The organism is Mycobacterium sp. Aquia_216 (assembly GCF_026723865.1).
Classification (GTDB): Bacteria; Actinomycetota; Actinomycetes; order Mycobacteriales; family Mycobacteriaceae; genus Mycobacterium.
The window spans coordinates 3,502,468-3,560,138 of record NZ_CP113529.1 but is presented as its reverse complement, the minus strand read 5'-3'; the positions used below and the strand labels follow the sequence as shown (position 1 = coordinate 3,560,138).

Below are 57,671 nucleotides of genomic sequence, written 5' to 3'. Positions count from 1 at the left end.
AGACTCAGGTGCTCTTGATGCGGGGCTGTATAGCGCCAATAACGTCAGAACGGTCTACGACGTAGCCCTGGACCGGGCTCGGGAGTTGTTAGGCAACGGGCATTCAGTCATTCTCGACGCCACCTGGTTGGATCCGCATATTCGTGCTCACGCCCATCAGCTCGCTACCGAAACACTCTCGTCGATGGTGGAACTCATGTGTGTGACAACGGCGGACATGGCAGCCGAGAGAATAACGACTCGGCGGCCGGGAAACTCCGACGCGACTCCGGAGATTGCAACAGCGTTAGCGTCTCGTAACAACGGCTGGGACACCGCGTACCAAGTGGACACCTCCGGACCGCTTGAGGATTCTGTCGAGGCAGCGCGAGACATCTGGTGTCAAGCGATCTATGGGCCGGGTCTGCGGATGATCACCGCCCGATCGAGTAATGAGAAGGAGTAGACATGTCAACGAAAGCCGTCGTCAGCGAGTATGTCGTGAACGGAATCACCTCGTCGTTGTGCGGTCAGGCGCCGTCGACCGATCCCGCGTTCGCCGAGCATCTGGTCCGCATGGGAATCACCTCGGTCTCGGTCAACCCCGACGCCGTCGCAGCTACCCGCCGTACGGTCGCCGCCGCCGAGTGCCGGCTGCTACTGGAAATCTGCGCGTGGTCGCGAATGACTGAGGGCATGCGACTAGCCGCAGGGTAGATGGCAGATGGCGTCTTCACCCTTCGGGGCTGGCGCATACTCGACTACTGGTACTGAACCGGCTGTCCGATCCCGAGACGCACCGATACGACAGGAGAATATGCAGTGGCAGAGCGATTGGCGGGCAAGGTTGCGCTGATTAGTGGGGGTGCGCGGGGGATGGGTGCCTCGCACGTGCGGATGCTCGTGGCCGAAGGGGCCAAGGTCGTGTTCGGCGACATCCTCGACGAGGAAGGCAAGGCAGTAGCGGCCGAAGTCGGCGATGCCGCTCGCTATCTGCACCTGGATGTGACCAAGCCCGAGGATTGGGACGCGGCGGTGGCCACCGCGCTAAGCGAGTTCGGCCGCATCGACGTGCTGGTGAACAACGCGGGCATCATCAACATCGGCACATTGGAGGACTATGAGCTCTCGGAGTGGCATCGGATCCTCGACATCAATCTGACGGGCGTGTTCCTCGGTATCCGTGCCGTGGTGAAACCGATGAAGGAAGCCGGACGCGGCTCGATCATCAACATCTCGTCGATCGAAGGCATGGCCGGCACCATCGCCTGCCACGGTTACACCGCAACCAAATTCGCTGTCCGCGGGCTGACCAAGTCGGCCGCACTGGAACTGGGTCCCTGCGGAATCCGGGTGAACTCAATCCATCCCGGTCTGATCAAGACCCCGATGACCGATTGGGTTCCCGACGACATCTTCCAGACGGCACTGGGCCGGGCGGCCGAACCCAAGGAAGTCTCCAGCCTCGTGATCTATCTGGCCAGCGACGAGTCCAGCTACTCCACCGGTTCGGAGTTCGTGGTCGACGGCGGCACCACCGCGGGTCTCGGGCACAAGGACTTCTCCGCGGTCGAAACCGATGAGCAGCCGGACTGGGTTACGTAGCGGCAGCTACGGATTCGTGCTCCTTGTCGACCTTCTCATTCGGGTTGGGCCAGGGTGAGGGGACTGGGCGTTGGCGGACTCGTTGCGGCCACCAGAACCACTTGCCCAACAGCGCGGCAATGGATGGCGTCATCAGTGACCGGACGATGAGCGTATCGAAGAGCAGGCCCAGCCCGATCGTGGTCCCGACCTGGCCGATGACGGTCAGCTCACTGACCGCCATGGTCATCATCGTGAAGGCGAAGACCAACCCCGCCGAGGTGACCACCGAGCCGGTGCCGCCCATCGACCGGATGATGCCGGTGTTGAGGCCGGCATGGATCTCTTCCTTGAACCGCGCGACCAGCAGCAAGTTGTAGTCGGCACCGACGGCCAGCAGGATGATGACCGACATCGCGAGCACCATCCAATGCAACTCAATGCCGATGATGTGCTGCCAGATCAGCACCGACAGCCCGAACGACGCGCCCAATGAGAGCAAGACGGTTCCCACGATGACCGCCGACGCCACCACACCTCGGGTGATGATCAACATGATGATGAAAATCAGGCATAGCGAAGCGATTCCGGCGATCAACAGGTCGTAGGTGTTGCCGTCACTGAGGTCCTTGTAGATCGCTGCGGTGCCGCCGAGGTAAATCCTCGAGCCCTCCAGCGGAGTGCCCTTGATCGATTCGTACGCGGCCTTTTTGATGGCCGCGATGTGCGAAATGCCTTCTTGAGACATCGGATCGCCGTCGTGGCTGATAATGAAGCGTACGGCATGACCGTCGGGGGAGATGAAGTTCTTCATTCCCTTCTTGAATTCGGCATTGTTGAAGGTCTCCGGCGGCAGATAGAAAGAGTCGTCGTTCTTGGATGCGTCGAACGCCTTACCCATGGCATTCGAGTTCTTCTGTGCCTCGCTCTGCTGATCCTGCAGACCCTTTTGAGTTGAATACATGGTCAGCATCGTCGTTTTCATGGCCTTCATGTTTTCGATCATGCTGGGCATCAGCGCCACCATCTGAGGCATCAGGGTGTCGAGATGATCCATGATCGGAAGGAGGCTCTCGATGTCATCGGTCATCGTGTCGATGCCGTCCAGGCCGTCGAAGACCGAGCGTAGCGACCAGCACACCGGGATGTCGAAGCAGTGCTTCTCCCAGTAGAGGTAGCTGCGAATTGGCCGGAAGAAGTCTTCGAAATCGGCCATGTGGTCGCGTAATTCGTTGATGTCGATAGTCATGTCGTGCATCTTTTTGACCATCTGATGCATGTCGTTCGACATCTGCGCGGTGATGCTCGACATCTTTTCCATGCTGTCGATAGTCGTCTGCATCATGTCGGCCTGTTTGAGCATGTCGGCCATCTGGTCTTCTTGGTACTTCTGGTTCATCTGCTGGGTGACGCCCTGCATGCTGATCTGGAACGGGATGGAGGTGTGCTCGATCGGCGTGCCCTCCGGCCGGGTGATGGCTTGCACGCGGCCGATCCCCGGCACGCGGAAGATCGTCTTGGCGATCTTGTCGATGACCAGGAAGTCCGCGGAGTTGCGCAGATCGTGGTCGCTTTCGATCATCAGCACTTCGGGGTTCATCCGCGCATGCGAAAAGTGCCGGTCGGCGGCTTCGTATCCCTCGTTGGCGGGTAGGTCGGCGGGCAGATAGTTACGGTCGTTGTAGTTGGTGCGGTAACCCGGCAACGTCAGCAAGCCGACCAGCGCCACACCGATCGTCATGACCAGGATCGGACCGGGCCAGCGCACCACGACTGCCCCCACCTTGCGCCAGAAGCGAATGCGTTGTGTCCGCTTGGGTTCCAGCGTCTTGCCGAAACGCGTTGCCACCGAGATCACGGCGGCCCCCAGCGTCAGCGCCGCCAGCACCACGACCACCATGCCGATGGCCAACGGGATACCGAGGGTCTGGAAATAGGGCAGGTTGGTGAAGTGCAGGCAGAACGTCGCGCCGGCAATGGTCATCCCAGACCCGAGCACCACGTGCGCGGTGCCCTGGTACATCGTGTAGTAGGCGTCTTCGCGGGACTCGCCGATGGCCCGAGCTTCCTGATATCGGCCGATCAAGAAGATCGCGTAGTCGGTGGCGGCCGCGATCGCCAACGTCACCAACAGGTTAGTCGCGAACGTCGAGAGCCCAATGATGTTGTAGTAGCCCAGAAACGCGACCGTTCCGCGCGCAGCCGACAGCTCGAACACCACCATCGCCAGCGTCAGCAGCAGCGTGACGATCGAGCGGTAAACCAACAACAGCATCGCGATGATCACGGTGAAGGTGCACATCGTGATGACCTGCACGCTGCGGTCACCGGCCATGTGCTGATCTGCCGACAGCGCCGCGGGCCCGGTGACGTAGGTCTTCACCCCCTTGGGCGGGGGCACACTCTTGACGATGCTTTGGACGGACTCGACGGATTCGTTGGCTAAGGCTTCGCCCTGGTTACCAGCAAGATAGACCTGCACATAGGCGGCCTTGCCGTCGTTGCTCTGTGCGCCGGCACCGGTCAGTGGGTCGCTCCACATATCCTGAACGTGCTCAACATGTTTGGTGTCGGCGTCGAGCTTCTTGACGAGCTCGTCGTAGTAGGCGTGGGCATCGGCGCCCAGCGGCTGTTGGCCCTCCAGAACGATCATCGCCGAGCTGTTGGACTTGTACTCGTTGAACACCGCACCCATACGCTTCGTCGCGATCACCGATTGCGCGTCGTCGGGAGCCATCGACACCGAACGCATCTTCCCGACCTCGTCTAAGTCGGGGACGCTTACGCTGAGCACCGCGATGAGCGCGATCCAGCCAAGGATGATCGGTATGGCGAACTTGCGGACGAAGCGCGGGATCGATTGCCGCTCTTTTGATTTAGCGACAGGGCTGGCGTCGGTCTTGGTGTCGTTGAACGTTGTACTCATGCGGATTTCACCAAGCAGAATGTCAGGGCATGCACGCCGTTGGTAATTTTCTCATCCTTGACTTCGTCATCGATGGTGATGCGGCAACCGAGGTAGTCGCCGTCGCTTTGCGCCGAGAGGTTGGGGAAGACCGACGGGGCGGTCGTACTGAGGACCAACGTCCACGGCAACGACGCACCATCGATCCGCTTCGGGTCGGCGGACAGATCCAAGTAGTTCACGTTGGCGTGGCTTGCCGAGCCGAAGACCTCGTATTTGACGACCTTGGGCTTGAACGGCTTGGAGTCTTCCAGTCGCGGGGTCGTCAGGACGCCGGTGTCGTTGGCGCCGAAGAAGGACTTGACCCGGACCACGGCAAAGCCGCCGACCACCACAACCGCCACGATCAACAGCGGCAACCATGCGTTCCGCACAATTCTCGTTAGCAGCAACTACGTGAGTCCTTTTCTCATCGCCGTGGTGTGGCCAACGCCCGCGTGACCCGCAGGCTTTCGGGCGCACGAGGCAGCAGCGAATTTCGCTCGTTGCTGCGAGTTGCGCGCCCGATCGTTCCTTGTGCAGATACCTGACGGCGCGCGCCGGCGGGTGCTCCCGTTGCGACACGTGCCTCGCATCGCGGAAACTCCCCCGACCACCGCCACCAGCGCATACTACATAATGTGCATATCTTGCACACCATGCAACATTTGCTAGCGGTGTTTCAGATCACTTTGTAAAGATGCTGTTGACCAGCGCGGCGGCCCGCTCGACATACGGCATCGGCGTGTCGTCACCGTCGTCCGGCTCGCCACCTGCCCACCTTTCGAGGCCCGAGCGCACCGCGGTCAACGCGAGCGCGGAGATCAACGCGGCCATCTCGTCGTCCGGTTTCATATCCTGGCGCCGGAGGATGATGTCGGTCAGCTGAAGTTGAAAGCGCTCCAGGTCGGCGAGAAATGCGGCCAGCACCGCGGGGGAGGTCTTCGCGAGTTCCAACATGTGGGCTGCGTGTTCGCGCTTCGGGGGCACGTCGCGCAGGTGGTGTGCGGCGAGAGTGATCAGCTCCGCCAGCACTTCGGAGTACGGGGCGGGCCCGGCCGCGACAAAATCCGCTACCAGCTCCGGAGGGATGTCTGAGGGGCCGTAAGCGATGGCGGACTCTTTGTTCGGGAAGTAGTTGAAGAAAGTGCGTGTCGAGATTCCGGCTTCGGCACAGATTTCATCGATGGTCACCTTGTCGAATCCGCGTTCCAGTGTCAGGCGCACGGCGGCGTCGCGGATGTCTGCGCTCGTCTCGCGGCGGCGACGCTCGCGCAGTCCCAGCGGGTTGCCCATACCCCCCATAGTTGCACGAAGTGCAAACTTTGCGGTACAAATCGGAACCCTGATGGTCGAATCCGCTGCTGAGCGGTATGCCGGCGAGGCCTTTCCCGCGGTCAGTGCTGGGTGAAAACTGTTCGTGTCGAACGTGATTCGACCATCACGCAGAGCGAATCCCGGCGTCCGACGGCGGTGGTGAGCTGAGCGCGGCCCACAAGTGATCGCGCTGGCTGGCGAAGAAACGCCGGGATACCGGTGCGTTCTCCACCACGCGGTCGAACGCGTGAAACGCCCCAGGAACGATCTCCTCGTGCACCGGGACACCCGCCCCCCGCAGACGCCGTCCGTAGTCCAAGCACTCCTGGAGATACAAGTCCAACGTCCCGACGCCGATCCACGCAGGCGGTAGGCCGGACAGATCCGGTCGGCGCGCCGGCGCGGCCTCTACGGGGTCCGCGCCGTTCAGGTACCACTGCCAGGCGAGTTGGTTATCGCTCTCGGTCCACATCAGGCGTTTGGCGCCAGACGCATCGGCGCCCGTGCGGTCGTCGAGCATCGGGTACGCCAACATCTGAAAGGCGAGGCGGACGTCTTTGCGATCGCGTGCGCGCTGCGCCACGGCTGCCGCGAAATGTCCACCGGCACTTGCACCGCCGATGGCGACCCGATCCGGGTCCACCCACGGCTGCCGCGCGAGCCACCGCAACGCCGCATAGCAATCTTCGAGCGGTGCTGGGTAGGGGTGTTCGGGCGCCAGTCGATGTTCGACCGCTGCCACCGCGACGCCGGTGAGATGGGAGAGCTTCCGGCAGAACTTGTCGTCCTGCACGGCGGTGCCCATCAGGGTGCCCCCGCCATGAATCCACAGCATCGCGGGCGCACGGTCGGAGATGCCGGCCGGGCGATGCAGGCGGACCGTGACGTGCTCGTTGACCGCGACGGTCGGGATGTGGCGGAGCCGGCCCGCACTGCCCATCAGCTGCATCAGGGCACGCGGGACCTTGTACCCGCGGTGCAACGCGTATCCGCGGGGCAGGAAGCGGGCCACGTTGCGCAGCCCCGGATCCACTGCGTTCCGCGAAACGAATGCGTTCCTGCGCGAGGTGTCTGCCATTGCTGCTCTATCGTGCCAAATCGTCTATCTGAACGGGGTACCCGGCGCGCAAAATCCGCACGGTGGTCGGCGGGGTGAGTACGGTCGCCGCGCCGGTCCGTAGACGGGGCAGCTTGCGTCCGTAGGAGTTGTCGCGGTCCCAGACCGCGAGATGGTCACCGACGATGACGGCCGGACCAAGGGAGGTCGCCACAAATACTCCGTCGGGAAGACCCCCCCAGGGCGCGCGATGGCCGGTTCTGCCGATTCGCTCGCGGTGTAGCTGAGCATCCAACTCTTTCGCACAAACCGGTGTCCCACAACATTTTTCGGTCCACAGCATTTTGTAGGCCTGGTAGGCGCGATGTCGGCATTCAGCGCAGGGGCGATGCCCGGCGGCCAGGGCTACTGCCTCGTCGAGGAAGAACAGCGGCGTGTATCGCCTGGGTTCCCACTGCGCCACCCGTCGGCCCCGGAATGACAGCACACACGTGATCCAGGTCTTGTGCTGATGGTTGCGAACGATGTCGCGTGCGCCGCAGCCTTCGTGCAGACGGCCGCGGTTGCCCATCCAGGCGCCCCGGCCCGAAACGGAGATGATCTCGCCGAGCGGCGAGACGCGGTTGCGCGCCGGGCCTTCCGCAGTCATCTCTTGCGCTCTAGGTCGAGCAACACGCGCTTGGCGCCGGGTCCGCCGCGATAGGCGCCGACGGCTCCATCGGATCGGATCACCCGATGGCAGGGCACGACGATCGGGATCGGGTTGGTCGCACACGCGGTGCCGACGGCGCGGACCGCCTTGGGGGAGCCGGACAGTCGCGCCAGCGCCGCATAGCTCGCCGTGGCGCCGTAGCTGATGTCGGTATTGAGGTGTTCCAGCACCGTGCGCCGAAACCCCCGCGACAGCGACCAGTCCAGCGCAACATCGAAGCTGTGCCGCCGGCCGGCAAAGTATTCGTCGAGCTGTCGCGCGATCGGATCCAGCCGCACGGGCGCCTCGAGCATCCGGGGGCTGATCTGCGTGGAGAGAGCAAGCAGTACGCCGTCCCGGTCCTCGTTGGCGAAAGCCACCCGAACCAGCCCGCGCGGGGTCGCGGCCAGCAGCAGCGGTCCAACCGCGGAATCCACAGTGCGATAAGCGATGTCGAGCAGATTGTCGGCCTGTGCGTCGCTTTCCAGGCGGGCGTGCAGGCGTCGCAGATGTTCCGGGTCGACGGGGTAGTGGTGGGCGAGGTCAGGCGAGGTCATGGTCATTCCTTGCTGTGTTGATTCGGGGATATGTGCGCCGCAGGTTGGCGATGCCGTCAGCCGCGGCACGGCGGGCAGCGGCGACGCTGCTGTCGAGGATCGTCGCGATGTCGGCATAGGGCAGGCCGGCCAGGTAGTGGTAGGCCACGGCCTGACGTTGCTTGGGGGGCAGCGCACCCACGGCCGCATCCAGGTCGAGATCGTGGTCATCGGCTCGTTCCCCGGCGGGGGAGTCGGGGGTATCGGCGACCGGGACGGCCCGCCGTGACGCCGCGCGGGTGATGTCGATGGCCTTGCGGTGAGCGATCGTGACCAGCCACGCCTCGACGTTGGCGTTGGCCGGCAATTGTGGATACGCCTTCAATGCCGCCAGAAACGTGTCCGACCAGGCGTCATCGGCGTCGCTGTGGCCGACCACGGCGCGCACAACCCGGAACACCGTCGCACCGTGCTGTGCCACCACAGCCTCGAATGGCACCTTCACGTCCTGGTCGGCCCGCACCGTTCTCCTCCTGCTCCTGATGTGAAGACGTCGGCGCACTGTGGAATGTGAGAAAACAAATCGAATCCCATCTCACGCTTCCCGACCGGTCGTCGTCTACCGATAAAGGAGGTTGAACGATGACAGCACGACACACGGTGATCAATAGCCCACTGGGCGAGCTGACCCTGGTTGCCGATGGCGATGCTCTTAGGGGTGTGTACTTCCGGCATCATTGGTACCCGCCCACAGCAGACGCTCTCGGTGAATATGTCGAACCGGCTGGCGATGAACTGTTTCGTCGCACCGGCGAGCAGCTGGACGAGTACCTCGCCGGCGAGCGCACACAATTCGATCTTCCGATCGCATTGGTGGGCGACCCAACCCGGCGGCGAATCTGGGATCTGCTCGCCTACATCGGCTACGGCCAGACGAAGACGTACGGCGAGCTGGCCGCCGAATTGGCTGACGGCACCACCGCCTACGAGGTGGGGCAGGCTGTCGGGCGAAATCCGCTCTGCATCGTCGTTCCATGCCATCGGGTCGTTGGAAAGGACGGTGCGCTAACCGGTTACGCGGGCGGCCTGAAGCGCAAACGATTCCTGTTGGAGTTGGAAGAGCCGGCGCCCGCAGTGGCTGGCAAACTGTTCTGATGCCATCGACATGGCGTAAGCGCGTCGATTCCGCGGACTGGGAAGCGGTCGCCGCCGACATGAACGACGTCGGCGGTGCACTGCTCCCGGAGCTGATCACTCCCGCCGAGTGTGCCTCGCTCGTGGATCTGTACCCCGATGACAACTTGTTTCGCGCCATCGTCGACATGGGCCGCCACCGCTACGGGCAAGGCGAGTACCGCTATTTCAAGCGGCCCTACCCGCAGCCGATCGAGGACTTGAAACAGGCGCTCTACCCACGGTTGTTGCCGATAGCTCGGGACTGGTGGACAAAGCTCGGCCGCGAAGCCCTGTGGCCCGACACGCTCGACGATTGGCTGGAAATGTGCCATCGTGCCGACCAGACCAAGCCCACCGCACTGATGCTCAAGTACGGACCGGGTGACTGGAACGCTCTGCACCGAGACCTGTACGGAGACCTCATCTTTCCGCTGCAGGTCGTCATCAATCTCAACGAGCCGGGGGTGGCGCACACAGGAGGCGAATTCCTGCTCGTCGAGCAGCGAGCCCGGGCGCAGTCACGGGGAACGGTCACGGCGTTGCCGCAAGGACACGGCTATGTGTTCACCACCCGCGAACGGCCCGTCCGCTCGACCCGAGGATGGTCGGCGGCGCCGGTGCGCCACGGCGTGTCCGTCGTTCGATCCGGCCATCGCTACACGCTGGGACTGATTTTCCACGATGCGGCCTGAGCGCCGCTATCGCCCGTTCGGGCACGATGGTGGTCATGGAGTTGTACGACGTCATGCGATCCACCCCCGCAGTCCGCGAATTCACCGACGACCCGCTTCCCGATGACGTTCTCGAGCGCATCCTCGATAACGCCCGTTTCGCACCGACCGGCGGCAACCGGCAAGGCGTGCGCGCCATCGTGCTACGCGATCAGGACACTCGAGCCGCGTTGGCAGACCTTGGGCTTACCGCTGCGCGACGCTATACGGCACAGCTCGCCAATGGTGAGTCGCCGTGGAATCCATTGCAGCCGACCAGCGTAGACGCGTCCGCGATCGAGCAGGCGCAGGTACCCACGCAGATGACGGCCCCGTTTCGTGAGGCGCCGGTCGTGCTGGTGATCTGCCTGAACCTCGCCGTCGTCGCCGCTACCGATCAGGATCTCGACCGCATCGCGGTGGTACCTGGAGCTTCGGTGTATCCGTTCGTGTGGAATGTGTTGCTAGCCGCGCGCAACGAAGGCTACGGCGGAGTACTCACCACGATGGTGGTCGCCGAGGAGCAGTTGGCAAAAGATCTGCTCGGCATACCCGACTCATACGCCATCGCCGCGCTGGTGCCGCTGGGCAAGCCCGTGCGGCAAGTGACGAAATTGCGACGACGGCCGGTGTCCGAGTTCGTCACCTCGGAGCGGTTCGACGGAGCACCCTTTGCTGGCTAACCGATAGGATCTTCAAGAGAACGGGCAGCCGGGGTTCGGGGCATCCTCCGCGAGTGGTTTTCCCACCGGCATCATATAAATGACTTCAAGGGTCAGCGGCGTGGCGCCGAGGTTGCGGCCGAGATGGACGTGTTCGGGACCAGCGGGTTCTATGATCGGATCGCCCGGGTTGTAGACGCCTTCAATCGAGCAGTTTGCGGAGTAATGCGTGAGGGTGCCGCGCTTGACCGCTCCGACGATGGTGCCGTCGTGCCAGTGCCAGCCGGTACTGCCGCCCGGGTCGATGGTGATGTCACGCACGATGAAGTCTCGTCCTTCTTGCGACGACCGGGCCAGTTGATCGCCATTCATTCCGCTCGCGGGCGTCGCAGCGCTGTGCGCGGGCGGTGCCGCCAGCGAAAGTGAAAGCAGTACGCAGAGTTGCCCTGTCCGGCGTGAACGCATTGCTGTGATCCTCACCCTGAGGCTGTTGCTAGGCTGCAACTACCACGTCGTGGGGTTCTCGGATGTATCGTTGCTCAATAGCGAAGTTCATCAGCAACTTTCGCATGTTTCGTCGGCCGCGATGGATACGTGACATGACTGAACCCAATGGTATGTCCAGGATTTCGCCAATTTCCTTGTATCGAAAGCCTTCAACGTCGGCGTAGTAAACAGCCAGCTGCTGCGACTCGGGGAGTTGCTGGAGCGCCTCGCGAACTTCTGGGGCGCCAATCGAATCGAGCGCTTCGGCCTCAGCGGACAGTCGTCCTGTGGACGAGTGTCCGGGCCCGGAGGGAATCAGAAAGTCGGTGACGTCGCCGGCTAACCATTCCGTCGGGCGACGTTTGGCGGTGCGGTAGTGATTGATTCGCGTGTGGTTCATGATCGTGAAGAGCCAGGCGCGCAGGTTTGTACCTTCCTTGAAAGACCGGAACCCAACATAGGCTTTGATCATGGTTTCCTGGACGAGGTCTTCGGCGTCCGCGTGGCTTTGCGTATACCTGCGTGCCGCGCGGTACAGCTGATCGCGCAGTGGTAGGACGTCGCGTTCGAATCGCGTTGCGAGATCGTCGGGACTCGGGCTCGTAGACTCTTTCAGTGCGGAGTTGGGCTGGGACACCGACATGATCGTCAACCTCGTAATCGTTGAGCTCGGTTGTGTCCCTTCATCAGAACAACGAAAGATCATCATGTCCAATGAATGGTTCTGATCCGAGTCATCAAATTTAGAGATGAGCATTGTGTGAGAGGGACTAATCGCGGTTCTGCCGGGCATCGCGTAGCTGGGTCGCGAAAGATGCTGCCGGCTATGACGATTGGTTGCTAAATCGTCCTCGGCCGCGGCGCCGACGAAAGTAGCAACTCGGCGAGCCTAGCGGCAGCAGGCGCGATCTGCGCCGGTCCACCCATGGCGAGGTAGATCGGCCACACGATCTCGGGCTGCAATGGCACTGCGCGAAGGTCCGGAAAGCGGTTGGCGTCGCTCGCCGGCATGAATATGGTGCCCAACCCGTGTCGTACCAGGCTGGACGCGACCCAGTAGTTCACCGCCACTTCGTACGGCGTTTGCGATGTGACGCCGGCCGCGGTGAAAGCATTCTCGATTATCCGGCGCAAGCCGAAGTCGGCGGGGAAGCCGATCAGATCCTCGTGGGCGAGTTCAGCCATGCCAATGTGGTCGCGCTGCGCTAGGGGATGATCGGGCCTGCAGACAAAGAGCATCGGCTCTTCAGTCAGGAGTCGCATCTCGATCCCTGTCGGGAAGCGATCCGGCGCCGACACGAAAGCAAGGTCGAGCGTCTCGTCGGCAATCGCCGAGAGATGCTGCATCGAACCCGTCGGACTCAGCCGCAAAACGATCTGAACGAATGGATGAGTACGGTGAAACTCGCCCAATATCTTCGGGACGTCCAGCGCCCCAAAGGATACGAGTGAACCCACCGCGACGGTCCCGGTGAGCTCGCCGAGGTAGTCGTTGATCGAATCCTTGGCGCGTCGAGCGCTGTGGATGATGCGGCGCGCATGCTCTTGGAACAATTCGCCCGCCGTAGTCATCTTGATCTGCTGCCTGGATCGATCGAACAGCTCTACGCCGAGTTCGCGTTCCAGCTTGCTGATCGATGTGGACAGGGCGGACTGAACGACGTGGACACGTTGCGCCGCGCGCGAAAAGTTCATTTCGGTGGCCACGGCGATGAAGTACTCGAGCTGTCGTAGTTCCATTCCCGCACCCCCTATCAACAGAATCGAAGGACGATAGATGTAACACCGTCGTCGCGGGTTATGCGTGCGGCCTGCGCGCAGAATTAACGCGGACTTTCTGTGTCATCACTGGGACCGCGACGATTGCCACTGGCCGCCGCAGTGGCGATACTTCAGGGGCCCAGACAGCTGCACACAGGAGACGATGAAGTGACACGAATCGCGCCATCCACGGCCTTCGCGGCGATACCGACCGAAGACCTCGGACAAGGGGATCGGATCAACCTCGGCGTAGCTTCCATCGTGAGTCGCCTTCCCGCGGCGGCCGAGGCCTTGGGCGGTTTGACCGCGGCGCTGCGCGCCAACGGGAGTTTGTCGCCCCGGCTGCTCGAGCTGGTGCGGCTGCGCATTGCCTTCTTCAACCAGTGCCGAAGCTGCATTGCGGTCCGCTACCAAAGTGCCATCGACGACGGTCTCGACGAGGATGCGGTCTGCTCGCTGGAACGACCGACCGAAGCGGGTAACCTTTCGGACGCCGAGCGGTCGGCGCTTCGCTTCGCGGAGTTGTTCGCGACCAACCATCTCGCCATCGACGACGCGGTCTACGACGAGTTGCGCGCCCATTTCACCGAAGACCAGCTGGTGGAACTGGGCCTGCACTGCGCAATCGCGCTGGGGGTCGGGCGGCTCTCAGCGACGTGGGACGTCAGTGATGATCTGCCCGAATCGAACGGCTCAGTCGAGCGCCTGGCGCCCTGGAACTCCGCGTCGGTGGTTGCGACCGGTTAGGGCATCGCGCCCACACGGCGCGTAACGGAACGAACTTGCGTCCTCATCAAATTCGATGCAACTGGGCCAGAATGGCCGCGGCGCGTTCGCCGATGATGACGCACGGCGCCATCGTGTTGCCGGTCGTGATGCGGGGCATGATGGAGCCGTCCGCGATGCGAAGACGTTGAATCCCGTGCACGGCGAGCTTGTTGTCGACGACAGACATGCTGTCGTAACCCATTTTTGCGGTGCAGGTCTGATGCCAATAGCTTGACGCCGCGTCGCGGACAAACCGTCGAAGATCCGGGCCCTTGAGGTTGCCGGGCATCACTTCACGTTTACTGAACTTACTGAGCGGTGCGGCGTTACCAATCTCGCGGCACAGCTGCACGGCGGCAATCGCGGCCGTCATGTCGTCGGGGTGCGAGAGGGTTTCGGCTTCGATGCGCAGCGGGTCGTCTGGATGGGGGCCGGTAATGCGGATTCGGCCACGGCTTTTCGGCCGTACCACCCCGGCAATTAAGGCCCAGCCAAACGCCGGCAAGCCGAACCTGCCGGCGTTTTCGGCGCTGGACAAGGGAACTTCGACCTGACACGTCTGCAGGTCTGGTGTCTCCAGACCGGGATCGCTCTTCCAGAAGTAGGTCGCCTCCCCGCCGTTGTTGCGCGGCTCGAGTGGCTGGTCGTACTCCCAGACACAGTCGAACCGCGGATGATCCTGATAGTTGCGGCCTACTCCGGGCAGGTGCTGTGCCACCGCGATGCCCAATGGCCGCAGCTCGTCGGCGTCGCCAATGCCGGACTGCATCAATACCTTTGGAGTGTTGATCGCCCCCAGCGACAACACCACTTCCGAGTTCGCACCTATCCGCAGAACCTTGCCGTTGCGCACCAACTCCACGCCCGTCACCCGGGTATTTTCCAGTAGCAACCGGGTGACGAGCGCGCCCGTGAGAACAGTGAGGTTGGTCCGTTCGGCGACCGGACGGACGTAGGCAGCGAACACAGACTGGCGTTTGCCTGCTCTAGTGCGCAGGTCAACGATCGACGCGCCGCCGCCTCCCTCCATCATTCGACCGTTATTGCTCGCGAACGTCGGGATTCCAACCGAGCGGGCAGCCTCAACCATCGCGGGAGCAATGGGGTTGGGATCTGGCGCGGATTCGACGTAGACGGGACCACCAGTTCCGCGGTAGTCAGGGTCGGGTACGCCGTGCCAATCTTCGATGCGACGGTAAATGTCGAGGACGGCCTCGTGGCCCCAATCCTTATCGTTGGCTTCAGCGGCAAAGAAATCCCAATCGTTTTTGTGACCTCGCGCCCACGCCATCACATTGATGCTCGAACCGCCCCCCAACACTTTGCCCATCGACAGCGGGATCGACCGGCCGTTGACGTGCGGGCTCGGCTGCGACGCAAACTGCCAATCCCGTTCACTACCGAGATTTCTCGGCCATTGGTCCGCACGGACGACGGCGTCCACGTCATCGCGACCGCCAGCCTCCAACAGCAGCACGCTGACGTCTGGGTTCTGCGCAAGCCGGCCGGCCACCACCGATCCCGATGACCCCGACCCGCACACGATGAAGTCGTATCGACCGTTGAGTTCGCCCTGGCTCATTGCACTCATACCTCGAGCCTGCGGTGCGCCGTCGACGACTACCAGGCATCGATGAACGGGGGATTGGCGGTCCTAGGCTGGCAACTCCCCCTGCGGAGGACAATTGGGGAATGGACTACGACTCGATGGCCGACTTTCTCTGTGCCCGTCGCAGAGCGCTGACACCACAGGACGTCGGGCTTCCCGGCGGCCCAAGGCGCAGGGTGCGGGGCCTGCGCCGCGAAGAGGTCGCACACCTGAGTCACATGTCGGTGGACTACTACACGCGACTAGAACAAAGTCGGGCCTCTGCGCCGTCGGGGCAGATGCTGGCGGCGCTGGCGCGGGCCCTACGGCTCGACCCGGAAGAACGTGACCATCTGTACCGTCTCGCCGGTGCAAGTCCCATTCCCGACCGCATTGACACGTCCGACGTCATCCGGCCCGCGCTGATCAACCTGCTCGACCAACTCGACGACTCCGCCGCATTCATTACTTCTGACCTCCTAACCATCTTGGCTCAGAACCGGCTGTCGGCGCTCTTAATGGGAGACCACGTTCGCGGCGGAGGAATTGAAGACAGTGTGATCTGGCGATGGTTCACCGAACCGGAATACCGCACGTTGTTCGCGCCGGAGGATCATGAGTATCAGGCGGGTCTCCATGTCGCGGATCTGCGGGTGACCTCGTCGCGGCGCCGAGGGGACCCCGACGTGGAGGCGCTTGTCGACGGATTGTCGAGCCGCAGCGAGGAATTCCGGCGATTATGGAAGCGCCACGAAGTTGGCCGGCCTCTCAAGGAGGTCCGCAAAACCATCGTGAATCCGCGGGTGGGCCCGGTGCCGGTCGACGTCGAGATTCTTTCCACCGCCGACGAGGGTCGGCGGCTGGTTGTCCTCAGTGCGCCAGCGGGCACGGACTCCCGTCGCAAATTCCAACTGCTTGACAAGCTCGATAAGCTCGGCGATCAGGCAATCGGGGCTTGACACTCCCGCCCGCCGCCCGCCGAGGACAAACGTCACAGTGACGAATTATGCTGTGGCGCAGTGCTTTTCGGTGTTCGACCTCAGAGGCTGCGCCGCCGATAGCGTCGCAGGCGGTGAGCATTGGCGAGGGTCGCCGGGCCGGTGAATGGACGCAGCGCGATATTGAGTCGGGCGCGCACGGCGTCGGTGTCGAGGCCCATTCCGATCGCAACCAGGCAGTTGGGTGACACGCCGGGCGGCGCGGTCGCGACGTGAATCGCGGTACCGACCAGATTGACGGCAAAGGTCGGTGCGGCCCTTCCGTATCTCATGACCACAGCTCCCTTGAGCCGGTACACCCCGGCGGGAGGGTCCTCGAGCAAGTCGAACAGTGCGCCCGGATCGACTTCGCCCTCGCTCGTCACCGTGACCGAGTCGGCGTGCGCGTTGTGATGGTCGTGGTCGTGGTCGTGGTCGATCGGGTCGGACGCGGCCTCCACGAGTAGTTCGCGCAAGGAGAGTTGGCCCGGTTCGTCGCGCATTCCCGCGACGTCGTAAAGCAGTGCAGGGTCGATTTGCCCGCCGATCGCTCCGACGACGGACACGCGTGGATTGCGTTCTCGCACGCGTCGTTCCACCCGCTCGACGATCACGGCGCGATCGCCGCGGGGGAGTTGGTCAAGTTTGTTGACGACGACGAGCGAGGCCGCACCGTAGCGTGCCGGCGGCATGTGGCCGACATCGACGGTGTCGAAGTGTGTGGCGGCGTCGACGACATCGACCAGCCCGCCGAACCGTACCCCGGGAACCCCGCTGAACCCGATGATCCGGCCCACAGCGACAGGCTCGGCCAGGCCGCTGGCTTCGACAATGACGGCATCGAGATTGAGCTTGGGATCGGCAAGCTTGGTCAACGCCTCGTCGATACCGCCATCGTCAGGCAGGCAGCAGATGCAGCCGCCGGCGATGGAGGCAGGCTCGTCGACCTGACCGGTCACCAGCATGGCATCGACATTGAGTTCACCGAAGTCGTTGATGATGACGCCGATGCGCGCTCCCGGACTGCGAAGCACGTGGTTGAGCAGACTTGTCTTGCCCGCACCGAGATAGCCCGTCAAGCCAATCACAGGGATCGCCCGCACACTTGTCCTTCCCGTCGCACCGGTTCCCGCCATGCTAATGAATCCCAAAAGGCCACACCGAGCCTGGCGAATAGCCCCGCGCCGCAGTGCAATTCGTCACAGTGACGTATTTGGGCGATATCGCGGTGGGACAAATGGGCGGGCCAGTGCCGAACAGAGGCGCCGAGCGAGTCGCTCAATGATCCCGCTGGTCGAACGGGGCTGTCCGGCCCGCTGCCGCCCGCCGATCCGCCGCCCGTCGATCCGGCCGCAACGGCCGGTGTACAGGCGTGCGGTCGGTCCGCGGGAGGGCGTCAGATGTCGGCCGGGTTGGGTGGCATTCACACGGAAGGTGTCCGATCCGGAACTAATTGAGACCGGGGGGAGTGCGCTTACCTGGGCACTCTCAAGTTGTTCTGGACGGAATCGTGGCCGTCTGTCCAGAACCAACCGAGAGTGCCGGACGGAATCCAGAAAGACACGATAGTGCCGGACAACATCGATTCGCCGACGCTGTGCGACCACGCTGATCAAGTCGTGGGGCCCGCTGGACGATTAGGCGATTGCGGTCTGCGCCCACACCGCGGCCGTTCTGATGACGCTCGCCGACATCTACGGCCCGACCCGGCCCGATACGGGTCAGATGGCTGCAGCGAGCGGCCACCGCCAATAATCTGGTAAATCGCAAGTCTTGAGTTTGGCTGGTGGCTGCTGGCGGATCTTGAGTCGGTTAGCACGGAGAGGCCCAGGAATATGCAGTAATCGGATACACCGGGCTACCAGTAAAAAAGCTGTGGCACAGTATCTTTCAAGTACAAACCAGGTTGTTAAGGTTATCGACCCATTCGCTCGTTGGCTCCGTAGAGAAAGTAGAACTGGGCCTTCGTCGCATCGTGCAAATCGTCACTCTGCGTCAAAAAGCTCCTCGCGGCGGCGACTGAGAGGCCGACCGCGAAACCAGCGATGGCCGAGGCGCTCACAAGCGGACCGGCCGCAATAGCCAGGCTGGCAGGCAACGCCGACGCACTCGCTAAGGCTCCGAGGCCAGCTGGGTCTCGTAGGCCCCGCTTGAGCAAATCGCGGATACTTGTGTTCGTTCGAATTTCGTCTTCGATCTCGTCCAACGCTGGAGCCACACGTACGTGCCAAGCGTCTTCGATCTCTGCGCCGAAATGTAGATCCTCGGGAGCGAGGTCGATTTCTTCGGTTAGCTCGCGCACACCAGCCCGGAAGTTGTTTAACGGAATCGTCAGTGCGTCACGTATGTCGAGGATTTCTGCCATCGTCGCGAGAGGAAAGTTCGGCAGCCTGTCGAAAAGACCATCGGCCATAGCCGCATCAGCGCCAAGCCTGCGAGCTGTCGGCACTGGCTTTAGATAACCTTCTTTGACGCCATCGCGGACCATCCGATTAACACGAGCATCGAATAGTGGATAGATCCGACCCGAATGCAATAGATCATGAATTTCGCTTACCACTGACACGATCTCGCCTTCTGTCACGATCTCGTCCGGCGGTTGATCAATAAGCCTAGCGAAACCGGCAGTGGGATCTATCGTGAGCAACCCGCGATCGACCGCACACTTTAGCTCTCCAAAGCCCATTCTTTCTGTCTTTTCCCTGTGCAACCGTCTGAATTGCGCCACTGCCGCTTTCACGCGCTGGTCGATTTCAGCTTCAGCGATTCCCAGCTGTGCCCGGAACAGTTCGAGCACCTCCTGGATGCCGGGCTCATCGGCAGTAGACTTTTCGATCGAGTCGATCAGCGATTCAATTATTGTTTCAGCACTGCTATCCGCGTCGCGGTCCGCACCAAAAACGATCGATGCGAATGGGCTGATAAGCCTGACGTGATCTGCGTAGAGCAAGCCACTTCGGCACATTCTTACTTCATGGCTCAGGACAGGCGAATCTCTTGGGCGGGGCGTCTCCCCCATGCTGATAATCGTCATCCGCAGGTGCTGGGCCTGGTACCGCGCTCCGTCTGCTGTTGGCGTGACTGGCCGCAATATTTCCTCCGAGTGGGCGAACGCTGCACCAATCCCGTCTAGTTTACTCGGCAGACCACAATGATCCGCCGACGAATTGTGGTCCCGTTAGCTCCACTCTGAGCCGGCGCTATCAGGTTTCTTCGGACGGGGCGCCCCGACCAAGAGAGAAATCGACAATGCGGACCCGTACATCCGTCGCGCGCGTTCACTGTGGGTTCGCCGTTACCGTCGCGCGTTGGTGCCATCATTATCGCAGCCTGTCGGCGCACGGTCTTATCGTGAGTTTCGCGTGCTTGTAAGCCGATGCGGAGGGGAGACAATGGGCAAGGGAAAGAGGAACAGGCAGACGACGGAACAGAGGCGAGAGCGGGAGGCTCGGCGCCGTCAGGAGAGCGACGCTCGAAACGAACGAGAGGCAGCCGAATTCGGCGTTAAGTTGCCGCCTAAGCCGCCGCGAGGGGCACCGGCTCCACGGCCGGATTTCTCCGAGGTTGACTGGGCCAAGCTCAAAGCGAAGTATCCCGAGGACGCGCGGAAACTGCTCCGGTCCATGTTCATCGCGTTGATCGGCGAACGCGCCGCACACGCAAAAGGGTTCCTGTCGTGGGGATTACGGCCCAACCGGCCGCATCCGCAGAGTCGACTCGCCCAAGACGACGCTGCGGTCACGCTTGAGGGCGAGAAGACTCTTGTCAGTTCAACCGCGTTATATCCAACGATGAACGCGAGCGAGAGCCTCACGGCGGCAGCCGAGGTGATCGCGTTCGCTCTGACTCAGGGACAGATGCGCACATCAGCGACGGCGGCCCTGTGCCGCATTGCGATGGAATCGTCAGCCAAGACCATTTGGCTTATCAGCGAGACGGATACCGAAGAACGGATTCGCCGCTGTTATGGGTTCCTCAAGGGGGAGCGTGGCCAGCAGGAGGGGTTTGAGAAGCTGGAGGCCGCAGCTCTGGAGGCGCGCAGCGATCCGATGGCCGAGGCTGACCTGGCCGAGTTTGAGAAGCGCCGCGCTCGTGAGGTTAAACGTCACGCCGAGATAGCGGCGCTGCCTGCGGATGCGATCATCGGGCCTACTGGAGGACCGATGAAATTTGTTGAGAATGCCGAAGATTGGATGGACAAGCGCCTGCCGCGCAAAGCAGACCCCGACCTCGACAGGGTGATGCATCCGCGCAGCGCCAAGGCCTTCTATTCGCTCGGATCGGGATTCGTGCACGGCTTTAAGTGGCTGGCGGGGTACGTGTTTGACAATCGCGAGCTAGACGACTCGGGCCTATTGGCGGTCACGCTCGACGCGTTCGGAAACGCTCTGCGCATGACGGAGGCGGCAGTGTCTCTCTTCGAGGCGCAGTCCATCGGTCCGCAGCCGGACCCGAAGCGGTTGCGCAACTATCCGAAGGGCCTCGCGGACATTGTCTCCGACCTGGCGGCCGACTACCGGCTACCGGCTGACTAGAACCGCGCGAGCATGCGCTCAGCGCGAGCCTTAGCCGCCGTCACGCCTGCTCGGTGTCACACCGTGCCGCTGCGGCACCGGGCGGGCGGCCGTGCTGGCTCGGGTGGCTGCGGCATCAGCGGCTCGGGCGGTGGCCCGTCGACCGGCCAGACGTTGCCGTCCGAGAGCCCAGCTGTCGGGGCAGCGCATTGACGCCATACCAGCGGTTATCCATGAAGAACTCCCCCATTTTCATCAAATGAATCACAGGTCCGAGGCCGGCATCGATTGTCGTCGCTGTGGCGTGATGGTCAAAGCCAATGTCAGACTGCGGTTTTAGGATCAGTGGTCTTAGGTGGGGGAGTGCTTGTCTGCGGGATGGGGGCGACCTACCGGTAGCCTGCGTGGGCTGTCCTCGGCGTAGGCGTCTTCTATTAGTCCGCGGATGATCACCGCAGCGGGCCGTGTAGTCGCCGAACGCTCCGGAAGCGGCGCAACCCCAGCTGTCACCGCGTGTAGAGACAGCAACGATGGAGCCGGTGCTGAGGCGTGCAGTACACCGACTGTGGCGCGTCGTCTAGCCGGCACCTGGATCGAGCCGGTTGGCGCGGTCCCGCCACAAAGCGGTGGCGGCGTTGGTTGGGGAGCAGGCGGGGCAGCCGGGTTCCGCATGCAGCCGCCTTGCCTCGTTGACGGTTGACTGTGGTTTCAGGAACTGGAAGGTGACGTTGTTGCACCGCCGATCGCTCGGCTGCATGGGTGCTTTCATCTGGGTCTTGACCGTCTCGGCTGCCAGCAGGGTGCCCGCCAGCGCGGAGGCGAATCCGACGGCGAACCTGGGCTCGGCCAGGGGGTGATCTCGGCGCAGCACCGTGAGCAGGCGATCGCCGACTTCACTGCATCGACTGCGGTTTAGTTCCCGTTCGATGTCGGTTCGGTCGACGCCGACCTCGGCGGCAAGCGCGTCGAGAGCAGCGGGACCTGCGGCGAGGGCGCGCCGGCGCAGATCGTCGTCGGCGATGAGGGCTTCGGGCGGGTTGTAACAGCGCAGGCAAGCTCCGATTCCCGGAGGCCCGATGCGCAACACCTCGGCTCGCACGTCGCTGGTGCTGGCGCTCAGGATGCGCGGCACGTACTGCTGTTGCAGCGCCTCGCGGGCCCGGTTGGTGTCGACAGCCGAGATCAGCAGTGTGGGGTGTCCGGGCGAGTCCTGGAAGCGGCCGCGCCGGGGTTTCCAGGTGATCGTGCCGTCGGCGCAGATGCGCGCGGCCTCTCCAGCTTTCGGCCTGCCCAGGCTGTCGGCCCCGAACAGCGGGCAGCGGTTCAGGTTGGTGGTGGCCACGCCCTCCCGATCGTCATCAACGAGCTCGACCGTGCCGCGCAGTCCGGGCACGGCCCACAGCGCGTGTACCCAAGTGGTGCCGACGGCGCCGACACCCGCGAGCACTGTGCCGGTCAGGTCGAGGTCAGGTTCGAGGTCGGGTGCTGCGGTGTCGGGTGCCGTGGTGGCCTGCTCGGACCAGGCGTCCCACCCGTATCGCCCTGACGGCGGCGTCACGTGATGCGGTAGCCGGGCGAGGAGGAAGGTTTCACCGACTGCAAGGCAGGCGCCGATGTAGGGGCCGAACGGCAGCGGGCTCACCCCGGCGATAGTCATCGGCGCATCGTCGACACCACCCCACCACCCGTCGGCACAGACATACCTCACTCGTTCCGGTCCCGATGATCCGGTGCTCGCGGTGGCGGGCGATGCGCCGCTGCCGATCACAAGGGTGATGTCCGCTTGCTGGCCCGCTTCGATCAGGGCGACGGGTACCACTCCGACGCTCCGGGCGCCGGTGAGAAGCGCGTCGCCGAGCCAGGAGCCGGGGCACGCTCCTGGGACGACCCGATCTGTCAGGGCGACGCCGTCCGGGCATGCGATCTGGACGGCGGCGATCACGCCCTCGCAGCGGGCCAGCAGGTTCACCGTCATCCACGCGGTGTGCTGAGTGGCGGTTAGCGCCGCCGACTCGGGCGCCACGGCCACGGCCACCGTGACTGCACGGGCAGATGAGAGGGGGGTGAGGCGGCCGGCGAGATCTCCGGTGTGGCGGTCGGATACGCGTTCCATGACTTTCTCCTGTAGTCGAGGACCGTGGGTACGATGCGCAGCACGTCGTTGATCTCGTCGCCGTGCAGTCGGCGCCAACCGGCCGGTTCACGGACGTGGACACCGGTCTGCCACGGCCACGGACGACCAGCTCCGTGGTGCGGGAGCACGATCGACAAGGCACCGTCGCGCTGGCTGTAGGCGCGCCGGTCGTCGGTCGAGGAGTGGTCGGTGTCATCGTCGCCGTGAGTGTGCACCTGCGCGAGACGTACCTGATTCAGGGCGTCGAAGTGTCCGCCGGCGCGCTCCATCGCCTCGGCGCTGACGGTGAAGTTCCGCGGACTGGTCGCGGCGTCGGGCACCGTCACCGTCGTCGCCACCGAGCGCTGCCGCCCGCGGGGGTCGGGGAGGCGCAAGCCGTCGAAATAAGCGACGCGCTCATGGTTCGGCGGGAAGGTGGTGAAGACGTCGAGCATGGCCAGCCACTGCGACTCAGGAATCGTCAGCACCGGCCGGTCCCTGATACTGGGGGCTGAGCAGAGCCTCCTGGATTCGTGCCAGCGTGCCGCCGAGGGTGTGGCGCCCCTGCCGCCATCGCTGACCGTCAGTTGGGGCGTGTCCGGAGATGTAGTACTCCAGCGTCATCGAGCAGCAGACCAGTTGGCGCGGGCGGCGGTAGGAGGCACAGTATTCAGGCGGTGGTTCGGCGTAGCCGTAGGTGGCGTGAACGTGGAACCAGTCGAGCCCGGCAAGTGCGGGTAGCCAGCGGCTGGTAGCACCGGCCTCCGGCCAACCGGTGCAACCGGGTTCCGGGACGACGAACTTCACCGTCGGGGGATGCACGTCGTAGAACTCCGCGCCGAGCGCGACGTGGTACGGATCAGTGGCGCCGTCGGGACGCGTGGCAGTCAGCCCGACCACGGCGTGCAACGGGTCCACGACGGTGAACTTCCATCCGTGATCGCGCGCCTGCGGCCCAGCCAGCACTCGGCCCAGATGATCGGCGAACACCGCTGCCGCGATCTCCGGATCAGCGACGTGTGGAACGTCCGAGGTCACCGCCGCGCTCCACCGGTGCCTCCGGCGAACGCCCACCGAAGCTTGGGACAGTGGCCATCTCGCAGGTAGTGCCGCAGCGTCAGGTGCGCGTACTGGAAGACGTCGGCGCCGTCGCCGCGACACGTCAGTCGGTCCTCAACGTTGCGGGTGGCCCGGAACTCGGCGTAGATCCTGGTCACGATCTCGTCGACCGTCTTCGACAGGGGGACGCGCAAGTGCACGGTCTCGCCGTTGTCCTTGTTGTCCACGCGGATGACGACTCGCTCCCGCGGGCGCTTGTCGTTCTCCACGATCTCGGTGAACTCGACGACGTCGCCGTCGGGCGCCACCTCGATGATTTCGATGACCTCTACTTCGACCGGCATCGCCGCCTCCTGTTCGCTGTTGAAACATGGCGTTCTCTATAGAGAACACGGCCTACCGTACACGCACTTGTTCCCTTTCGCGAACCAGATATCATTGATCGAGAACGGAGGTGGCAATGCGGTCCGAATTCGAGGAGGCCCGGCTGGCGTCACCGGGCACACCGGCCGGCGAGCTCGTAGTGGGCCTGATGCGGGACACCCTGGCCGATCTGGGGGTGACGACGCCGGTCGATCACCACATGGTGGCGTCCTATCGCGGCGTGATCCGCATTGAGGAGCTCGACATTCCGTGGTCTGGTCAGATCGTGCCCGCGGCCGACGGTCTGGTGATCGGATTGCGGGCTGGCCAGTCGTGGGGCCGGCAGCGGTTCTCGGCCTTCCACGAGGTCAGCCATACGTTCATGCCCGGTTTCCTTTTGCAGCCGCAGTACCGTTGCGACCCCGAGATCGCGCCACCCGCCGGTGTGTGGTGTGATCCAGCGGTGGAGGCACTGTGCGATCAGGGTGCTGCGGAGCTGCTGTTTCCGCGCGACGCGTTCCGCGCCGATCTGGATGGCAACCGGATAGATCTGAGCTTGGTGGAAGCCCTGGCCGACCATTACGAGGCGAGTCTGACTGCCACTGCTGCACGGGTGTGCGCGCTGGCCTCCGTACCGACGCTGTTCCTGACTCTCGAGCCGGCCGTCAAGCCGAGTGAACCGAACGGTGAGCCGAAACTGCGCGTTCAGTCGTGCATCCCTGGCGGTGCCCGGTGGCGGTTCGTTCCCCGGCATAAGTCAGCGGCCGAAGGAGGGGTCTTCCACCGCGCCCTCGAAGGCGAAGTCGTCGACGAGGTAGTCGAACTCGACGAACTGACCACTCCCGGCCTGGGTCGAGTGCGCGTGAGCGCCCGGCTGTTTCCGTACACCGACGATCACGGAGTGAGACACATGCGAGTTCTGGCACTGGTCAGCGACGGCAATCGGACCGGACTCCAACGTGCAAGCTGACCCCGCGAACGAGGACCGACCCGAGCAGGCCGGACTCGGCGCGCGGATTGCCAAGTTCCGAAAAGACAAGGGACTTAATCTAAGTCAGCTAGCCGATCAGTCCGGGGTCAGCAAGAGCTACCTCTCGACATTGGAGAACTCCGACGCGTCGACGCAGGCGGTGCGACGGCCTTCAGCGAAAACGCTGTACGCGATCGCGCAAGCGCTCGGGGTGACGATGGCGGATCTGCTGGGCCGACGAGTGTTGGCACAACCGGACGGTCCGCCGCCACCGAGCCTGATGGACTTCGCCGAGGACAAGCAACTGCCCGCCGCCGATGTGCAGATGCTCAGCACGATCAAGTTTCGCGGCGAGCCCCCACGGACCGCCCAGCGCTGGCAGCACATCTACAACGCCATCAGGCTTAGCGAACCGATGGACGACGACGGCTGAACACATTGTTGTCGATGGGGGGCGCATCTAAACCAGCCCTAGGCGCGCAGCCGCACGCGGTTGGGGACGCGGAGTTGCTGCCGGAGAATCTCATGGAGGTCGGCGGTCGCAAGATCGCGATCCTCCAGAGTTGCCGCCAACGCGTATGCCTGACTTTCATACGCCGAATCGTTTCGTGCCCAGGTTTGCGCTTTATGGGTGACGGCGACGAGGAAAGTCTCGTCGTCGTTGACGAATGAGTTGCGTCCGACCCACGTCCGGAGGTGAAGCGTGCCGTGGGTGAAGGTGTTGACCCCGGGCTGGAAGTCCAACTTGCGCCGATCACTGATGAGTTCGGCGCGGTCGTCGGGGTCTTGTCGCTGGAGTATCTCGGCAAGTTCATCTGCACCGATGTCTCGGTATACCTCGAACTTGATTGTGCCAGCCAGGTATTCACGACGCTGCCGGCGCACTGGCGGGTCGAATGCCAGCGCGACGCTGATGACGCGGTCTCGCCGACTCCCTCGTCGGAACTGCTCGGGGACGGGCATCGGGTGGATCTGGACGGTGTCGACCGGCAGGGCGCCGTCGTAGGTCATCGTGACCCGGTGGCCGTCGCTTGATATTGCCCTGTCCGCGTCGGGGAGCCCGAGCCCGTACAGACGGTTCCGTCGGTGTGGCTCGGTAATCCTGGCTGCCATTGGGGTCTGTGATGCCCCCGTCGCAACGAGGGCGCGGATCAAGTTCGCGGAGGCGTCAGGGTATGCGTAGGCGATGTCGGCTGCAACGCGCGCCACAGCGGGTGCGGCGTAGCTGGTCCCGTTGACGGCTGCGAACATCTGGCCGTCGGCACTTCGGGTTGACGTGCTGATCAATGACGCACCGGGCTCATTGGGCACGGTGTTGCCCGTGTCGTTGACGACGACGTTTCCGCCGAAGTGAGCGACGTCGGGCTTGTTGGCCCGCCGCGAGTTCGTCCCCAGTCCCGGCCCGCTACGGCTGAATGGCGACACTTCTTGGGCGTCGGCGGCGGCTCGCCACCCGAAACGGCCAGGTAGCTCCGCTGGCGCTCCACTGAGCGCCAGCGCTCCGACCGTGATTGCCAGTGCGGCCGGGCCGGGCTCCGCTAGCCGGTGTTCTGGTGAGAAGAAGAATTCCGGCTTGTCGTCAATGATGTGATGACCACTTGGACTACGAGCTGTTCTGTCCGCCGCCGCGTTTCCGGTTGGCACGACCACGACAATGTTGAGTTCGCGTACGAGGTCGTCGATTGTCTCGGTGAGCGGTCCTAGGTGAAGGTCGTTGAAGGGCTCTGAATAGCCAATCGAGAGATTGAAGATCCGAACGCCGTGTGCGGCATGCAAGTGGCGGATCGCAGCTTCCACCAAGTCGTGGGGCGCGGCGTACGTCGCGAAACGCGGGGGACGATCGGGCCGGGACGGATCGGGTTCGAGAACTCGCACGACTCGAACGCTGCCCACGGCAGTCAGAGGCAGTCCGTCACGGAGCTCTTCGTGAAGAGAAGGGAAGAGGAGGCGTCCGACCACCTCGGTGCCATGAGTCCCGCGCCGCTGCCATTGGTAGGTCGGTGGTGACAGCGATTCGTCGGAGGCGACGAGTCCGGTGAGCAACGGATGCGACGACGCCGGAGAATCGTCGAGAACGCCGACCACTTCGCTGGCACGATCAGTTCGACTCACGGACGAGATGTCAATGTTACGCCAGTCACGAAAGTCGAGGAACGGAACCGGCGGCGTGCGAACCATTTCGACGACACTGGTGTCGAGGACATCGGACAATCCGACGCCGGTCACCTCTACCCGCAGGTAGCTTCGGCGTGCAGAGACCGACCTCAGCAATACCTGCCCACCGTTCTGCGTGACGATCGTCTCAACCATGGTTGATCGCCTGACGGCTTCGTTGTGGGCTCCGGAGGGCCAGATGATGACGTCGACAACCGCCGTGCCAGCGGAGTTCGCTGCGATATCACCGATGCCCGGGCCGGTACGATCTTCCGGACCGTAAGGCTCGATGTCGTCGATCTGATCGAAGAAGCTTCGTAGTTCGCCGGTGCGGACGTAGCGCTGGATCGCGCCGTCGAGTGATGCGCCCTGATCGCTTGACAACACGAAATAGGTGTAGTCGACGGTCTCGCCTAAAATTTGGAGACCTCGGCCCTCAAACGACGAGTCCTCCGGTCGCGCTCCCGCCGTAATCTTGAACACCAGGTCTGGATCCACCCCAGCGTTGAGTTGGCGAGGCGCCCTGGCAACTGCCAGTTGCTGACGCAGATGTCTGCCGTGTTCCCCGCGCTGACGCTGCGGTGAGCCACCTCCCGCAGGGCTGGAACGCCGAGACTGAACTGGTCGCGGATTGGGAAGCAGTAAGTGTTCGGGCATCGCTTCACCACGGCCGAGACGTGATGCCGGGAAGGACCTCTCGAACGTGGCTGTCGTCCACGACATCAGCGTGGCGCAGGATGGCTGTGCGGCGTGCGTCGATGACGAGCTTCTCGGCGGCGGCGTGTGGCAGCCCCTTTAGCGCACTCGCGTAGCTGTCGATTTCCAAGCTCGAATGAGCAACGCTTTTGAACCGGAGCCGTATTAGTTGCCGAAGCTGATGCACAGTCGGGAGGTCGAAAGTCAGTACCTCGTCAAAGCGGCGCCACAGCGCCTCGTCGAGAAGGGATGGATGGTTCGTCGCAGCCAACAGCAGGCTCGGGCCACGATAACGGTCTGTCATCTGGAGGAAAGCGGTGACGACACGCTTCATCTCTCCGTGCTCGGAACTGTCGTCACGTGAGCGGCCCAATGAATCGAATTCGTCGAAGAGGACGACGAACGGGGCCTGGTCGGCATAGTCCAAGATGCGACGGAGGTTGCTTGCGGTCTCACCGAGGTACGAGGAGACGACCGCATCCAGCCTAACGATGAGAAGTGGACGTCCCAGCTCGGCGGCCATGGCCTCCGCCGCGGTCGTCTTTCCACAACCGGGCGGACCCTGCAGGAGGAGGCGTTGCCGCCGAGGTAGGCCGGCCGCATCCAGCAATGACCATTGCCGTACTTCCTTGACGACGCCCTCGAGTGCCGCTGACACATTCTTACGTAAAACCAGATCCTCCAGCAGACGCTCCGGCTCTCGGACCTCTCCAAGGTCCCACTCGCCTTCGCGATCCTTTGGTGGCGCAGGCAATAGAACTGTCGTGCCAGAGTCGACGGTCCCGCTACCCGCAACGAGCAGCTTCTGAAGATCACGGGCCAACGCATTGTGGTGCTTTGCCTGCTCTTCCTCAATGATCTCCGTAGCTGCGCGGCGGAACGCCAACTCATCCCGCGCGTGGAACGCACGGAAAATCTCCTTGAGCTGTCGTCCGGCCACGGCTTCATCCTAGGGGCGGCGATCAGCAGATCCGGGCTATCTAGCCCTTGCCGCTGGGGTGTCGCAGATGCCAGGAAGCGACGGCAGGCTTCGGCCAACGCAGTGGCGTCGTGGCGACAACCGCCGCCGCCGGCGACAAAGGCCTACACCCGGGTTGTTCGACATCGCGTTTCCTTGGATGATTTGTAGCGGTCGTGCGTGCTAGGGCCACGATGGCACATCGCTCTGACACGTCGACGTGCTCAGTCTTCGGTCCTGGTGACGCCGTGCCGGTCAAACAGCGTTTGAAAGAAGTCAGTGAGCATCGGCGTGGCGCGGACGGGGTCGCGCAAGTCCTCGGCGCCGAAGCGGAACACCTCGTATCCGCTGAGACGCAGATCGCGGTCGGCGCTCATCATGGCCGCATACCGGACGGGGTCGCGGCGGCCGTCCGGGTGAGCGTAATGGTGTGCGCCGTCGACCTCGATGACGATGCGCTCGGGGCCGGCGAGCATTAGGAAGTCCATCCGGAAGCGCAGTAGCGCATCGGCGCCGCGTTGTTGGATGGTCTTGGGGTCCCAGTGCAGCCACACTTCGGGTAGCAGCGCCGGCAGGGCGGGGATGGCTTCGCCGAAGATCTTGTGATAGGCGGTGAAGAGCAGTTGCTGTGGCGGGGATTCCCTCGGGATGGCACGCAGAAGCCGTTGATAAAGCATGCTTTTGGCTTGCTTCGGGGTGTTTTCGGGGTGCGCGTCTTGCCACCAGGCTTGCAGGTCGCGCCACCGAAGTCCGCCCGGTCCGATCGGGCGGTCATAGACAAGGACGTCGTCGGCGCCGGTGAGGATCTCGATGTCGTTGTCGAGGGCGTCGGTGAGCCGCAGGTCGGGCTTGCGCGGGGAGGCGAAGATCAAGTTCTTGGGACGGCGCATCCCTCCGGCTGCGTGCCGGGCCACGGTGAAGACGGGGTAGCCGTCGCGGATGTCAGTTTCGGCCAAATGGAGTCCACATTGGCGCAGGGAGGGGTTGATCGTGTCGACGATTGCGCGTTGGTTGGGTTCGTGGAGAACCACGTCGGCTGAGGTGATCGCTTCGAGGAACAGGCCGAAACGACGGTCGGCGGCCTCGAACGCTCCCAGATGCTCGAAGAGGTCCTCTGTCGACCAGTCGCCGGGGTTTCGATAGACGTGTTGATAGATCAGGGCGCGCAGATCGGGTGGACCCCACAGCGCTGGACGGGGTGGGCCGGTCCCGAGCAGGGCGTCGAACGGGTTGGGCGGTTCCAGCGGCCACAGCGATTCCAACATTGTGGTGAAGCGGCGCTCGTCGACGACCAAGTCCTCGAGCGCCAGTGCAGCAGCGATCTCGCGGCGGGTGCGTTTCGGAATTCGTGGCGCGCCCGACGGCGCCCACAGGATGTCTTCGATGGCGACACGCTCGACCGGCCGTGCCGCGGCGGTGCTCAGGACTCGCCCGGCCACGCTGGGGAGATCACTGTCAGGCAGTCCTGCCGCAACCGCCTGCACACGTTGGGCGCGGCTGCGCGACGAACCCTGCGTCTGAGGCGGCTCCACCAGGCCGAGCTCGGCGAACCGGATGTCGAGTTCTCGATGAGTGCACGAGCATAAGCCTTCGATCAGCGGGATCAGCAATCCACGCAATGCGGCGAAATCGACGTCAGCCATGGCCCTTCATCGTCGCAGAACAGACCGACAACTCGGCGTTGCCGCCGCCGTTTCCCGCCAACGCCACGGCCGCGCCCAGCCGCGCTGGCCGTCGTCAATGCCGGCGCAGTGAACCGCTGGGTGATGTCTCGCGAGTATGCATCGACCCGCAGCCACCTACCCCGGCGGCGATGCTTCGTCATCGACAACACCCAACGGCGAGAGACTGCGCCAGTGGCTGAGCGTCGGTTGAGCTCGCAGCCAGGTGCGGCCGACCTGACTCACTGACCCATTGATCCGTGAGCCGCCAGTTTGGCGGTGCCCGGGGTGGTGCGGCTTCGTCGCGGCACTGCGGACAAGACCGGCTGGGGATGGACCGCGAAAGAACACAATCGGGGTTGCTTTGCTCAGGATCGAACTACGATGGCCCGTCGTCCAGATCGTTCATGGGGGGAACTTCGCATGACATCACGACCTCCGTTGAAGAAGCTTCGCTACCGCGAACGCTTCCGCCCCTATCAGATGGCGGCCGTCACGATGGCACGCCGCTATCGCCAAGACTTCTACGCCGTGCCCGCAGAGGAGAGGGCCCTGCTCGGGGCTGCGCTCGTGTGCCATCCAACCGGCACAGGCAAGACCGCGGTGATCGCGGGCCTAGCCCAGTGTGCGCCCGAAGTGGGCAATGTCCTTGTGCTGACGACTCGAGATCCTATTCGCGACCAACTGGTGCGCGAGGTCGGGGCGAACCTGTTCATCAACCCGGAAAAGTTCGATCTCGGACTCGACATACGGTTGCCCAAGATGTGTTACGCCGTTCGAAAGAGTGCGGATCTGAGCTCGATGGGCGCGTTGTACCGCTCCACGCGGACGATCCTCAGCGACGAGCTGGCAACCTTCGTCGAACGTCAATCCGGTCGCCTTGCGCAGCATCCACCCGAGACCGATCTGGGGAAGATTCTGTCTGAGACCGATTCGGTACTGGTGATGACCGTGCAGATGCTGGTGGAGTTGCAGCGTGGTCGGGGACCGGTTCAGCAATCAGCCTACGCGGCACTGTGTTCCAGCATCGATCTGGTTCTGTTCGACGAAGGACATTATGAGCCGGCGGCTAAGTGGAGCGAGGCCGTGCGCAACCTCGCCAAGCCGGTCGTGCTGCTCTCCGCTACCCCATTTCGCAACGACCTTAAAGCATTTCGGATCAGCGCCGGCAATATTCATCTCTTCAAGTTGCATGAGGCGGTCGCCGAGGAGGTTATCCGCGACGTGCACGTGCAGCGACGTGAGTCGGCGCTGACCGAGGCGCTGTTCTGTGACGACGTCATCGACTACTGCACAGGGTTGTGGGGCTCTGACACGTCACGATGGACGCAGCGGATCATCATCCACTGCGACGACATGGCCAGAATCACCCGCCTGGGCGATGCGTTCATCGCCCGCGGATTCTCGGGCAGGGTAGTCGGGATCCATGACCGTTATCCGTCGGGCCCCCCGACCGATGGATGGAAGCGCCGTTCGGTGCCCGCACCCGGGCAGTGTGACGCGGTGATTTGGATTCACCAGTACAAACTGCTGGAAGGAATCGACGACCACCGATTCCAGGTGTTGGCGTTCTTCGACATGCTCGGCAATGTCCGCTCGATCGTCCAACAAATTGGGCGGGTTATTCGAAAGGGTGACAACGACACCGGCCAGGCCTGGGTGCTCGACCATTTCCGCGGCCGAATCGATAAGTACTGGCAGCTGTACAGGGATTTCGACCAGACGGTGACCGCCGAGGATCTCGCCCGCGCCATGTCAAAGGTGCTTGTCACAGACTTCACCAAGGTGCAGCCACCGGTGCTCTACATCGACAAGAAGTTCCGCAGTGTGCTGCACATCCAAGCCGAGGACGGCGGGCAGCCACCGATGACACCCGAAGAGGTGGCCGACGAAGTGCTCTTCGAGCGTCGGGTCACGCTCCGGCGGGTCACCCGATCCGCCACGTTGGACCAGTTGACAAATCTCGTCGAAGCAGACCTTGTCGCCAACGATTTCGAGTTCACCCGCTACGACGTGTCGGCCTTCTCGCCGAACACCGTGGTCTATATCTGCGCGAAGGTCGACAACGTCGGCTTTCTGAACAATCGTTACTTCGCGCTGCCGGTGGTCGAGGCGCGGATGGTGATGCTCTTGCCCACCCGTGGTGTGGTGGCGACGGCAAGTACGGGGTCGGGCAGCGGGACCGATGCGTTGTCCCATCTACCGCCCGTGGGCACCGGCGAGTTGGAGCGCGTCGTCATGCCAGGCGCCCAGGGCCGCATCTCGCTGATCGGATCGCGCAACACCAATCTCAGTAACCGGGTGGTGCGCCGGCGGACGATCTCGGCGCCGTCGATCGCCGATGTTCCACCCATCCTCGACGAGTACGGACACGTGGTGTCCACCGTCACCGGCTACAACGGAACGACTCCCCAAATCCTCGACGACATCGACTACCAGGAGATGATCGACGAGAACTTCGACATCACCGTCCGGCCGGCGATGCCGTCGTCCAACGCAACCGGGGTGCATCTGTTGCGCCGCTACGTCGGGCTGAGCACCGGCCGGGTCTCCGAACAAGGTCCGCCACTGCGGGTGCGCGCCTACCGGCGTTGGGTGGAATCCCTTCTACGGCAGATGCGTTCGCAACAACGATATCCCGAGGTCTACGGGCGCTATGCCGCGCCGGCGCGCAAGGGCGTCACAGAGTATGCGCCAGCCAACCTGTTGCTGGACTTGACCGAGTTGTCCCGCGACTACGTGCTGCGCAACAGCGATGACGACTATCTGCGCAGCGACGAGCTGTGTGTCGATCGATCAACCACATCGGTGACCGGCTCGGGCGCGACGTCGGGCTTCAAGGTCACCCTCAACGACAAGGTCTATGACCTCGATGTGACATTCCATGCCGCCAAGGGCAGGTACAAAATTGAATCACGGCTTCTTGACGAGGATTTCGTCCCGGTGGGGGACCGCAGGGTGCCGCTGACCAGGGCGCTCAACGAGCGGCAGGCGTTCAACATCATCCCCGACGACCCCGAAGTCATCTACGTGCACGGTGCGTTTTACGCGCCGGGACTGAAGTTCGGGCAGCGCTTCACCGCTGAAGAGTTCTTCGTCGGGTACTGCCTGTATCCCTCGACCCAGTTCGAGGCGAGAAAGATGGAAAAAGGTGCGCTGGCAGTTGGCAACGGCGACGGCTACGACCCCGCCAGCCTGTTTGGGCTCATTGACAGCTGGGCCCAAACCGGATTCAACACAGACTCACTCGCGCTCGACCAAGGATGGACGCAGCGATACCAGCCAGAGGCAGTGACCTTCACTCCGACGTTGGGTATCTGCGGCGACATGGGCCAGGAAACCGCCGACTTCATCCTCGCCGACGAGGGCGAGAATCGGCGCGTGGTTCTGGTCCACGCCAAGGCGTCAGACAGCTACAAGAAGTTCTCGGCATCGGCGGTTCAGGAGGTGTGCGCGCAGGCGCAGAAGAACACCGGTCTGTTTTCCACCTATTCACTTCGTGAGCCGAACTTGGCCCAGTGGGATCAACCGCACACCTTCACCGGTAAGGGCAAAATCGCGTTGACAGTCAACAACCGATTTCGGGTCTCGAAGTGGCCCGACGCGCGGTCGGCATGGGAGGGCGGCTTGTCCCCGCTGCTTCGTAATCCGCTGACCTCCAAAGAAATCTGGCTGGTGTTGGGCAACATGCTCTCGGCCAACGCCCTCTACAACGAGTTGACCAAGCCCGAACCGCGGCGAGAGTCCCTCCAACTCAACCATCTGCTGCAGACCACGATCGCCGCCGCGGCCAGTGTGTCGGCAAAGACCCGGATCTTCTGCGCACCATAAGGGATGGGCGCTGTGTCACGACGAATGCGGCGGAGGACCAAACGGCCCGATCGTGGCCAGTGGTCGCCACGAGTGTGGGAGATCAGGTGAGAGGCGCTATACATCGATAGGACGGTCGATTTCGGTTTATCGTCGCCTCGCCGCCGGACTGTGTCATGCCCGCGGCCACGATCCGCCCCGTGGGCGTGGGCCAGGCACGGGTTCGCGCCCAGGCAGGTGGTTCCGGATCCAGGGGCGTAGTGCCAGGTCAGGACATGCCGGACTGGGGTCCGCCACGTCTTGTCGCTCTTGGGGTGTCGGGTCTGACGCTGGCGTAGTCGGCTTGTTGGTCGAGGCGGTGCACGTACTTCTGGAAGTCGAACACTACCGCTGTGCGGGCAGTGAGGTTGGCCAGCTGCTCCAAGCAGGCGCGGGGGAGGCCGTGTCGTCGACTGCGAATCGCCGAACGACCGCCCCCTGCCTCGCGCTACTTCTCAAACAGCTGCCATACGTCTACGGCAGTGCGCACGACCGCGACGACGAACGCGAGTGCGGGCCAGATAGACGGGCGCGTGTCGCGGGCGGGGTGCTGCGGGTGGTCCATAGCGTTTCTCCTTTCGTGAGAGTTCCTGCAGTTGATGACCCCGGGCCCGAGGTTGGTCGTCGCCCGTTGTCCCCGATACGCGGAGACGTTGAGCAACAACAACCAGACAAGCGTGGCTTTGGCCGGCTGTCGAGTACACTCGGTCACGATGGCGCGACGGATTGTCACGCCTATTGGACATTGACCATTTCAGAGAACTAAGAGAGTCACATAGGCGTGACAATCCGTTTTCTGTGAAAAGTAAATATTTGCGTACAGTGGAGGAGTGGAATCCACTGATCAGCCCCCCGATCCGAAGCCGCGGCGCGATGTGTTGCAGCAACGGATCAACAGACTGGAGACGCTGCGCGCGGGGCGGCACCCGGTTGACGCCGGGGTACGCGCCAATCTCACGAGGTGGGCCAAAGAGTCGGCTACACAGCTGACTGACATCCCAATCCGGGTCGGGTTCGTACGACGTGTCCCATCTCTTGTCGAAGAGGAGTACGACACGGCAAAGCTGGTCGACCGGCCAAAACCAGCCCTGCCACGTCAGCCACCGCTGGCGGCGTTAGCCTCGCTAACCAAAGGGGTGGGTTTGCCACTAGGACTCACGCTCATGTACCTGGCACAGACCGGTGACGCTTTGGGGAGAGACGCCCGCCTGAAACTCACGATCGACGGCGACGATGACGCGCTCGGGCTGATCGACCTGATCGCCATTGCGGCCTCTCACAATCCATCGCCGAACGCTGCGTTCGCGAGCAATTCCCGGAACAACCGTAAGCGGCAGATTCGCGATGCCCTCGTCCAGCTGAGCAAGCTCGGACTCGCCGAGGTGCCCCCTGGTGGCAGAAAGGGCGAACCGAGATTTGATGACCAGGTGCATCTCAACCGGGAGAACGGGCCCACCGCGGCCGGCACCAAGCGTTACCAACGGCCGGGCGCGAAAGTCAAGACCCTCGATATCCCGGCCACGTTCTTCACCAACGGATGGGTTCATGCCCTCAGTAAGTCCGAGACCGCGATGTGGTTGATGTTGCGCGACCTGAAGCACCTCGGCAACGCTCCTGTGGACCGCCTAACCATTCGCGGCCGCGACCGACTCCTCGAGTACGACCTGTCACGAGCGATGTGGGACACCCACGCCACGCTGGAGGCCTACGGGCTCATCGTGGTTCACCGAGATCCAAACCGCCGACGCAACGGCACCACCGCCGCCGGTGAAAGAGCGGAACCGCACCGCTTTGAACTACGCGATGAAGGTTTGCACGAAGACGGCCTTTCGACGGTGATCTCGATGCTCACCGAGATTCGTTCCCGCAAAGGCGGTTAACGTGCCGAATTGCTCGACCTCGCGCCCGCCTATGACGGTTCCAGTGCGCCCTCCCGCTGAGGAAGGCAACATGGTGAGCGACTTGTGGGCAGCGAGTTCTCAAACCGAGGACCAAGTCCGGGTTGGCCAACCCCGTCCGAGTCCTTCGAACAGTCGATGTGTTCGGCACGCCTGCTGGTCAGGCGACAGTGCCTCCGTCCACAACCCACCGGTGCTCGAAGGGAATCATCGCTGCGGCGCCGACGGTCACCCGCCCGACAGGATCCGACCGAACGCGACCGCGAACTCCTTCTGTCGCCCAGACGAAGGGAAGGGGATCCGCATCTGGCTGACCGGAAGGCCTGCGGCGGCCAACGCGGGATATGCCACGCGGAACACGTCGGCCTTGATCAGGATGATGCGTTCGGGTTCCAGCTCGGCAATCCGGTCAAGGCGCGCGGGCACGTAGGGCGATAGGTCGGACCCGTCGACGGGATCAGGCTTGAGGTCGATCAGGAAGATGCCGCGGTCGCGCAGCTGCGCCAGCAGGGATGCCTTGTTGGTCCGGGTCGGCTCTACATGGGGCAGGATTGCCCGCGCGACCGCCCGAAACAGCCAGTCGTGCTGCGCCACGTCGAGAAAGTAGAAGTAGCGGTCGCCGGCGTCAGGTGGCGCTTGGGCCACCAGCAGAAGCCGAACCCTGCTGGGCTGGTACTGCTTGGCGGCCACTGCACGGCGTCGGCGCACCTCGGCGGGACCGGTGTCGTCCTGCTGGGTCTGCGGCGGTGACGCCACGGCGACGGCTTGGCCATACCCTCGCGAGCGACTGGCCGGACCATGAGTGCGGCACCACTGGCGCCGGGCTTCGTAGGCGGGTGCAGACCGTCGCGGTAGCAGGGACTGTGGTCGAAGTTCGTTCGGGATGCTGCATGTTGCATGACTCCAATAGTGCTCGCGGTCCCGTTCTTGGTCGGCGAGCGCTCTATCGGACGTGCGACGGCTACGTCATTGATGCAGATCTTCGTCGGCGAAGCGCCCGGCCGGGACGAGCACGGCAACGTCGCGGCCACGCCGGGTGATGACGAAAATCCGCCCTTGTTGGGCTTCGCCGATGAACCGGCTGAAATGTCGGCGTAGTTCGGTGATGCTGATGCGCGGCACTGAAGGATCGATCATCGGTCGTCACCTGGATCGCTAGCGGCGCCGAACATCTCGATCCAGCTCTCGAGCTGAGCGGCGGACTCGGTGAGGATCACCGCGAGAGCACGCGCGTTTGTAATCGATAGTCCGGAGTCAGGGTGGCAATCGAGGTAAATGTGTGGAACTTCGGCAGCAGTCTCAAAGCTGCCGTCCTCAAACTGAATCGCGCTGATGTGAACTCCAGCCGTGCATCCGGCGGGGAACCGGTCGGGTGTGTAGACGACGCGGTATGCGATGCCTTGGTCGAACTCCCATTCAGTGCAGATCGATCCGATTGGGTTGGCGGGCTCCTCACAGCTTCGGCCTGACATTGCCACCATTGTCCTTTCTGTACTGCTGAAACTCGTGTGATCGGTTGTGCGATAAAACTTCAACTTCATCTGGGGGAGTGTGCAATTCACCCAGTATTGCTTGCCGGAAGGGATCCGACGCACCGCTCGATGACAGGCCGGGAACGATGCCTTGTAGTTGAATGAGGCCCTTTTCAACGACTTTCGCGGCGGAGGATCTTCGCCCCTTCGCCGCTTCGTGCCGTAGGGAGATAATGACGTCGGTCAGCTCCACCGCGCAGGGGTACCAGGTGGCGGCGTGTCGAGGAGTCGTCGGTGGTGCTTCATCGCGGACATCCAGCCGTTCCCTGCGCCGCTGGATATCAGGTGCGCGGTAGACGGCAGGCCAACTTGACCAGAGAGAGAAGCAGGTGACTGCGGCGGTGAAGCACGAGTACGTGGAGCCGCGGCCCCACCTTCGGATGAGACCACGGTGCTGGCGGTTCGCGCCTGCGATGTCAGGACACTGTCGGACTGAAAATTGTTGCTGAGCGTCGCATCTCAGTGCAGAACTTCCTGTCCATTGCTGGTGTGCGGCGCAGAGCACCTGTTCATGACTTGCGAAGACAGTCACCGGTTGGCTTCGACTTTGAGTTTGCGCGGCGGCGCAGTGTCTGCATGCGGATCGGATCCCCGCCTGCTTCGAGACGTGGCCGACCAGGTGTGGCCAGCGCTTGATCGCATGCGGACTGCGGAGTTCTGGAAGCGCCGCTACTAACCCTCGCTCCGTCAAACCGGTGAGCTCGACGAGGTTCGCAACGAAGTGGGGCTGTCGGGAGAGCTGGGACAGCCAGCCGGGCCGCAAGAGGTTCTGATCCGTTACCCGGCGGAGATAGCTGTTCAACGTCTCCGAACACATCGGAGAGACGGGCACGGGAAGTCGTTGACGGCCGCGGCGGACACCCTCCGGGACTGTCGACGACCGTTCGGCACGAAGCGACATCAGCGGGCGACCCCCGGGTCTACGTCGTCGATGGCAATCGAGTCGAGGAGGTCTAGGGTGATGGCTTCGGTGCCGAAGTCAATGGCGTCGGTGGCCGCGTCGATGATCAGATCGCTCAGGGATGCGATCGAGCCGCCGGTGCGGTGGTAGAGGTAGTCCGCATGGCGTTCGAGCATTCCATGCTCATGCAGGGGGAGAGGAAGAATGCGTTCGATGGAAGCGACGAGCTGCACCCACTCCTTGTGGTCGGCGTCGTTCGAGAGTGAGTAGTTGCTCAGGTTGATGGGCCGGGTGCGCTTTCGCCACTGCTCTCCGTTCTCGCCGCTGAACAGGGGAGCGGTCTCCAGCGAAATTCCTGCGAAGAGCATCGTTGCATCAAGGTTCTCGGCGAAAGTCTTGATGTTGTCGGCGACTTCGGCTCCTGCGGCGCGATCGGTGTTAAGGCGTTGGACGTCATCGAGGATGACGAACTTGGTGCCGAGGCTCTTCAGCAGTCGCGCCAGGTCCACGAGTCGCTCGTCGGCATTGCTACCTCGCAGCTCGCGTGCACCGACGAAGTCGGCGAGGCGCACCCAGAGTTTGTTCGTCGTTGTCGCGGTAGCGATGGTGGTGTACACGACGGGCAGGAAGGAGAGGTCGTTCTCCCTGCCGCAGGTTCGCCGTATCTCTGCGTCCAGCCGCTTTCCGGCGGCCATCACATCGGTGGTTTTGCCGGTCCTGGGTTCCCCGGATACTCGGATACCGGGCCTGGCCACGAACTTCTTGGCCCGTGATCGGCGAAGCAGTCGCCGTGCATGGTTGAGGATGCGGGTGAGATCCCGGGTGGGAAAAACGCGTTCCTCGTTCAGGTAGTCGATGCGTCGCTCGTTGTACGCCGACCGCTCGACGGTGCCGAGAGCCTTGATCTCGTCCGCACTCAACGAGGGTCGCTGCGAGTCCGGGGTGGGCTCGTAAGTGCAGTATTCACGCCACTCTTCGCGGGTTGTCGGTGATGCCAAGGTTCACCACCCTTCCGACAGACGCATCGGACGCATGGGCTCAACTGGTCCGACCGTGGGCTGAGCAACCGGCGCGACCGGAGTGTCGTCGCTTCGTCCGGACGCAACGACCTCAGCGGGAGGGCCGCTGAGCTCTTGTCGCGCGAGGTTGGCGCGCCCGGCCGACGCTTCGGCACGGGAAAGCGGTCGAGGTTTCGGTTCCGATGGTCCGCCGAGCAATTGACGATGAATCTGCTCCGCGCGCCTGAGCACTTCTTTGTCGGTTGGTTTCTTACTCATGTCCCGACGGATCGCTTTCACCATGTCGATCCCGAATGGGATCGTCGCATAGTCGGCCAGAACCCAGCGGCACTCGATCCAGCCATTGTCTTCGACTTTGCGCTGACCCTGTGAGTCGAAGACTAGGGATTCGTCTCGCACCCAGACTTGCATGAGGTTGCTGGGGTCGTAGCGCACCTCCCACTTGCCATTCTGTTTGGAATTTAATGATTTCGTTCGTCGCATCTGGTGGAAACGTGGCGAGTCGGAGTTGTATACGAGATTCTCCAAGTTGACGCCATAGCGGTTGATACGACGAAATTCGTGTGGTTTCAGGGAGATCCAATCGTCGCGTGTCATCGTCCGCACTGGAGTTGGTGCCATCTCCGACATCGCTCGATACATGGCGTTGGGAGAGAGCCGCATCCGAGGGGCCGCCGTCAGGTGAAGCCCTGAGTGGGGACGGTTCTGATACACCGTGATGACCCATTCGTCGAGTAGCGCCTGAAGTACAAACAGCGGCCACACAAGGTCCTTCTCGGGGTTTCGGCCCCGGTGGCTGACCGAGCGTCCCTTGTATCCCGGGATCCATCGGACAAAGTCGTCGCCGATGGTCTTGAGCAATCGTTCGATATGCGGCTTGGCCGTGGGCTGGTGCGGAGGTGCGACGCGAGGGTGAACTCCCCGGAGTTCGGTTGCTTGGTCGAAGGCTTTCGAGACGAAGATCTTGCCGCGGTCAACGACGAGACCACGGACGTCGATGATGGGCTTGCTTTCGAGTGCCCTGTCGATGTCGATCTGAGGGGATAGCTTGTCCGACAGATAGCTTCGTGCGACGGTCATGTTTTCAATCCAGCCTGGCAACATCTGTTGCGGGATACAGGAGTTGGCCCAGAGTTCGATAGCATCCACGGTTTTGCAGGCGTTCGGGCGGAGAATTGCCGCGGTGATGCTCAGTGTCGCGACGTCGATGCCGGCCGCCAAATCGATTCGGCACGGTTGGCCATCGGGCAGTAAGGCCATTGCGTCAAGTGGTGTCGAGTCGAGCTGCACTTCTTCGCCTGGATACAAGGCGACGATCTTCGAGAACGCTCGGTCGGGGCTGTTCGCGTGACTGCGGCGCGACGTCGCATCGCCGGTGGTGTGCTCACCGCGATCAAGTGCAGCCAGTAAGGCGTACATCGACGACCTGCACGGCACCGGTACGTTGTCGTCACGAAGGCGACGTTCTGCGATTTCGAGGATCTGCTTCTTGGTAGGCGTCGACTTGTCTACGTAGTGCGCCTTCACCATCTCCAGAGCGACGATCACACGCTCGTGCACCCCGGACAGACGGACGTGACCCGGCATGCCGCGCTGATCGATACATCCGAGCAGGCCGGCAGTGTTGAAGCGTTGCCACTTACGCCACATAGTGGTCATGGAGACCTGCCGCCCCAGGCTTCGTAGCTCGGCACGTTTCTCCGACAGTCGTTCTTGTACAGTCCCGATCGGGATACCCGAAGAGACTTGTTCTTTAGCCGCCTGTTCCATGGCGTGTTTGATGTCGGACAAGTGCTCATACCAGAACTGAGCATCTCGTCGCTGATCTTCGGTGGCGAGGCCGAGCAGTCTCTGATCGGCGATACTTGGTCCGGAGGCGTCGGGACCGACGAAGGAATCGTCACAGAGCAACATCGCTACCGGCAAGGTGAGGTCGCTGCCGTCATCGAGACATTTGAGTCGGAGGGCGATGCCGTCGCTATCACGGATATGCCAGCTCTGGCCGCGGAGTTTGAGGATATCGCCGGGCGGGCCGGGCGGGCCACACCACGGGTGTAACGTCACAGTGACGAATTGGGCGAGAGGCGCAGGCGCCGAGCGTCCGCCGGTGTCAGGTAGTTCTGGACCGTCAATCGTCCGGTCCGGCGCTGTCAGGTAGTCGTGGATTCAGGCCCGGCGCCATGTGTTCGCCGGCCGGCCATCCGCAGGTGCATGGGCGGAGACCTGGGCGAGTGGCACTGTCAGATAGTTCTGGAACGCAGGGCGAGAAGTCGGATAGCTCTCGGGTTTTCCCGGATTACTCTCAACTAGTTCCGGATCGGACAGAAGGATGTCGAGCTGGCTGTCCGGTCCGCTCAACTCGTCATATCAGTTATGCCGATAAGCGACATTATGTCAACTCAACCGGATGGCCTGACCTGGTGTTCATCTGGTGAATCACGCGCGTTCTGGTGAATCACGCGCGTGATGAGCGGCCCTCCCCGCATCGACGCTGACGAAAGGCCGGCATCGTCCTCAACGAGACCGTGAGTCGTCGCCAAAACTTTCACCAAAAGTTCAGGTGTGGGTGGAAGGACTACTACAACTATGACCGACCGCACGGAGGTCAGCCTGTCACCGGCCACCGTCAGTCACACAACTAGGACAGCGCGTCCAGCAGCTCGTCGACATTGAGTTGGGGTTGGATTCCTGAGGTCCCCGACAACCCCGGTGCAGCCAACAGACTGCTCAGCCACGAGGGCGCGGCCGGTGTCGGAGGCGGGATGACGCCGGCCGGCTCGGTGACCGGGCCGATGTAGCCGCCATGCCCCGCAGACCCACCCGGACCCACCGTGACGATATCGCCAGGACCCACGACAATGGTGCCGCCGTTGACCGGCACCGTGCTACCCGCGTTCACCGTCAGATACCCGCCGCCGTTGACAGTCAACGGCGCATCGGCGTTCACGGTCAACGTCGCCCCACCATCGACCGGAACAGTGCCACTCGAGCCCAAAGTGATCGTCCCACCCCGAATTGACGCTCAACGAACCCCCATCACCAAGGGTCACCGTGCCACCGTCATTCAGCGTCAAGCTCGCACCAGGATCAACCGTCAAATCACCACTATTTGTCAAAACCCCACCGTCACTAATTGTGAACGAGCCGGCATCAGTCAGGGTGCCCGTATTGGTGACGGTCAAGCTGCCGGAGTCGGTGAGAGTTGCACCGGGGTCGACCGTCAGGCCACCGGAGTCGATGAGCGAACCACCAGGACCGACTTTGACGGTGCCGGTGTCGGTGAACGTCACCCGGGGGCTCACGGTGAAGGTGTTTCCGGTATCACCGAGGGTCGCGGTGCCGACGTTGAGGACACCGCCGGTGTTGGTGATGGTGCCCCCATCGGTCAAGGTGTCCCCACTCGGTCCCATCGATGCCCGATCGGCAAAGTGTTGAGTGGCCTCAACAACCGGCATGGTGTCTGCGTTGGTGATCAGCGCAGTGAGTGCGGACGTCGTCGGTGGCCGCCGTCAGCAGATCGTTCTTGTTGGCGATGTGCCACTAGATCGCTCCGCCTGGCTGTCGCTTGAGCTGACTCCAACCACACCCATCTGGCGATTGTTGTTGCCGTTTCTCGCCGCTGGCGTGGGCGTGGCATTCCTCGGCGCCCCGCTGGCGGTCACCGCGATCCGCAATCTGACACCCGAGTTGGCTGGCGCGGGCTCCGGCGTTTTCACCGCAATTCGTCAGGTGGGCACGGTGTTGGGCAGCGCCAGCATGGCCGGATTTATGCATTGGCTGGTGATTCGCCAGCTACCGCCGGTCATCACCGCCCATGAACGTGGGTGGTCAGGGGACTGAAATCCTCCCGAAATACCGCAACGAATTCGCAACGGCGATGTCTCAGTCCCTGTTGCTGCCGGCGGCCGTCGCGCTGCTGGGCGTGGCCTGCGCACTGCTGCTGGTTGGAGGGCAACGGCCACAGGAGAATTCAGCTTCATCCGAGTCTGAATCGGTTTCCTGACTTCACCGAGTACAGCTCCCGTGACGCACCGGTACGATCAGCCAACGCGTCAAGTCAAGTAGAGAAGCGTCAGGATTTTCGGCTGCCGACTGATCTCCAGAACCGCCGTACGCCCAGGACAGACCGTGCGGCCGGGTGAAACCGGCGGCCCAGCAACCTTATTAGCTGGAAGCGAGCACCCCATCCGTCTCATCTGTTGGTGTATTCTCTCGCGCGGCGCGGCGGGCGCGGTTTTCCCGGAGCGCTTGCTGTGCGGACTCCAGGGTGATGTTGCGTGGATCGACCCCTTCCCGCTCAAAGCCTCTCACCGCAATCGGCAAGTAGAGAAACTTCAGCGGGAGAATGCGCTCAAGAACTGCGTAGAACCTCCGATACATACGCATAAAGCGGCGCGAAATCTCCTCGTCCTCCGGGGTCCACTCTAAATTGAACAGCTCCTGCACATGGGGCGGAAAACTATTGACAACGACTTGCCGCCGCGCCGCCCACCAGGGCCACACAAATTTTTTCATGACTGGAGGCCACCACCGCGGCGCCAGGCGGCGCTCCATGAATTGTTCCAGCATGACCTGAGATACCTGTGAATTCACTAAATGATTGCGCTCGATGTTTTCCAGATACCGCTCGAAATCGTCGTAGGTATCCGGCTGGGGGCTATCGTCCACTCCCCACATGCTGTACCACTCCTTGGATTCCTCGAACATCTGCTCCTTCATCGCCCGTGGCATGGACCCGTCGAAATACAGCTGCTCGGTGATTATTATCAGAAGATGGTAAAAGAAGGTGACATGCGCAAAATAGAAGGTTTCCGCATTCAAAGAATGATACGTGCCGTCATGCAGGGTGCCTTTGACGGACTTGTGCATATTACGAGTCTTCAGTCCGTATTTCTTCGCATCTTCCGGAGCGTCGTACACAGTGCCATAAATGTACTCACGAGATCTCTGACGCCGTATCTTATAAATTTTAGCGCGTGCACCGAAAGAACTGTCACCAGTGAAAAGAACAGAATTCGTGGTCGCCTTCGCCATCTGCGGCCACGCCCCCGCAATGGTGCCCACTACCCCGCTGCCGAAAAATATCACATCAAGACGGCCCCAATACTTCCATATCAGGGAACCTGCGGGAATCGGATGCTGAAAAAGATCTTTCCGTGACAAACTGTTATCACCGGTGAATTCTGTCACCCTAGCTTCTTGCGGAATGACGAGCTCTGGATCAAATGTTGTCTGCATGATTTTCTTAAGTGCCTTAATGCCCCGGTCCGCCACCCTCAAACTCCTTGCGTTGCCGATACCTGTTACGCGGTTAACCTCAGTACCCGGCCCTTCACACCCCCAGCCACGGGCAGCTGATCGACCATCCTAACTAGCGCTATGTCGACTGTGTCGAATTTCGCATCAGAAATGATGATGCTCGGTGATCCAATATCAAGGCGATGGTCGCGTACAGGGTGTCTTCGTCCGGCTCGCCGCTAACTGCACGCTGGACATCCTAAAACCGGTCTCCCTGCGCGGCAGGGAATGTCAGCTGATCGGCCGTGGGGCTGGTATGCCCACCTACCCGGCTTGGCTGACCAACCGCCACGTCAAGTCCAAGGACCCCCGCTGACAGCGGGCATCGACCGTCGACTGGACCGCCCGTCCGCCATGCACGACGTCCGGATCGTGTTCGCCGGGCTAGGCGACATGGACGTCGAACCGACCGTACTGGGCCGCTACCTGCTCACCGTCATCGACCAGGCAACCCGAACTGCTTAAGATCGCCGCCCGCCCCCCACAGGCCCCCTAGCGCCTCGACGCCACCGACGCCGCACTTGTCGACGGTCACATCGATGAGTTGCACGGCTGATCACCGCGTGGGCACCCTTGGCGCCCACCCTGGACGTCAAAGCCCTTGCTGCGCAAGGCATCTACAGCCAGCTAGGCAGGTCGACTACCAAGTCCGACTGGGCGAGCCGTCCGTGCCGTATCCGCTGCTAACCCATTGTCAAGATCGCGCCCGCGGCGACGGCAATCACCGTTATAAGGGCCACCAAAATCACCACGATCGCCGCGCGCACGATCTCTTCTTCCGTGAGTCGCGAGCGCGGCTTCGATCCGACGAGAACGGTATCCCCTCGGCCGGCAAATGCGTTCATTTTTGCGACCGCCAACCGGAGATCGTCATGCCCGTCGGCCGCGTCTTGGTCGACGGGGTTGTGCGCGGCGATTGCGATGGTCATGTCAGCCCCCAGGCTTGCGGACGCCGATAGGCGTTATTGGGAGGTCGGAAACTGCGGCCTTCTGGTATGTCCAAAGATACGAGTGCGAGATCACGATTGCGGTAACGATGCTTAACGGTCACGGCACACAATCGTGCTTCCCGTACTGCGCGGCGAGCTGTGCGAGCCGCCATCGGGCTGCCATCATGACGGAAGGCCTCTCTCACTTCAGTACGCGAGAGGAATTTGCACGCAAAAGATTCCGTTTAGTTTGTGCCACAAAAATTTTCAGACATCGAAGACACGCGTAGGTTCAAGGCCAATCCTTCCTCGACGAGGGGTGGTGGTCATCGCGCACACTAGGACCCGCATCCGACGCTATGGAGGGCCGATACCGGAATGAGCCCGGTCGCCGAATTCGACTTCATCATCGTGGGAGCAGGCAGCGCAGGCTGCCTGCTCGCCAACCGGCTCAGCGCCAACCCTGATCGCCGTGTGCTGCTGATTGAGGCCGGCGGCGAAGACGACTGGTTCTGGATCAAGGTGCCGGTGGGCTATCTGTACACAATCGCCAACCCCCGCACCGACTGGTGCTTCACGACCGAGGCCGACCCCGGCCTGGCCGGCCGCAGGATTCACTACGCGCGGGGCCGTGTGATCGGCGGCTGCTCGTCGATCAACGCCATGATCCACATGCGTGGTCAGGCCAGCGATTACGACCTGTGGGCGCAGGCCACCGGTGACGAGCGATGGCGTTGGGGCGGCCCGGACCGCCCCGGCGAGACGCTGGCGATCTACAAAAAGCTGGAGGACTACTTCGGCGGAGCCGACGACTATCACGGCGCCGGTGGTGAGATCCGCGTCGAGCGGCCACGTGTGCGCTGGAAGATCTTGGACGCCTGGCAGGCCGCTGCTGCCGAGATGGGCATCTATCCAATCGACGAATTCAACCGGGGTGTCAACGCCGGCTCTGCGTACTTTCACGTGAACCAACGGCGTGGCCGTCGCTGGTCGATGGCCGACGCCTTCCTGCATCCCATCGCCCACCGGCCGAACCTCACGATTTATACGCAGACCCAGGCCTTGCAGCTTTTGATGGACGACCACGTCCCGGAGGATCAGCGGCGCGGCGCCTGGACCACGGCCCAGCGCCGTGTCATCGGCCTGCGGCTTCTCAGAGGCGGCCAAGCCATCGACGTCCGAGCCCGGCACGAGGTGATCTTGAGTGCCGGAGCTATTGGCTCGCCGCATCTGATGCAGGTTTCGGGTCTGGGCCCAGCCGGGCTGCTCGCCCGCCATCAAGTGCCAGTAGCCGTCGATTTGCCGGGCGTGGGCGAAAACCTCCAGGACCACCTGCAGATTCGAACGATCTACCGGATCCGGGGTGCCCCGACCGTCAACACGCTGTACCGGAACTGGATCAGCCGCGCGGGCATGGGACTTCAGTACCTGTTCTTGCGATCGGGGCCCATGACAATGCCGCCTTCCACGCTTGGGGCTTTCGCCAAGAGCGACCTCGCGCTGGAAAGCGCCGATCTCGAGTGGCATGTGCAGCCCTTGTCGTTGCCGAAGTTCGGCGAACCGCTGCACCCCTTCGGAGCGATCACACCTTCGGTCTGCAATCTGCGACCCAGCTCGCGAGGCCATGTGCGCATCGCCAGTGCAGATCCGCTGACTTACCCGAAGATTTTGTGCAATTACCTGTCGACTGACGCCGACCGTCACATCGCCGTGAAGGGCCTCCGGATGACCCGGCAGATCATGGCGGCGCCAGCCCTGGCCCGCTTCGGCCCGCAGGAGTTGTTCCCCGGCCCGCAACTGGTGAGCGATGAAGAGCTGCAGAAGGCGGCCGGTGAACTCGGTACGACCATTTTCCATCCGGTGGGTACCTGCGCGATGGGAGCCTTTGACGGCCACGGGCGACCGCGTTCGGCCGCCACGGTACTCGACACCGACTGCCGCGTGTATCGCGTCGCCGGCCTTCGAGTGGTCGATGCGTCGGCTATGCCGACCATCATTTCCGGCAACACGAACGCGCCGGTGATGCTCATCGCTGAGCGCGCAGCGCGGGCGATTGTGGGATAAGTCGGTCAACACCGAGACATCAATCTGGTTTCCCCGGCAGCGGCGAAGCCCAAGCCGCTCCCCTGCTCGCGCGACGCGCGTGTGCGCCTTCCCGAGGGGAATACGGCGGGATCGAATTCAAGGGTTACCGGTGAACGAAACGGCCTATTGCAGCCAGCCCCAGGACCGGCAAGGGCTCGCAGACAACTGGTTTGAAGTCCCGGGCTTTGGATAAACCTCACCTGTGAATCAGCTGCCCTCGACAGCTGACATCTCGCGAAGGGAGCCCAACGTGGCGTTCTCACACATTGCATCGAAGATATCGGCAGTAACGGCCGTATTGGCTGCGGCCGGAGTTGTCGCGGCGACACCGGCATTCGCCGATCCCCAATTGCTGCCATTCGGCCAGACGGCGGAGATTTCCAGTATGGGCGGCACCATCGACTACACCGTGAGTAGCCTGCAGCCCAGCGGCCATAACGACGGAGTGTGGTACTCCGACGTGACGGCCAAAGGAGTGAGCGGTAACGCGACTCCGAACATTGGTGACTTCAACGCGCGAGCCGCCAACAGTTCAACGTTCGCGGTGATGAAGGGCAATCAGACCGACGGCCTCCCCGAGGGGCCGCTCCCCTTGGGCACCCCGGTCACGGGGCGGCTTTACTTCAACGTTCGCAATGGCACGAACCCCGACAGCGTTGTGTACCGGGACGCCGGAGGCACCGACAAGGTCGTCTGGAAGAGCTAGCAACTCAGCGGGGCAACCCGGGCGTCATCCTTCGGGTCGATTGCACGCCAAGTCCTTTCACGCGGCGCGTCCGCGGTCATAGCCGAACGGTCACCTCTTGGTATCCGTTTGGGAACGCTCCCGCGTTTCGGCTGGCGCAGCTCTATCGGCAACAACAGTCACATCGTTAACATCGCGCGATGCACATTCTGCCTGTGGAGGCCAGTAGCGCGCGACCGCGTGTCGTTTCCCGGCGCGATGCGCTGCGCTACGCCACGGCGTTGGCTGGCCTGGGTGCTGCATCAGTAGCCTGCGGCATGCCTATGGCGGCCGCCGCAGCTGCACCCCAATTGATCGACTTCGCCGCACGCCAGATTCCTGCGCAGCAGATTCGAGCCGCCGGCTATAGCGGGGTGGTCAACTACGTTTCGGAGTCGCGTCCTGGCTCATCGTTTGGCGCCAAGCCGATCACTCGGCCCTACGCCGACTCATTGAAAGCCGCGGGCTTGGTGATCGTCAGTAACTACCAATACGGCAAACCGGGTAGCTCGGCACCGTCGGACTTCACGCGCGGCTACGCCGGCGGCATCGCGGACGCGCGCACCGCCTGGCAGCTGCACACCGCCGCGGGCGGCAGCCAGGGTGCACCGATTTTCTTCACCATCGACGAGGACATCAATCGCGACACCTGGAATCGCACCGCGCTGCAGTGGTTTCGCGGAATCAACTCGGTTCTTGGGGTTCAACGCACAGGGGTCTACGGAGGCATCAGGGTGTGTCAGTGGGCGGCGGCCGATGGCGTTGTTGGGTCTTCGAGCACACCTGGCCGTCGCTGGATCTGGCAAACTCGAGCTTGGTCCGGCAATCAGGTCCACCCCGCCGCTGTTCTCTACCAGCGAGTCGTGAGCACCTCGTCCAATCCCGGGCCGAAGGTCGGCGGACTCGAAGTCGACGTCAACGACGTGCTCGCTTCCGACTGCGGCCAGTGGAACCTCCATGCGAGCCATCCAAGTGGCGACGTGCGGTAGTGGCGAGATCGCTGCCCGCAGTTCGGGTTACAGCCCGGGCGGTACGACATTGCCGTTGTCCGTCACCTCGACCTGCCGTTGTTGCGGAGCCGCTTCCCTCATTTCGCCTAGATCGAGTGACTTCGCCTCTTCAGCAATCTTCCAGGTGGCCTGACACCGATCTGTTGATCCGTGGCTTATGAGAGTCTTGCGGCCCACGTTGTGGGCAGGAAGGCTCGACACCATCATGACCAGGAAACGGCATAGCCCCGAGCAGATTGTGCGAAAACTGATGGCGGCCGATCGGCTGTTGGCCGAGGGCAAGGACACCGCGGCGGTGTGCCGCGAGCTCGGGGTTTCCGAGGCTACCTATCACCGGTGGCGTAACCAGTTCGGTGGCCTGAAGGCCGAGGACGCCAAACGCCTTAAGGACCTCGAACGTGAAAACGCCACCCTCAAGCGGTTATTGGCCGATGCGGAGTTGGAGAAGGTCGCGCGCAAGGAGATCGCGAAGGGAAACTTCTAAGCCCGGAACGCCGGCGGGCGGCCGTTCGTCACCTCCAACGCGTGCTTGGGGTCAGTGAACGGTTCGCCAGCCGCATGACCGGGCAACACCGCGCCACCAAGCGCCATGAAGCCACCGCGGCGACACCGGCCGTCCGGATGCCGCACTGCGCGACTGGCTTGCGGACCTACGCCAAGAATCATCCCCGCCGTGGCTTCCGGCCGGCTTACCACGACGCCAGAGGTGACGGCTGGGCAGTGAATCACAAGAAGATCCAACGCCTTTGGCGTGAGGAAGGACCGCGGGTGCCGCAGCGTCGAAAGCGTAAACGCCACGGTACCTGCACCGCGCCGCCCGACGTGGCCGCTGATGCGCCTGATCGGGTGTGGGCGGTGGACTTCCAGTTCGACGTCACCACCGACGGGCGACCGGCCAAGATCGCCTCGATCATCGACGAGCACACCCGAGAATGCCTCGGCGGGATGGTCGAACGCAGCATCACCGGCGATCACCTCATCGACGAACTCGACCGCATAGCCGCACACCGCGGCGCCCATCCCCGGGTCCTGCGTTGCGACAACGGACCCGAATTAGCATGCAGCGCAATGGCTGACTGGGCCACCGGGCACGTCGGGTTGCACTTCATCCCACCCGGCGAGCCCTGGTGCAACGGCTACGTCGAATCGTTCAACTCCCGCATCCGCGACGAATGCCTCAACATCAACAGCTTCTGGTCGCTAGCTCAAGCTCGCATCATCATCAGCGACTGGAAACACGACTACAACCACTGCCGTCGCCACTCATCCTGGGCTACCAACCCCAGCCCGCATGCTGCCGCCTGTACCCACCGATGAACGACTCTCGTCAGCCGTGGACCAGTTCACGGAGTCCGGACACCACCTCATCGTCGGGGGCACTCTTATCTGTAACGGTGTGTATGGCCAGCCTCGGTGGATCGAGGCTCAGTGTGATTCGAACACTAGCCAGCGAAGTACTGCCGCAGAACACTAGTCCTGAAAGATCCGAAGGAGAAGATCATGACAGTCAACGTTGAGACGGTCGACGCGGTCGTAGTCGGTGGCGGTTTTGGTGGAATTCGAACCGTCGACCTGTTCAAGAATCGACTCGGCCTCGATAAGGTCGTTGGCGTCGAGAAAGGCGGAGCCCTGGGCGGGGCCTGGTACTGGAACCAGTACCCGGGCGCCCAAACCGACACCGAGACTTGGGTATATCGCTTCTCCGATGATCGCAGCGAGCCGAACTGGAATTCGCGCTACCTCAAGGCCGAGCAACTCCAGGAGCAGATCCACGACACAGCCACGAAAAGCGGTGTTGCAGAACAGTATATCTTTAACAACGCCGTAGTCTCGGCTCACTACGATGAGGACACCAAGCGGTGGAACATCCTCACAGACCAAGGTCGGCAGTTCTCCGCAACCTACTTCGTAACCGCGCTCGGCATCCTCACCAACCCCTACGTACCCAATTGGCCAGGTAAGGAGTCTTACCAAGGCATCGCCTTCCATTCGGCACGGTGGCCGAAAGAGCTCGACGTGACCGGTAAGCGTGTAGCCGTCGTCGGCACCGGACCCTCTGGCAGCCAGATTGTGGCCAACATCCACCCTCTCGCAAAAGAGGTCACGGTCTTCCAACGCCGGGCACAGTACGTCGTCCCGATTAACAACCGCGAGGTGGACGAGGCAGAGAAGCAGGAGATCTTGGCCAACTATGATGCTGTCTGGGACACAGTCTTCAATTCCTTATTCGCGATGGGGTTCGTCGAGGGCAGTCAATCCGCCCTAGAGGTCTCCGAAGCAGAACGCCAGGAAGTGTATGAGCGAGTCTGGAATAAGGGTGGCGGCTTCCGCTTCTTCTTCGAGACATTCTCCGACATTGCCACCAATGAGGAGGCCAATGAGACCGCGGCAGCTTTCGTGCGCAGCAAAATAGCATCGATCGTCGAAGACCCCAAGACCGCCGCCCTGCTCCAACCGACCGGTCTCTACGGAGGCAGGCCACTGTCCGCCGATGGCTACTACGAAGCTTTCAACGAGCCGCATGTATCCCTAGTCGACATCAGCGAGAACGAGATCGCAGAGATCACGCCGACCGGTGTGAAATTGCAAGACGGGCAGACGTTCGATGCCGACGTCATCGTCTACGCGACTGGTTTTGATGGCGTCGACGGAGCCTACCGAAACATCGACATCACCGGCCGACACGGAGTGAAATTGTTCGATGCCTGGAAAGACGAGTCGAACGCTCTCTATGGAGTCAGCGTTTCCGGATTCCCCAACTTCTTCACTGTGACCGGACCGGGAGGTCCTTTCGCGAACATGCTGCCGTCGATCGAGCTGCAAGTTGGTTTTATCGCCCAATTGGTCGAGGAGGCTCGCGCACGACAACAGCAGTCGGTCGAAGCGAATGCCGAGGCGCAGGTCCGCTGGGCCGAGACCGTCCAGGAGATCTCGAAGCTGACGGTCTTCGACAAGGTCAAGTCGTGGATCCAAAACGACAACATCGAAGGGAAGAAGAAGTACAGCGCCTTCTTCCTGGGAGGGCTACAGACCTACGACAGTAAGCTGAGCGACGAAGCCAACGCGAAGTACGCCTCCTTCGAGTTCAGTTCCTGAACCGGGGCAGGGAAGCCACGCCCGCCGCAACGGCGGATCCGTCGGCCATCGAGTGGATATGGCAGTTGAAGCAGTGCAATTCGACCGTCGGCACAAGAGGTGTAAATCGGTGTCAAGTCGGCAGTTCCGGCTTTCAGCGGTCGGGGCGGGCCTGCTCCGCTCCGATGTTCAGTCATCACGTCCCGCCTCGATGATCCTGTCGGCCAACCCGATGGGATTGGTAAAGAGCAGCTCGTGTCCTCCAGACATCTCAATGAAACGATGCTCACCCAGTCGTGCAGCCATTCGGCGATGCCAGTGCGGGTCGCCGGGCGGAATCATGTCTTCGGTTCCGACTAGATAGCTCCGCGGTGTGGGTAATGCGTGAAATTTCTTGAGATCTAGTCGTTCGAATAGTTGACCGAACGGTTCTGGTGACAGCTGCTCATATGAACGGCGTGCCAATTGCTCATCGGCATCGTTCAATAGGACGTCGCGCCAGACCTCGAAGGGCAGTGTGACCGTGTTGTCTGGCGAACGGGCCGCCAGTTGAGTCAACATCTCGCGCATGGGCGGCGGAAACGCGTCCATCATCGACTCGCCGTCATCGAGGACAAATGCACTCCAAAACACCAGCCGTCGCACTCGTTCGGGAATCGCTTCGACGACTTTGCTTATGATGGTGCCGCCGTAGCTATGACCGACCAGCACCACATCGCTGAGGTCATGGCCGACAGTGAAATCCACTATCGACTTGGTGGATTGAGCATGAGTCACGTGCGGGTCCGCGCCCCTGCCGTGGCCAGCCACAGTAGGTCCGAACGCGGTGTGGCCGAAATCCTCGAGTCGAGCGATGACCTGGTCCCAGGCGCGCCCGTCGTGACACGCGCCATGAATGAGAACAAAGGTAGACATTACGTCGATGCTTTCTGTGCCTTGATGTGGTTTCGTGGGCGGAAGACTGCCAGCCGGCATTAGCTTCGGCAGCTCCGGCGAGGAACCGACCCGCCCACCCATCGCCAGCACGGCGCCAACGACCTCGCGTTCGCGTGCCTGACGATCGACTTGAGGATGTCAAGCCGCTACAGCCTCGATGACACTCAGTGGACTACCGGTCGTCGCGACGGCTGTGCGTCGCAGACCAGCCGCACCCAGGAGAGCGTCGTACTCCTGCAGTGAGCGTTCGCGCCCGCCGTGAGCCACCAGCATTCGTAAATCCATCAGTGCCGCGACACCAGGCTCACTCAGGCTGCCCACGATCAGCTCGGCGATCGCGATCCGACCACCGGGAATCATCGCTTCGCGGCAGCAGGACAGTATTTGGACGCACCTGTCGTCGTCCCAGTTGTGCAGAATGTGCTTGAGCAAGTACAGATCGCCGACGGGTAGTGATTTGAAAAAGTCGCCGCCCACTACCTCGGTACGCTGTCCAACCTCGCTGTGTGCGATCCGCATCGCCACCTCAGCCGCAACGTTGGGTCGGTCGAAGACTATCCCTCGAAGCGTTGGATTACTCTCTTGGAGCATCCGCAGAAACGCGCCGGTCGAACCACCAACGTCGACTGCCAATTTCACGTTCGTGGTGTCGATCGCGGTGCCAACACCGCCCGCCCACAACGACGTCAAAGCCGCCATCGCAGAGGCCGATTGGTGTGCCTGATCGGGATGCTGCTCGAGGTAGTCAAACCAGTCCATCCCCAGCACCTCGCGCACGTCGGCGTGACCGGTGCGCACGGCGGTTACGAATCCAAGCCAACTCTTCCAATGGCCAACATCTGTGAACGACAGCGCCATACTCCGCAACGACCGTGGCGCATCCCGGCGCAACGTCTCAAGCAATGGCGTGCTGAAAAATCGGCCATCGCGGTCGGCTCTCAATAGTCCGCACGCGATTCCAGCGCGTAAAAGCCGAAAAGTGCTGTCCTGCGCGCTATCCGCCCGTGTGGCAATCTCAGCCGCCGTCAAGCCGCCGCCGACCAGATGATCGGCAATCGACAGCTCGGCGATCGCCCGAATCGCTTGACTCCTCCAGTGGCCGAGCAATAGCTGCGCCATCTCTTCATGCGGATCGACCTGGTCGCCCGCATCGGATTCCCGCGGTGTCATGGGTATCCCCTTGTATCAGTTGGTTATACGATTTGCGCGTTACCTGCAGCGCTGCAGGCAAAGGCCCCGACGCAACACGTTTCGTCGCCTTCGACTGGCCGGCATCGCCGCGGGGCGAGTGGGCCGTTTCCCGCCTCCAGGCTTCCTATGTCCCCCATGCAAGCAACCAGCGCAACGTCGTCTGCCATGCCGGGGCGTCGTTGATCGGAATGACCGCCGCCGCAAGGGTGCGTGTCGGGTGGTTGGCCATGGATGAAGTCGGCCTTTCGGTATGTTCGGTGTCACCGTTTATATCACGACTAAGTGATCGGTATAGCCGAACACTAGTTGGGAATTTCCCCGCCGTCAAGCGAGCTCGGAGCAGATTCGGAGGCTTTCGATATCGCTCACGCCTGCGTGTGCAATGTGCAAACTGCGCGCTCTGTGCCGCGACCGCTGCATTGCGTCGCAAATCGTGCGGAACTTAGCCCACGCTGGGGAAGGCCACTAGAAACGAAAGGGCCTTACCAGGCCGGAGTTCCGGCACCGACGAAGCCGGCGACGTTTGTCTGCGATGCGTTTGAAAACGCGTGGGGAATGTCGCTGTCGAAGCGCGCGAAGCTTCCCGCAGTCACCAGGTACTGATTGTCTCCCAGGTGCAGATACACCTCTCCGAAGAGCACGTAACAGAATTCTTGTCCGGCATGGCGGATCGGTTCAGGGGCACTGGCGCCAGCGTCGAAGGTGACCCGGTAGGGCTGCAGTCTGTGCTGACCACCGGACCCTACGAGCGCGTAGTGCAGGCCAGGGCCGGGATGGACGGTGGCGGAGCCGAGGTCAGCGGGAGTGATGATTTCTAGAGGATGTCCACTGGCAGAAGAAGCACCGTTGGGTGTAAGAAGGTCGGCCATGCTGACCCCCAAACTCTGCGCAACGGCTTGCAGACGCTGCAACGAAATGCCGGCGATTCCCCGTTCCAGCTCGGAAAGCGTTGAGGGACTTACCTTTAGGATCCGAGCTTGTTCGCGAACGGAGCGACCACGCAGCTTGCGCATCTCACGCAGCCGTTGACCGAGCTCGGGAATCAGCTCAGTTTCCACCTGTCTCCTATGGGGGCCAAGCCGCTTGATCGGCATTCGCGCCCCAGCATAGCGTTCGATTGCAGCGAACGGATCGTACTATTCTGATCGGCGTTTCGACCACAGGCGTCAGGGCACCCGCGGCCCGAACGACCACGGATACAGGCGTGCACCAGTGGTAACCGACAACCTCGACTGCTTAGCTCCAACCGTGCCTCCCCCGTGTTCGCCACGGGCGAATCGATCGATCCGAAACCCGGTGCCGATTCGGTCACGTCCGGCCCATTTACGGTTGATGAACGCCTGATTCGGGCTACAGCCCGGACGGTACGACCTTGCCGTTGACCGTCACCTCGACCTGGCTGGTCTTCGTGTTGTACGCGATCGTGCCGTGCTCGAACGTCTCCACGAGCTGATCGCCGACGGTGTTCGCATCGCTGATGGGTAGGCCCAGCGGACCTGCCGAACCGTTATTGCCAGTGACCGCGGGCGCGCCGTCCGGGCCGCGTGGGATATTCCAGGCTTCCCGAATCTTCCCAAGGGTGATGTATGCGGGCGTGCCAGGCTCACCGTTTTTGGCGGTGATTACGCCGCCCTGGAACTGCTGGAACACCACGCCGCTGTCCCGTGTCCCCGCGTTGCGGTCACCCGTCAGTGGCTTGCCGAGAGCCTGCTTCTGACTCTCGGTTGCCGACGAGTACTTGGCCGCGATCGGGCCGGTCAGAGTCACCTCGACGTTGTCGACCCCGACGAGCTTCACCTCGGCCGGCTGCGCTGGGGCTTTAGACGTGGAGGTGGCGTTCACCCCGCCTTGGGGCGGTGCCGTTGCGTCGACGCTCTTGCCATTGCTGCAGCCCACGGTGATCAGCGCGACGACGGCCAGGCCGACGACAGCCGCGTGGCGGTATGCGATCGATCTCATGGGCGTCCTCTCGCGTCTTCCTGTGGCGTGGGTCAACTTGCGGCTGAGCTGCTCGCCGGCGGGGACCATAACCGAATTACTTGAGTGCGCCGGCGATCGCGGTCTTCGTAGCTCCGAACGAACTTACAACGCGGTCATCGACGGCGAGCCAGAGCACCTGAGTAAGGATCACCGGTGCTCGATGAGATTTTCCCGGCTCACTATTACCGGTAGTGCAAACGCTGTCCGGCGACCAGCGGACATCGCGAACCGCGCTTCGACGGTTACGGTTCACCGACACCGCGCAACCGGCTGAGCCCGTCAACCCGTGAACGTCACGCGGTGTATCCGCCGTCGACGTTCCAATTGGCTCCCGTCACGAATCCCGACTCCGGGCCGGCCAGGAAACTCACTACCGCCGCGGTGTCACTGGGGTGTCCGTAGTGGTCCAACGCCATGACTTGCCGCATGGCGTTGGCGAATTCGCCCGTGGCGGGATTCAAGTCGGTGTCGATCGGGCCCGGCTGTACGTTGTTCACGGTGATTCCGCGCGGCCCGAGTT

At 62.5% G+C, this 57,671-nt stretch carries 52 protein-coding genes and 1 pseudogene (2 of these 53 only partly in view); 20 read left to right on the top strand and 33 right to left on the bottom strand.

Translation table 11 applies throughout. From position 1 onward, the window contains the following. The 3 genes and pseudogenes from OK015_RS16625 to OK015_RS16615 form a co-directional block, all read left to right on the top strand. On the top strand, window positions 1-445 hold the final stretch of the coding sequence (locus tag OK015_RS16625; RefSeq protein ID WP_268124558.1) for a bifunctional aminoglycoside phosphotransferase/ATP-binding protein. The gene continues 1,118 nt to the left of window position 1, outside the view; 445 of the gene's 1,563 nt are visible here — the last part of the coding sequence; the start codon falls outside the window, past its left edge; it ends in the stop codon at window positions 443-445. Between the two features lie 41 nt (window positions 446-486). Then, window positions 487-696 (top strand): annotated as a pseudogene (locus OK015_RS16620) (putative PEP-binding protein); the annotation flags it as partial. A gap of 105 nt (window positions 697-801) precedes the next feature. Further along, complete coding sequence (locus OK015_RS16615; RefSeq protein ID WP_268124556.1) at window positions 802-1,584, top strand: SDR family oxidoreductase; 783 nt, start codon at window positions 802-804, stop codon at window positions 1,582-1,584. On the opposite strand, the gene OK015_RS16610 is transcribed toward OK015_RS16615, so the two are convergent. The 7 genes from OK015_RS16610 to OK015_RS16580 all read right to left on the bottom strand — a co-directional run bounded on the left by OK015_RS16610 (window position 1,577) and on the right by OK015_RS16580 (window position 8,631). Continuing rightward, window positions 1,577-4,489: an MMPL/RND family transporter gene (locus OK015_RS16610; RefSeq protein WP_268124553.1), complete on the bottom strand. Its 2,913-nt coding sequence runs from the start codon at window positions 4,487-4,489 to the stop codon at window positions 1,577-1,579. The two genes, OK015_RS16615 and OK015_RS16610, sit on opposite strands and share 8 nt — an antisense overlap. Then, complete coding sequence (locus OK015_RS16605; protein ID WP_442791122.1) at window positions 4,486-4,902, bottom strand: MmpS family transport accessory protein; 417 nt, start codon at window positions 4,900-4,902, stop codon at window positions 4,486-4,488. The genes OK015_RS16610 and OK015_RS16605 overlap by 4 nt, the downstream gene beginning before the upstream one ends. 292 nt (window positions 4,903-5,194) lie before the next feature. After that, on the bottom strand, window positions 5,195-5,803 hold the full coding sequence (locus tag OK015_RS16600; RefSeq protein WP_268124549.1) for a TetR/AcrR family transcriptional regulator: 609 nt from the start codon (window positions 5,801-5,803) through the stop codon (window positions 5,195-5,197). Window positions 5,804-5,948: 145 nt separating this feature from the next. Further along, window positions 5,949-6,902 carry an alpha/beta hydrolase gene (locus OK015_RS16595; RefSeq protein ID WP_268124547.1) on the bottom strand — a complete coding sequence of 318 codons (954 nt, stop codon included), beginning with the start codon at window positions 6,900-6,902 and terminating at the stop codon, window positions 5,949-5,951. 7 nt (window positions 6,903-6,909) lie between these two features. Continuing rightward, a complete protein-coding gene (locus tag OK015_RS16590) occupies window positions 6,910-7,530 on the bottom strand; it encodes a hypothetical protein (RefSeq protein WP_268124544.1) in 621 nt (206 codons plus the stop codon). Then, complete coding sequence (locus tag OK015_RS16585; protein WP_268124542.1) at window positions 7,527-8,129, bottom strand: methylated-DNA--[protein]-cysteine S-methyltransferase; 603 nt, start codon at window positions 8,127-8,129, stop codon at window positions 7,527-7,529. Before OK015_RS16585 ends, OK015_RS16590 begins: the two co-directional genes overlap by 4 nt. Continuing rightward, window positions 8,116-8,631, bottom strand: coding sequence for an RNA polymerase sigma factor (locus OK015_RS16580; RefSeq protein ID WP_268124540.1), 516 nt, complete (start codon window positions 8,629-8,631; stop codon window positions 8,116-8,118). The genes OK015_RS16585 and OK015_RS16580 overlap by 14 nt, the downstream gene beginning before the upstream one ends. Before the next feature lie 119 nt (window positions 8,632-8,750). Here OK015_RS16580 and OK015_RS16575 point away from each other — a divergent pair, with 119 nt between their 5' ends. The 3 genes from OK015_RS16575 to OK015_RS16565 are packed head-to-tail and all read left to right on the top strand — an operon-like array spanning window position 8,751 to window position 10,677. Continuing rightward, window positions 8,751-9,263 carry a methylated-DNA--[protein]-cysteine S-methyltransferase gene (locus tag OK015_RS16575; protein WP_268124538.1) on the top strand — a complete coding sequence of 171 codons (513 nt, stop codon included), beginning with the start codon at window positions 8,751-8,753 and terminating at the stop codon, window positions 9,261-9,263. Further along, window positions 9,263-9,976, top strand: a complete 714-nt coding sequence (locus OK015_RS16570) for a 2OG-Fe(II) oxygenase (RefSeq protein ID WP_268124536.1) — start codon at window positions 9,263-9,265, stop codon at window positions 9,974-9,976. The genes OK015_RS16575 and OK015_RS16570 overlap by 1 nt, the downstream gene beginning before the upstream one ends. A gap of 35 nt (window positions 9,977-10,011) precedes the next feature. Then, the gene (locus tag OK015_RS16565) at window positions 10,012-10,677 is read left to right on the top strand and encodes a nitroreductase family protein (protein WP_268124534.1); all 666 of its coding nucleotides are present in this window, start codon (window positions 10,012-10,014) and stop codon (window positions 10,675-10,677) included. A gap of 12 nt (window positions 10,678-10,689) precedes the next feature. Here OK015_RS16565 and OK015_RS16560 read toward each other — a convergent pair whose 3' ends face one another. The 3 genes from OK015_RS16560 to OK015_RS16550 form a co-directional block, all read right to left on the bottom strand. Continuing rightward, the gene (locus OK015_RS16560; protein ID WP_268124531.1) at window positions 10,690-11,121 is read right to left on the bottom strand and encodes a cupin domain-containing protein; all 432 of its coding nucleotides are present in this window, start codon (window positions 11,119-11,121) and stop codon (window positions 10,690-10,692) included. A 28-nt stretch (window positions 11,122-11,149) separates the two neighbouring features. Continuing rightward, window positions 11,150-11,785, bottom strand: coding sequence for a sigma-70 family RNA polymerase sigma factor (locus OK015_RS16555; protein WP_268124529.1), 636 nt, complete (start codon window positions 11,783-11,785; stop codon window positions 11,150-11,152). A gap of 197 nt (window positions 11,786-11,982) precedes the next feature. Further along, window positions 11,983-12,882: a LysR family transcriptional regulator gene (locus OK015_RS16550; protein ID WP_268124527.1), complete on the bottom strand. Its 900-nt coding sequence runs from the start codon at window positions 12,880-12,882 to the stop codon at window positions 11,983-11,985. Between the two features lie 189 nt (window positions 12,883-13,071). On the opposite strand from OK015_RS16550, the gene OK015_RS16545 reads away from it, so the two are divergent. Beyond that, window positions 13,072-13,650 (top strand): carboxymuconolactone decarboxylase family protein, encoded by a 579-nt coding sequence (locus OK015_RS16545; protein WP_268124525.1) that lies wholly within the window; start codon window positions 13,072-13,074, stop codon window positions 13,648-13,650. 46 nt (window positions 13,651-13,696) lie between these two features. Here the strand turns inward: OK015_RS16545 and OK015_RS16540 are convergent, their stop codons facing one another. Beyond that, window positions 13,697-15,253, bottom strand: a complete 1,557-nt coding sequence (locus tag OK015_RS16540; RefSeq protein ID WP_268132807.1) for a GMC family oxidoreductase — start codon at window positions 15,251-15,253, stop codon at window positions 13,697-13,699. A gap of 110 nt (window positions 15,254-15,363) precedes the next feature. On the opposite strand from OK015_RS16540, the gene OK015_RS16535 reads away from it, so the two are divergent. After that, window positions 15,364-16,218 (top strand): MmyB family transcriptional regulator, encoded by an 855-nt coding sequence (locus tag OK015_RS16535; RefSeq protein ID WP_268124523.1) that lies wholly within the window; start codon window positions 15,364-15,366, stop codon window positions 16,216-16,218. 80 nt (window positions 16,219-16,298) lie between these two features. Here OK015_RS16535 and OK015_RS16530 read toward each other — a convergent pair whose 3' ends face one another. Beyond that, a complete protein-coding gene (locus tag OK015_RS16530; RefSeq protein ID WP_268124521.1) occupies window positions 16,299-17,339 on the bottom strand; it encodes a CobW family GTP-binding protein in 1,041 nt (346 codons plus the stop codon). 812 nt (window positions 17,340-18,151) lie between these two features. After that, window positions 18,152-19,270: a hypothetical protein gene (locus OK015_RS16525; protein ID WP_268124519.1), complete on the bottom strand. Its 1,119-nt coding sequence runs from the start codon at window positions 19,268-19,270 to the stop codon at window positions 18,152-18,154. A gap of 589 nt (window positions 19,271-19,859) precedes the next feature. Here OK015_RS16525 and OK015_RS16520 point away from each other — a divergent pair. Further along, the gene (locus OK015_RS16520; RefSeq protein WP_268124517.1) at window positions 19,860-20,771 is read left to right on the top strand and encodes a hypothetical protein; all 912 of its coding nucleotides are present in this window, start codon (window positions 19,860-19,862) and stop codon (window positions 20,769-20,771) included. 556 nt (window positions 20,772-21,327) lie between these two features. Here OK015_RS16520 and OK015_RS16515 read toward each other — a convergent pair. Genes OK015_RS16515 through OK015_RS16500 form a run of 4 tightly spaced genes read right to left on the bottom strand, consistent with a single transcriptional unit; the run spans window position 21,328 to window position 24,266 of the window. Next, window positions 21,328-22,785, bottom strand: a complete 1,458-nt coding sequence (locus tag OK015_RS16515; RefSeq protein WP_268124515.1) for a ThiF family adenylyltransferase — start codon at window positions 22,783-22,785, stop codon at window positions 21,328-21,330. Then, window positions 22,749-23,351, bottom strand: coding sequence for a hypothetical protein (locus OK015_RS16510; protein WP_268124513.1), 603 nt, complete (start codon window positions 23,349-23,351; stop codon window positions 22,749-22,751). Before OK015_RS16510 ends, OK015_RS16515 begins: the two co-directional genes overlap by 37 nt. Next, entirely contained in the window at window positions 23,335-23,901 is a 567-nt protein-coding gene (locus tag OK015_RS16505; RefSeq protein ID WP_268124512.1) for a hypothetical protein, read from the bottom strand. Before OK015_RS16505 ends, OK015_RS16510 begins: the two co-directional genes overlap by 17 nt. Beyond that, entirely contained in the window at window positions 23,898-24,266 is a 369-nt protein-coding gene (locus OK015_RS16500) for a hypothetical protein (protein WP_268124509.1), read from the bottom strand. The genes OK015_RS16505 and OK015_RS16500 overlap by 4 nt, the downstream gene beginning before the upstream one ends. A gap of 116 nt (window positions 24,267-24,382) precedes the next feature. Between OK015_RS16500 and OK015_RS16495 the strand changes: the two genes are divergently transcribed. Further along, window positions 24,383-25,255, top strand: a complete 873-nt coding sequence (locus OK015_RS16495; protein ID WP_268124507.1) for an ImmA/IrrE family metallo-endopeptidase — start codon at window positions 24,383-24,385, stop codon at window positions 25,253-25,255. Continuing rightward, window positions 25,245-25,688 carry a helix-turn-helix domain-containing protein gene (locus tag OK015_RS16490; RefSeq protein ID WP_268124505.1) on the top strand — a complete coding sequence of 148 codons (444 nt, stop codon included), beginning with the start codon at window positions 25,245-25,247 and terminating at the stop codon, window positions 25,686-25,688. The genes OK015_RS16495 and OK015_RS16490 overlap by 11 nt, the downstream gene beginning before the upstream one ends. Window positions 25,689-25,726: 38 nt before the next feature. Here OK015_RS16490 and OK015_RS16485 read toward each other — a convergent pair whose 3' ends face one another. The 3 genes from OK015_RS16485 to OK015_RS16475 all read right to left on the bottom strand — a co-directional run bounded on the left by OK015_RS16485 (window position 25,727) and on the right by OK015_RS16475 (window position 30,706). Beyond that, a complete protein-coding gene (locus OK015_RS16485; RefSeq protein WP_268124502.1) occupies window positions 25,727-27,796 on the bottom strand; it encodes a S8 family serine peptidase in 2,070 nt (689 codons plus the stop codon). Between the two features lie 274 nt (window positions 27,797-28,070). Next, window positions 28,071-29,045 (bottom strand): AAA family ATPase, encoded by a 975-nt coding sequence (locus OK015_RS16480; protein ID WP_268124500.1) that lies wholly within the window; start codon window positions 29,043-29,045, stop codon window positions 28,071-28,073. Window positions 29,046-29,287: 242 nt separating this feature from the next. After that, entirely contained in the window at window positions 29,288-30,706 is a 1,419-nt protein-coding gene (locus tag OK015_RS16475) for a hypothetical protein (RefSeq protein ID WP_268124497.1), read from the bottom strand. Between the two features lie 441 nt (window positions 30,707-31,147). On the opposite strand from OK015_RS16475, the gene OK015_RS16470 reads away from it, so the two are divergent. Together OK015_RS16470 and OK015_RS16465 are read left to right on the top strand one after the other, a co-directional pair. After that, on the top strand, window positions 31,148-34,555 hold the full coding sequence (locus tag OK015_RS16470; protein WP_268124495.1) for a DEAD/DEAH box helicase: 3,408 nt from the start codon (window positions 31,148-31,150) through the stop codon (window positions 34,553-34,555). Window positions 34,556-35,448: 893 nt separating this feature from the next. Continuing rightward, entirely contained in the window at window positions 35,449-36,453 is a 1,005-nt protein-coding gene (locus OK015_RS16465; protein ID WP_268124493.1) for a hypothetical protein, read from the top strand. A 246-nt stretch (window positions 36,454-36,699) separates the two neighbouring features. On the opposite strand, the gene OK015_RS16460 is transcribed toward OK015_RS16465, so the two are convergent. The 6 genes from OK015_RS16460 to OK015_RS16435 form a co-directional block, all read right to left on the bottom strand. Then, window positions 36,700-37,227 carry a hypothetical protein gene (locus OK015_RS16460; RefSeq protein WP_268124491.1) on the bottom strand — a complete coding sequence of 176 codons (528 nt, stop codon included), beginning with the start codon at window positions 37,225-37,227 and terminating at the stop codon, window positions 36,700-36,702. A 210-nt stretch (window positions 37,228-37,437) separates the two neighbouring features. Beyond that, window positions 37,438-37,608, bottom strand: coding sequence for a type II toxin-antitoxin system Phd/YefM family antitoxin (locus OK015_RS16455; RefSeq protein ID WP_268124489.1), 171 nt, complete (start codon window positions 37,606-37,608; stop codon window positions 37,438-37,440). Beyond that, window positions 37,605-38,012, bottom strand: coding sequence for a hypothetical protein (locus OK015_RS16450; RefSeq protein ID WP_268124487.1), 408 nt, complete (start codon window positions 38,010-38,012; stop codon window positions 37,605-37,607). Before OK015_RS16450 ends, OK015_RS16455 begins: the two co-directional genes overlap by 4 nt. Window positions 38,013-38,903: 891 nt before the next feature. Beyond that, complete coding sequence (locus OK015_RS16445) at window positions 38,904-39,902, bottom strand: TniB family NTP-binding protein (RefSeq protein WP_260753053.1); 999 nt, start codon at window positions 39,900-39,902, stop codon at window positions 38,904-38,906. Between the two features lie 3 nt (window positions 39,903-39,905). After that, entirely contained in the window at window positions 39,906-41,987 is a 2,082-nt protein-coding gene (locus tag OK015_RS16440) for a Mu transposase C-terminal domain-containing protein (protein ID WP_268124484.1), read from the bottom strand. Between the two features lie 574 nt (window positions 41,988-42,561). Next, window positions 42,562-42,876, bottom strand: a complete 315-nt coding sequence (locus OK015_RS16435; RefSeq protein WP_268124482.1) for a hypothetical protein — start codon at window positions 42,874-42,876, stop codon at window positions 42,562-42,564. A gap of 482 nt (window positions 42,877-43,358) precedes the next feature. Here OK015_RS16435 and OK015_RS16430 point away from each other — a divergent pair, with 482 nt between their 5' ends. Further along, window positions 43,359-43,763: a hypothetical protein gene (locus OK015_RS16430; RefSeq protein WP_268124480.1), complete on the top strand. Its 405-nt coding sequence runs from the start codon at window positions 43,359-43,361 to the stop codon at window positions 43,761-43,763. Window positions 43,764-44,087: 324 nt separating this feature from the next. Here OK015_RS16430 and OK015_RS16425 read toward each other — a convergent pair whose 3' ends face one another. After that, on the bottom strand, window positions 44,088-45,161 hold the full coding sequence (locus tag OK015_RS16425; protein ID WP_268132805.1) for an oxygenase MpaB family protein: 1,074 nt from the start codon (window positions 45,159-45,161) through the stop codon (window positions 44,088-44,090). A 288-nt stretch (window positions 45,162-45,449) separates the two neighbouring features. On the opposite strand from OK015_RS16425, the gene OK015_RS16420 reads away from it, so the two are divergent. After that, window positions 45,450-45,686 carry a hypothetical protein gene (locus tag OK015_RS16420; RefSeq protein WP_268124478.1) on the top strand — a complete coding sequence of 79 codons (237 nt, stop codon included), beginning with the start codon at window positions 45,450-45,452 and terminating at the stop codon, window positions 45,684-45,686. Window positions 45,687-45,904: 218 nt separating this feature from the next. Here OK015_RS16420 and OK015_RS16415 read toward each other — a convergent pair whose 3' ends face one another. Then, complete coding sequence (locus OK015_RS16415; RefSeq protein WP_268124476.1) at window positions 45,905-46,150, bottom strand: hypothetical protein; 246 nt, start codon at window positions 46,148-46,150, stop codon at window positions 45,905-45,907. 378 nt (window positions 46,151-46,528) lie between these two features. On the opposite strand from OK015_RS16415, the gene OK015_RS16410 reads away from it, so the two are divergent. The 5 genes from OK015_RS16410 to OK015_RS16390 all read left to right on the top strand — a co-directional run bounded on the left by OK015_RS16410 (window position 46,529) and on the right by OK015_RS16390 (window position 53,065). Then, window positions 46,529-48,214: a GMC family oxidoreductase gene (locus OK015_RS16410; RefSeq protein WP_268124474.1), complete on the top strand. Its 1,686-nt coding sequence runs from the start codon at window positions 46,529-46,531 to the stop codon at window positions 48,212-48,214. 271 nt (window positions 48,215-48,485) lie between these two features. Next, entirely contained in the window at window positions 48,486-48,941 is a 456-nt protein-coding gene (locus tag OK015_RS16405) for a DUF1942 domain-containing protein (protein ID WP_268124472.1), read from the top strand. Window positions 48,942-49,120: 179 nt separating this feature from the next. Further along, window positions 49,121-49,948 carry a DUF1906 domain-containing protein gene (locus OK015_RS16400; RefSeq protein ID WP_268124470.1) on the top strand — a complete coding sequence of 276 codons (828 nt, stop codon included), beginning with the start codon at window positions 49,121-49,123 and terminating at the stop codon, window positions 49,946-49,948. A gap of 226 nt (window positions 49,949-50,174) precedes the next feature. Continuing rightward, window positions 50,175-51,286 (top strand): IS3 family transposase gene (locus OK015_RS16395; protein ID WP_442791121.1). Its coding sequence is split into 2 segments (ribosomal slippage): window positions 50,175-50,436 and window positions 50,436-51,286, totalling 1,113 coding nucleotides; the frame shifts between segments, so codons are not numbered across the junction. 183 nt (window positions 51,287-51,469) lie between these two features. Next, the gene (locus OK015_RS16390; protein ID WP_268124465.1) at window positions 51,470-53,065 is read left to right on the top strand and encodes a flavin-containing monooxygenase; all 1,596 of its coding nucleotides are present in this window, start codon (window positions 51,470-51,472) and stop codon (window positions 53,063-53,065) included. Window positions 53,066-53,233: 168 nt separating this feature from the next. Here OK015_RS16390 and OK015_RS16385 read toward each other — a convergent pair whose 3' ends face one another. The 5 genes from OK015_RS16385 to OK015_RS16365 form a co-directional block, all read right to left on the bottom strand. Beyond that, on the bottom strand, window positions 53,234-53,959 hold the full coding sequence (locus OK015_RS16385; protein ID WP_268124463.1) for an alpha/beta fold hydrolase: 726 nt from the start codon (window positions 53,957-53,959) through the stop codon (window positions 53,234-53,236). A 159-nt stretch (window positions 53,960-54,118) separates the two neighbouring features. Beyond that, window positions 54,119-55,150: a methyltransferase gene (locus tag OK015_RS16380; RefSeq protein ID WP_268124461.1), complete on the bottom strand. Its 1,032-nt coding sequence runs from the start codon at window positions 55,148-55,150 to the stop codon at window positions 54,119-54,121. A 503-nt stretch (window positions 55,151-55,653) separates the two neighbouring features. Further along, window positions 55,654-56,229: a helix-turn-helix domain-containing protein gene (locus OK015_RS16375; RefSeq protein ID WP_268124459.1), complete on the bottom strand. Its 576-nt coding sequence runs from the start codon at window positions 56,227-56,229 to the stop codon at window positions 55,654-55,656. Window positions 56,230-56,521: 292 nt separating this feature from the next. Next, complete coding sequence (locus OK015_RS16370) at window positions 56,522-57,130, bottom strand: LGFP repeat-containing protein (RefSeq protein ID WP_268124457.1); 609 nt, start codon at window positions 57,128-57,130, stop codon at window positions 56,522-56,524. A 314-nt stretch (window positions 57,131-57,444) separates the two neighbouring features. Then, window positions 57,445-57,671, bottom strand: partial view of a 3-oxoacyl-ACP reductase family protein gene (locus OK015_RS16365; RefSeq protein ID WP_268124455.1) — the final stretch only. It continues 520 nt past the right edge of the window; the window shows 227 of its 747 coding nt (coding positions 521-747); the start codon falls outside the window, past its right edge; its stop codon occupies window positions 57,445-57,447.

Excerpts from the sequence above, each read along its gene's own strand:
- OK015_RS16610 (WP_268124553.1), bottom strand. The coding sequence starts at position 4,489 with ATGAGTACAACGTTCAACGACACCAAGACCGACGCCAGCCCTGTCGCT.
- OK015_RS16600 (WP_268124549.1), bottom strand. The coding sequence starts at position 5,803 with ATGGGCAACCCGCTGGGACTGCGCGAGCGTCGCCGCCGCGAGACGAGC.
- OK015_RS16595 (WP_268124547.1), bottom strand. The coding sequence starts at position 6,902 with ATGGCAGACACCTCGCGCAGGAACGCATTCGTTTCGCGGAACGCAGTG.
- OK015_RS16590 (WP_268124544.1), bottom strand. The coding sequence starts at position 7,530 with ATGACTGCGGAAGGCCCGGCGCGCAACCGCGTCTCGCCGCTCGGCGAG.
- OK015_RS16585 (WP_268124542.1), bottom strand. The coding sequence starts at position 8,129 with ATGACCTCGCCTGACCTCGCCCACCACTACCCCGTCGACCCGGAACAT.
- OK015_RS16575 (WP_268124538.1), top strand. The coding sequence starts at position 8,751 with ATGACAGCACGACACACGGTGATCAATAGCCCACTGGGCGAGCTGACC.
- OK015_RS16570 (WP_268124536.1), top strand. The coding sequence starts at position 9,263 with ATGCCATCGACATGGCGTAAGCGCGTCGATTCCGCGGACTGGGAAGCG.
- OK015_RS16565 (WP_268124534.1), top strand. The coding sequence starts at position 10,012 with ATGGAGTTGTACGACGTCATGCGATCCACCCCCGCAGTCCGCGAATTC.
- OK015_RS16560 (WP_268124531.1), bottom strand. The coding sequence starts at position 11,121 with ATGCGTTCACGCCGGACAGGGCAACTCTGCGTACTGCTTTCACTTTCG.
- OK015_RS16555 (WP_268124529.1), bottom strand. The coding sequence starts at position 11,785 with ATGTCGGTGTCCCAGCCCAACTCCGCACTGAAAGAGTCTACGAGCCCG.
- OK015_RS16550 (WP_268124527.1), bottom strand. The coding sequence starts at position 12,882 with ATGGAACTACGACAGCTCGAGTACTTCATCGCCGTGGCCACCGAAATG.
- OK015_RS16540 (WP_268132807.1), bottom strand. The coding sequence starts at position 15,253 with ATGAGCCAGGGCGAACTCAACGGTCGATACGACTTCATCGTGTGCGGG.
- OK015_RS16535 (WP_268124523.1), top strand. The coding sequence starts at position 15,364 with ATGGACTACGACTCGATGGCCGACTTTCTCTGTGCCCGTCGCAGAGCG.
- OK015_RS16525 (WP_268124519.1), bottom strand. The coding sequence starts at position 19,270 with ATGACGATTATCAGCATGGGGGAGACGCCCCGCCCAAGAGATTCGCCT.
- OK015_RS16520 (WP_268124517.1), top strand. The coding sequence starts at position 19,860 with ATGTTCATCGCGTTGATCGGCGAACGCGCCGCACACGCAAAAGGGTTC.
- OK015_RS16500 (WP_268124509.1), bottom strand. The coding sequence starts at position 24,266 with ATGCCGGTCGAAGTAGAGGTCATCGAAATCATCGAGGTGGCGCCCGAC.
- OK015_RS16495 (WP_268124507.1), top strand. The coding sequence starts at position 24,383 with ATGCGGTCCGAATTCGAGGAGGCCCGGCTGGCGTCACCGGGCACACCG.
- OK015_RS16475 (WP_268124497.1), bottom strand. The coding sequence starts at position 30,706 with ATGGCTGACGTCGATTTCGCCGCATTGCGTGGATTGCTGATCCCGCTG.
- OK015_RS16470 (WP_268124495.1), top strand. The coding sequence starts at position 31,148 with ATGACATCACGACCTCCGTTGAAGAAGCTTCGCTACCGCGAACGCTTC.
- OK015_RS16455 (WP_268124489.1), bottom strand. The coding sequence starts at position 37,608 with ATGATCGATCCTTCAGTGCCGCGCATCAGCATCACCGAACTACGCCGA.
- OK015_RS16450 (WP_268124487.1), bottom strand. The coding sequence starts at position 38,012 with ATGAAGTTGAAGTTTTATCGCACAACCGATCACACGAGTTTCAGCAGT.
- OK015_RS16425 (WP_268132805.1), bottom strand. The coding sequence starts at position 45,161 with ATGCAGACAACATTTGATCCAGAGCTCGTCATTCCGCAAGAAGCTAGG.
- OK015_RS16420 (WP_268124478.1), top strand. The coding sequence starts at position 45,450 with ATGTCAGCTGATCGGCCGTGGGGCTGGTATGCCCACCTACCCGGCTTG.
- OK015_RS16415 (WP_268124476.1), bottom strand. The coding sequence starts at position 46,150 with ATGACCATCGCAATCGCCGCGCACAACCCCGTCGACCAAGACGCGGCC.
- OK015_RS16410 (WP_268124474.1), top strand. The coding sequence starts at position 46,529 with ATGAGCCCGGTCGCCGAATTCGACTTCATCATCGTGGGAGCAGGCAGC.
- OK015_RS16400 (WP_268124470.1), top strand. The coding sequence starts at position 49,121 with ATGCACATTCTGCCTGTGGAGGCCAGTAGCGCGCGACCGCGTGTCGTT.
- OK015_RS16390 (WP_268124465.1), top strand. The coding sequence starts at position 51,470 with ATGACAGTCAACGTTGAGACGGTCGACGCGGTCGTAGTCGGTGGCGGT.
- OK015_RS16385 (WP_268124463.1), bottom strand. The coding sequence starts at position 53,959 with ATGTCTACCTTTGTTCTCATTCATGGCGCGTGTCACGACGGGCGCGCC.
- OK015_RS16380 (WP_268124461.1), bottom strand. The coding sequence starts at position 55,150 with ATGACACCGCGGGAATCCGATGCGGGCGACCAGGTCGATCCGCATGAA.
- OK015_RS16370 (WP_268124457.1), bottom strand. The coding sequence starts at position 57,130 with ATGAGATCGATCGCATACCGCCACGCGGCTGTCGTCGGCCTGGCCGTC.